We start from the raw sequence: 57,671 nt of genomic DNA on the forward strand, positions 1-57,671 counted from the left end.
GAGCACCTGGGACAACGGCAGCTCGAGGTCGGCGAGGAGCGTCGTGGCCCCCCGGTCCTCGAGCTCGCCCGCGAGGACCTCGCCGAGCTGGGCGACGGCGAGCGCGCGCACCGCGTCGCGCTCCTGCTCGCCGCTGCCGTCGAGCGAGAGGTCGAGCGCGCCCTGCGCGTCGTTGCCCGCCTCCGTGTCCGGGCGGAGCTCGCGGTGCAGGTGCCGCACGACGAGGTCGCCCAGGTCGTAGCCGCGCTGGTCGGGGTGGCACAGGTACGCGGCGAGCTCGGTGTCGAACGTGACGCCCGCGAGGTCGTAGCCGCGCGCCGCGAGCTCGTGCCAGGCCGACTTCGCGCCGTGCACGACCTTGGGCCGCTCCGGGTCGGCGAGCCACGCGGCGAGCGCCTCGTCGTCGGCGCCCGCGACGTCGGCGAGCTCGAGCGCGACGGCCGCCCCGGCGTCGTCGGACACCGCGAGGCCCCACGCGTCCCCGCCGCCCGGCACGGCCTTGCCGGCCACCTCGACGCCCAGCGGGCGCGTGCCGTGCTCGGCCAGCCAGGCGCCCAGGCCCCCCGGCAGGACGTCGGCGAGCGCGACGTCGAACCCCGCCTCGGCCTCGACCTCGCCCTCGGGGGCGATCGCGAAGAGCCGGTCGCGCAGGGCGCGGAACTCCAGGGCGTCGAGGACGCGGTGGGCGGCCTCGCGGTCCCAGGGACGGGTCGCGAGGTCGTCGGGGCCGACGGGCAGCTCGAGGTCGCGCAGGAGCGCGTTGAGCTGCCGGTTGAGGCGGACCTGGTCGAGGTGCGCCCGGAGGTTCTCCCCCGCCTTGCCCTTGATCTCGTCCGCGTGGTCCAGCAGGCCGTCCAGGTCGCCGTAGGCCGTGATCCACTTGGCGGCCGTCTTGGGGCCGACGCCCGGGATGCCCGGCAGGTTGTCGGACGTCTCGCCGACGAGGGCGGCGAGGTCCGGGTAGCGCTCGGGCGGCACGCCGTACTTCTCGACGACGGCGGCGCTGTCCATGCGCGCGAGCTCCGAGACGCCCTTCTTCGGGTAGAGCACCGTGACGTCCGGGCCGACGAGCTGGAACGAGTCCCGGTCCCCCGAGCAGACGAGCACCTCCATCCCGGCGGCGGCGCCCTGCGTCGCGAGGGTCGCGAAGATGTCGTCGGCCTCGTAGCCCTCGCGCTCGAGCGTCGGGATGTGCAGCGTCTCCAGGATCTCCTTGATGAGCGGCACCTGGCCCCGGAACGGCTCGGGGGTGGACTCCCGCGTGCCCTTGTAGCTGGGCAGGATCTCGGTACGGAAGGACTGGCGCCCGGCGTCGAACGCGACGGCGACGTGCGTGGGCTCCTCGTCCCGCAGGAGGTTGATGAGCATCGAGGTGAACCCGTAGACCGCGTTCGTGTGCTGCCCCGTGGTCGTCGAGAAGTTCTCCGCCGGGAGCGCGAAGAACGCGCGGTAGGCCATGGAGTGTCCGTCGATGAGCAGGAGGCGAGGTCGCGCGGAGGTCGTCACGGGTGCCAACCTATCGCCCATGACCCACACGCACGGTTCCGACCAGAACGCCGCCCCGACCGGGACGCCGTCCCCCGCCACGCCGTCGACACCCGACGCCCCGCGCCACGCCTACGAGGCGATGGGCCTGCGCACCGAGGGGACGCTCATCGAGCGCATGGGCATCGAGCTGGGCGAGGTGGGGGCCGACCGCGTCACCGCACGCATGCCCGTGGCGGGCAACACGCAGCCCGCGGGGCTGCTGCACGGGGGCGCGTCCGTCGTCCTCGCCGAGACGCTGGGGTCCATCGCCGCGCAGCTGCACGGCGGGCCCGGGCGCGCGGCCGTGGGCATCGAGGTGAACGCGACGCACCACCGGGGCGTGCGCGACGGCTGGGTGCACGGCGAGGCGGTCGCGGTGCACCGCGGGCGCACGACGGCGAGCTACGAGATCGTCGTGTCCGACGACGAGGGTCGCCGCGTGTGCACGGCGCGCCTCACGTGCATGATCCTCGCGCAGGGCTGACCGGGGCGACGCCGGTCGCAGGGCGCGGGAGACCGGCTCAGCCGGGCAGGGTCTCGCGCGTGTCGGCCGGCGTCACCACGCCCGCACGGCTGTTGTACTCGGCCTGGAACTCGCGCAGGTCGACCGGCCCCGACATCGTCTCGGTGCGGGCGCGCCGACGGCGCGCGATGAGGTCCTCGAGCGAGCGCGTGCCCCGGCGTGCCGGGGTGAGGTCGGCCGCGAGCCGGCGCTGCAGGACCGCCGTCGAGACGACGCGGTGCCCGGCCACGGGGCCGAAGCCCAGTCGCGCGAGGAAGCGCTGCACGCCGCGGGAACCGGGGATGGGCACGGAGTAGACGTGCGTCGCGCCGGACGACGCGGCGAGCTCGGCCGTCGCGCTGAGGAGCGCGTGGCCCACGCCGCGGCGCCGGGCGTCCTCCCCCACGTACACCGCCTCGACGTACAGGCTCGGCTCGTCCGCGAACAGGTGCGGGTCGAGCACGCGGGCCAGGACGAACCCGACGGGGCGGCCGTCGTGCAGGGCGACGAGCACGTTGCCGCCGGGCAGGGTGAGCAGCACCGACAGGTGCCGAACCAGACGGTCCTCGTCGGGCGCGCAGATCTGCGCCCCGGACGCCGACTCGCGGCGTGCCTCCGAGCACAGCACAGCGATCCCCGGCAGGTCGTCACCGACCGCGGGCCTGACCTCCACTGCTGGGCGCACTGCGCTCCTCCTCGTTCGCACCGTGGGACCGGCGGCGGCACCGAGGGACGTGGGGCGTGAGAAGGTCCACGTCGCTCGGACAGCACCGTCGGCCGTCGACATGAGCACTACGTGGCGACCGTGTTCACCGCCCCGGAACTGCTGGACGCCAGTCCAAGACGATAGCCCGCCCGGAGCCCCGTGACAAAGGTCCTGATCAGGACCCCCGCGCGGCGCACCGGGCGCGGCGGGCGGCTCAGGCGCCGCCCACCTGCTCGATGACGGCGTCCGCGACCTCGCGCATGGTGAGGCGGCGGTCCATCGACGTCTTCTGGATCCAGCGGAACGACTCCGGCTCGGACAGGCCCATCTTCGTCATGAGCAGGCCCTTCGCGCGGTCGACGCGCTTGCGCGTCTCGAAGCGCTCCGCGAGGTCGGCCACCTCGGACTCGAGGGCCGAGATCTGCGAGTAGCGCGAGATCGCGATCTCGACCGCAGGCAGCAGGTCCGCCGGCGTGAACGGCTTGACGACGTACGCCATGGCGCCGGCGTCGCGCGCCCGCTCGACGAGCTCCGCCTGCGAGAACGCCGTGAGCAGGACGACCGGGGCGGCGTGCGCCTTGCCGATCTGCTCCGCCGCGGAGATGCCGTCGAGCTCGGGCATCTTCACGTCCATGACCACGACGTCGGGCTTGAGCTCGAGCGCCAGCTTCACCGCCGTCGCGCCGTCGCCGGCCTCACCGACGACGTCGAACCCGGCGTCCCGCAGCGTCTCGACGACGTCGAGACGGATCAGGGCCTCGTCCTCCGCGACGACGGCGCGGCGCGCGGCGCGACCCGACGGAGCGGGGGTGGCGGCGGGCTCGGGCTCGATCATCGGGGGCAGGTCGAGCGGCTGCTTGTCCTCGGGCTGCGCTGTCTGGTCACTCACGGGACTCATCGTAGTGCGCCGCACCGGGTGCCGCCCCCGCGTTTCACCCTCCGAGGAGTGTGATTCTCGTGAAGGCGCGCGCGTGTGGTTCGATGGTGCCCGCGCGGCGGAGCCTGGCTGGGCCCCTCCGCGCGCGGCCCCGGTAGCCCAACCGGCAGAGGCGTTCGGCTCAAACCCGATCCAGTGTGGGTTCGAATCCCACCCGGGGCACCCCTCATCTCGGCAGGCGTACGGTGCTCGACGTCACGGCTCCTCGCGGTCGAGGAAGTCCCGCGTCGTCGTGACGAAGGACTCGACGCTGGAGTACGGCAGCCCGTGCGGAGCCCCCGGGACCGTGACGAGCCGCCCGTCGGGCAGCGCGTCGACGAGTCGGCGGGCCCACGTCCCCGAGACGAGCGGGTCGCGGTCCCCGACGACCACGAGGACGGGCTGCGTGATGCTCTGCACCAGGTGGCTGACCTCGGCGCGGCGCGCCTGCTTCAGGGCCCGTACCGCCGCGACCGGACCGGCGCGCAGGTAGTCCACGACGGCGATCGGCAGCAGCGACCACCTCTCGCGCGGGCTGTCGAGGAGCAGGCGCCACGCGCTCTGCCACCACCGGGGGTGCTCCGGGTCCCGGGAGGGGCCGACGAGGACGACCCGCCGGACCAGGTCGGGCCGCTCCGCGGCGAGATGACTGACGATCTGGCAGCCCAACGAGTGCCCGACGACGTCCGCGCCCGTCATGTCGAGCCCGTCCATCCAGCGGGCCACGACGTCCGCCATCTCGGCCATCGACGGCAGGTGGGGCGGGCGGCCGCTGCGCCCGACGCCCGGCAGGTCCAGGGCGGCGGTGCGGCGGTCCGTCCCGAGCCGGCGGACGCCCGGCTCCAGGTACCGGGTCGACAGCGCGAGCCCGTGCACGAGGACCACGTCCGCGGGTACGGCACGGCCCTCCGGGCGGTCCGCCCGGTCCGGCTCCGCGACGACGGAGTACACCCGCACCCCGTCGATCAGGTCGTACCGCTCCTGGAGGGCCGGAAGGACCGTGCTCCCCGAGGAGCGCCCGCGCCGGTGCGCTCGGGGCACGACGGACCTCGCTCTCCCACCGTCGACCGGTGGTTGGATGGTCAGCACCGAGCGGACGCCGAGCGCTGGGCCACCAGGGTAGAGGGCGAGGACGAGCGGCGCCGCAGGGCTCGGGACGGCGCGGAGGGGCGACGGGCCCCACGCGCGCGGACCGACGCCGTCTAGAGCTCGGGCCGCGCCGTGTCCAGCACGACCGCCTCGCGCGCGGCCTCCCGGGCGGCGGCGCTCGCGTCGCGCGCCGCCTGCCGGGCGATCGCCTCGTCGCCGAGGAGAGCGGCGGAGTGCGCGACGGTCGCGGACGTCAGCGCGTCCTGGGCGCTGCGTTCGGCGGCCTCCGCCACCTGCTGGACCTGCTCGCACACGGTGGCGGCCGCCTCCGCGGTCTCGCGCGCGTCGCGGCGCGCGACGAGCGCGCGGAAGGTCGCCTCGCGCGCGGCGGCCGCCGCGCCGTCGGCGTCGGGGTCGCTCGCCGCCGCGTACAGGTCCTGGTCGACGTCCTCGATCTGCTCGCTGGTCACCCACGTGAGGGTAGGGCCGACCCGCCGTGCTCGCTCGAGCGAGGCGCGCGCCCGTCGGTCACCGCCGCTCCCCCGACGCGACGCCCGGCGCGCCCGCAGCCGCCGTCGACCGCGACCCGGCCGGGCCGTACCGCGCGACCGCCGACCGGAAGAACTCCCCCGCCACCGAGCGAGCGGTCAGGCCCTCGGCCCCCGCCACCGTCACGGCCGCCGTGGCGGCGGCGAGCTCGTCGTCGACGAACCGGCGCAGCACGGCCGGGACGGGGCCCGCGCCCATCTCGCGAGAGACCGCCTTGAGCGCGACGAGCCCGGACGCCTCCTGCACCACCGCGCTCGGTGCCTCGCCCTCGTCGAGCAGCGCCGCGAGGCGCATGGGCGGGACGGCGTCCGGCCGCACGCGCAGCCAGCGCAGCGTCGCGGCCGGGCGCAGGACGTAGAAGAGCTTCTTGAGCGGCACGTCGTCCGCCGTCCACCAGCGCTCCCGCTGGCCGAGCGCGACGTGCAGGTAGTGGCGCCGCACGGCGTCGCGGTCGACGACCTGCTCGGCGAGCGCGAGCAGGTCCGCACGGAACGCGGGGTCGCCGCGGTAGACGATCGGCGAGCGCAGCCACTCCAGCAGCGTCGCGTTCCCGCGCACGAGCAGCCGCACGGCCTTGACGAGGTCCCACCCGTTGACGTCCAGCACCGCGTCGAGCGGCGTCTCGACGACGTCGCGCCGCGGCCAGGGGTCGAGGTAGTCGGCCTCCGGGCGCACGTACACGAAGCGGCAGTCGTAGTCCGAGTCCGGCGACGGGAATCCCCACGCCCGGCTGCCGCTCTCCACCGCGAGCGGGATCGCGACGCCCTCGTCGCGCACGACGGCGTCCAGCCGCGCGTCGACCCGACGCACGACCGCGGGGTCCAGGGACGCAGACACGGCTCGCATCCCGCGAGGGTAGGGGCGCGCCGGGGGCCGTGTCGCGGGCTTTCCCGAGCCCGCAGGACGACCGACGGCGGCGCCCCCGCGCAGGGGGCGCCGCCGTCGGGCAGCACGAGCGCCCGTGGCGGGCGCGCGGCGTCAGCTCCGGTGAGAGCCCCGGACGTCAGTTCCGGGTGTCGGAGTGGTCGCCGATCTTGTGCACGAGGATCGAGTTCGTCGTGCCCGGCTGGCCCACGGGGGCGCCGGAGACGACGACCACGAGGTCGCCGACCTCGGCGAGGCCGTTGGCCTGCAGGGTCGTGTCGACCTGGCCGACCATCGCGTCGGTGTTCTCCACCTCGGGCACCTGGTACGTCTGGGTGCCCCACGTGAGCGACAGGACGTTGCGCACGTGCTCGCGCGGCGTGAACGCGAGCAGCGGGATGGACGAGCGCAGGCGCGACATGCGGCGCGCCGAGTCGCCCGACTGCGTGAACGTCGCGAGATACTTCGCACCGAGGATCTCGCCGATCTCGGCCGCCGCGCGCGTGATGGCGCCACCGCGGGTGTGCGGCGTCGAGCCGAGCGGCGCGATCCGCTCGCGGCCCGCCTCCTCCGTCGCCTCGATGATCCGGGCCATCGTCTGGACCGTGAGGATCGGGTACTCGCCCACGCTCGTCTCGCCCGAGAGCATGACCGCGTCGGCGCCGTCGAGGACGGCGTTGGCGCAGTCGGACGCCTCGGCGCGCGTCGGGCGCGGCGAGTTCGTCATGGACTCGAGCACCTGCGTGGCGACGATGACGGGCTTCGCGTTGCGACGCGCGAGCTCGACGATGCGCTTCTGGACGAGCGGCACCTGCTCCAGCGGGAGCTCGACCGCGAGGTCGCCGCGGGCGACCATGACGCCGTCGAACGCGTCGACGATCTCGGCGAGGTTCTCGACGGCCTGCGGCTTCTCGATCTTCGCGACGACGGGGACCGTGCGGCCCTCCTCGTCCATGATCCGCTTGACGTCCTCGAAGTCCTTCGCGGACCGCACGAACGACAGCGCGATGATGTCCGCGCCGAGCGCGAGGGCCCAGCGCAGGTCGTCCTGGTCCTTCTCGGAGAGCGCCGGCACGGAGACCGCGACACCCGGGAGGTTCAGGCCCTTGTTGTTCGACACCGGGCCGGCGACCTCGACGCGCGTGACGACGCGCGGGCCCTCGACGGCGGTGACGCGGACGAGCACCTTGCCGTCGTCGATGAGGATCGGGTCGCCGACGCGGGCGTCGCCCGGCAGGCCCTTGTGCGTCGTGGAGACGAGCTCCTTGGTCCCGACGACGTCCTCGGTCGTGATCGTGAAGGTGTCACCCTCCTCGAGCCAGTGCTTCTCGTCGCCCGCGAAGCGGCCCAGACGGATCTTCGGCCCCTGGAGGTCGACGAGGACGGCCACGGAGCGGCCCGACTCGGCGGCGGCCTCGCGCACGCCGTGGTAGACGGCCGCGTGCTCCTCGGCGCTGCCGTGGCTGCGGTTGATCCGCGCCACGTCCATGCCCGCGTCGACGAGCGCGCGGAGCTGCTCCTTCGACTCGGTCGCGGGTCCGATGGTGCAGACGATCTTTGCTCTGCGCATATCTCCAGCCTCTAGTCTTCCGACCGGCCAGGAGCCGGTCGTCGCGGGGTGCCCCTCCCTAGGATGCCCCGCTCATCGTCCCGGCGCCGGACATCCGACGTCGGGGTGCACGTCAAGCGCGCAAGGACACGGTGTTCGCGCGCACGGGCGCGGGCAGCTCGGTCCCTCCCTGAAGGTAGGCGTCGACGGATGCCGCCGCCGCCCGCCCCTCGGCGATCGCCCACACGATCAACGACTGCCCACGACCGGCGTCGCCGGCCACGAAGACCCCGGGCAGCGACGACGCGAAGTCGTCGCCGCGCGCCACGAGGCCGCGCCCCGTGAGGTCCGCGCCCGTCTGGGTCGTGAGGGCAGCCGTCTCCGGTCCGGTGAAGCCCATCGCGACGAGCACGAGGTCCGCGGGGATCTCGCGCTCGGTGCCCTCCTTGGGCACGCGACGGCCGTCGGGCAGGTACTCGGTCTCCGCGACGCGCAGCGCGCGCACGGCCCCGTTCTCGTCGCCGAGGAACGCGACGGTCGACGCGAGGAACTCGCGCTCGCCGCCCTCCTCGTGGGACGAGGACACCTCGAACACGATCGGGTCGGTCGGCCACGGCTGGGTCGCGGACCGCTCGAGCGGCGGCTGCTTGCCGATCGCGAGCGTCGTGACGCTCGCCGCGCCCTGGCGCAGCGAGGTGCCGAGGCAGTCCGAGCCCGTGTCGCCGCCACCGATGACGATGACGTGCTTGCCCGTGGCCGTGATCTGGCCGGGCACCTCGTGCCCCGCCACGACCGCGTTCGCCTGGTGCAGGAAGTCCATCGCGAAGTGGATGCCGCCGAGCTCGCGCCCGGGCACCGACAGGTCGCGCGGCACCGTCGCACCGGTCGCGACCACGACGGCGTCGTACCGCGCCCGCAGGTCGTCCCACGTGATGTCGACGCCGATCTCGACGCCGGGGCGGAACCGCGTGCCCTCGGCCTCCATCTGTGCGACGCGGCGGTCGATGTGGTGCTTCTCGAGCTTGAAGTCGGGGATGCCGTAGCGCAGCAGGCCCCCGACGGCGTCGTCGCGCTCGTACACCGCGACGGTGTGCCCGGCGCGCGTGAGCTGCTGCGCGGCGGCGAGCCCGGCGGGGCCGGACCCGACGACCGCGACCGTGAAGCCGGTGAGCCGCTGCGGCACCTGGGGCGTGACGTACCCGCGCTCGAACGCCTCGTCGATGATCGAGACCTCGACGTTCTTGATCGTCACGGGCGGCTGGTTGATGCCGAGCACGCAGCTCGACTCGCACGGCGCCGGGCACACGCGACCGGTGAACTCCGGGAAGTTGTTCGTCTCGTGGAGGCGGTCGATCGCGTCGGCCCACTGCTCGCGGTAGACGAGGTCGTTCCACTCGGGGATGAGGTTCCCGAGCGGGCAGCCCTGGTGGCAGAACGGGATGCCGCAGTCCATGCAGCGACCCGCCTGCTCCTTGAGGAACGGCTGGCCCTCCTCGAGGTGCGCGTGCACGTCCTTCCAGTCCCGCAGGCGCACGGCCACCGGGCGGTTCGGCGGGAGCTCGCGCTCCCGCACCTTCAGGAATCCGCGGGGGTCAGCCACGGGCCACCTCCAAGATCTGGTCCCACACGCCGGGCGCGGCCGGGTCGAGACCGGCCGACTCGGCCTTCTCGAGCGCCGAGCGCATGCGGGCGAAGTCGGTCGGCAGGACGCGCGTGAAGCGCTGCACCGCCGTGGCGAAGTCCTCGAGCAGCTCGGCCGCGAGCGGCGAGCCGGTCTCCTCGTGGTGACGGCGGACGAGCCGCTCGACGAGCGCGACCTCGGCGTCCTCGAGCGGGCTCAGCCCGAGCTCGCCGGTCGCGAGCGCGCTCGTGTTCACGGCGCTCTCGCGCAGGTCGAGCACGTACGCGGTGCCGCCGGACATGCCGGCGCCGAAGTTGCGTCCGGTCGGGCCCAGCACGACGACCGTGCCGCCCGTCATGTACTCGCACCCGTGGTCGCCCACGCCCTCGACGACGAGCGTCGCGCCCGAGTTGCGGACGCCGAAGCGCTCGCCGACGCGGCCGCGCAGGAAGATCTCGCCCGACGTCGCGCCGTAGCCGATGACGTTCCCGGCGACGACGTTGCTCGACCCGGTGAGGACCGCGTTGCGGTCCGGCCGCACGACGATCCGCCCGCCCGACAGGCCCTTGCCGACGTAGTCGTTCGCGTCCCCGAAGAGGCGCAGCGTGACGCCGCGCGGGAGGAAGGCCCCGAGCGACTGGCCGGCGGACCCCGTGAGGGTCACGTCGATCGTGTCGTCCGGCAGGCCCTCGCCGCGGAAGCGCTTGGTCACCTCGTGGCCGAGCATCGTGCCGACCGTGCGGTTGACGTTGCGGACCGGCAGCGAGATCCGCACCGGCTCGCGCCGCTCCAGCGCGTCCTCGGCCAGCGCGACGAGCTGGTTGTCGAGCGCCTTCTCCAGGCCGTGGTCCTGCGTCGTCGTGTTCCGCAGCGACGCGCCCTCGACGGGGACGGGCTTCTCGAGGATGGGCGCGAGGTCGAGACCCTGCGCCTTCCAGTGGTCGATCGCCTGGCGCGTGTCGAGGTACTCGACGTGGCCGATCGCCTCCTCGATGCTCCGGAACCCGAGGCGCGCCAGGTACTCGCGCACCTCCTCCGCGATGAACTCGAAGAAGTTCACGACGAACTCCGGCTTGCCCGTGAACCGGGCCCGCAGCTCCGGGTTCTGCGTCGCGACGCCCACCGGGCACGTGTCCAGGTGGCACACGCGCATCATGACGCAGCCCGAGACGACCATCGGCGCGGTTGCGAAGCCGAACTCCTCGGCCCCGAGCAGCGCGGCCACGACGACGTCGCGCCCGGTCTTCATCTGCCCGTCGACCTGCACGACGATGCGGTCGCGCAGGTTGTTGAGCACGAGGGTCTGCTGCGTCTCGGCGAGGCCGATCTCCCACGGCGTGCCCGCGTGCTTGAGGGACGTCAGCGGGCTCGCGCCCGTACCGCCGTCGTGGCCCGAGATGAGGACGACGTCCGCGTGCGCCTTGGACACGCCCGTCGCGACCGTGCCGACGCCGAACTCGGAGACGAGCTTGACGTGGACGCGCGCCGCCGGGTTCGCGTTCTTCGCGTCGTGGATGAGCTGCGCAAGGTCCTCGATCGAGTAGATGTCGTGGTGCGGTGGCGGCGAGATGAGGCCGACGCCCGGCGTGGAGTGCCGGGTCTTCGCGACCCACGGGTACACCTTGTGGCCCGGGAGCTGACCGCCCTCGCCGGGCTTGGCGCCCTGGGCGAGCTTGATCTGGATGTCGTCCGCGTTCGTCAGGTACTCGCTCGTGACGCCGAAGCGGCCCGACGCGATCTGCTTGACCTTCGAGCGACGCTCCGGGTCGTACAGGCGCTCCGGGTCCTCGCCGCCCTCGCCCGTGTTCGACCGACCGCCGAGGCGGTTCATCGCGATCGCGAGGGTCTCGTGCGCCTCGGCCGAGATGGAGCCGTAGGACATCGCGCCGGTGTTGAAGCGCTTGACGATCTCGCTCACGGGCTCGACCTCGTCGAGCGGCACGGCGGGGCGCTCGCCCTCGCGCAGCTCGAGGAGACCGCGCAGCGTCATGAGCCGCGAGGACTGCTCGTCCACGCGGTGCGTGTACTCGCGGAAGATGTCGAACCGGCGCTCGCGCGTCGAGTGCTGGAGGCGGAACACCGTCTCCGGGTCGAACAGGTGCTCCTCGCTGTCACGGCGCCACTGGTACTCGCCGCCCGTGGTGAGGCGGACGTGCGGCCGGTGGTTGCCGGAGCGCGGGTAGGCGTCCACGTGGCGCGCCGCGACCTCGGCCGCGACGACGTCGAGACCGATGCCGCTGAGGCGCGACGTCGTGCCCGTGAAGAACGCCTGCACGAGGTCGTGCGAGAGACCCACGGCCTCGAAGACCTGGGCGCCGCGGTAGGAGGAGATGGTCGAGATGCCCATCTTGCTCATGACCTTGAGGACGCCCTTGCCGAGGCCCTTGATGAGGTTCGCGACGGCCTTGGCCGGGTCGACCGCGAGGTAGCCGCGGCGTGCGAGGTCCTCGACGGTCTCCATCGCGAGGTAGGGGTTCACCGCGGCGGCGCCGTAGCCGATGAGGAGCGCGACGTGGTGCACCTCGCGCACGTCCCCCGCCTCGACGACGAGCGACACCTGCGTGCGCGTGTGGCGCCGCAGGAGGTGGTGGTGCACCGCGCTCGACAGCAGGAGCGACGGGATCGGCGCGTGCTCGGCGTCCGAGTCGCGGTCCGACAGCACGATGAAGCTCGCGCCGGCGGCGACGTGCGCGTCGACCTCGGCGAAGATCTCCTCGAGCCGCGCGAGCAGCGACTCGCCGCCGCCTGCCACGCGGTACAGGCCCTTGATCGTCACGGCGCGGAAGACGCCCGCGAGGTTCGGGTCCTTGTCGACGCGGATGATCTTCGCGAGCTGGTCGTTGTCGAGCACCGGGAACGGCAGCATGAGCTTGCGCGCGTGCTCCGGGGTGTCGACGAGCAGGTTCGGCTCGGGGCCGATCGCCCCGCCGATCGACGTGACGAGCTCCTCGCGGATCGCGTCCAGCGGCGGGTTCGTGACCTGCGCGAACATCTGCGTGAAGTAGTCGAAGAGCAGGCGCGGGCGCTTCGCGAGGACGGCGATGGGCGTGTCCGTGCCCATGGCGCCGAGGGGCTCGGCGCCCGTGTTGGCCATCGGGGTGAGGATGACCTTGAGCTCCTCCTGCGTGTACCCGAAGGCACGCTGGCGGCGCTCGACCGACGCGGGGCTGTGCGCGACGTGCTCGCGCTCGGGGAGCTGGTCGAGGTAGACCGCGTTCTCCGCGACCCACCGCGCGTACGGGCGCTGCGCCGCGAGCTGGGACTTGATCTCCTCGTCCTCGATGATCCGGCCCTGGCCGGTGTCGACGAGGAACATGCGGCCCGGCTCGAGACGGCCCTTGCGGACGATCGTCGCGGGGTCGAGGTCGAGGACGCCCGCCTCGCTCGCGAGCACGACGAGGCCGTCCTCGGTGACCCAGTAGCGCCCGGGGCGCAGGCCGTTGCGGTCGAGGACCGCGCCGATGAGGGTGCCGTCGGTGAAGTTGAGGCACGCGGGGCCGTCCCACGGCTCCATGAGCGTCGAGTGGTACTCGTAGAACGCGCGCAGGTCCGGGTCCATCTCGGCGTGGTTCTCCCACGCCTCCGGGACCATCATGAGCACGGCGTGCGGCAGCGAGCGGCCCGACAGGTGCAGCAGCTCCAGCACCTCGTCGAAGCTCGCCGAGTCGCTCGAGCCGTCGGAGCAGACCGGGAGCAGCGGCGCGAGGTCGCCGAGGGCGTCGCTCGCGAGCGTGCCCTCGCGCGCGGCCATCCAGTTCCGGTTGCCGCGCACCGTGTTGATCTCGCCGTTGTGCGCGATCATCCGGAACGGCTGCGCGAGCGGCCAGGACGGGAACGTGTTCGTCGAGAACCGCGAGTGGACGAGCGCGATCTCGCTCGCGTACCGCGGGTCGGAGAGGTCCGGGAAGAACGGCTCGAGCTGCGCCGTCGTGAGCATGCCCTTGTAGGTGAGCGTGCGCGCCGACAGCGACGCGAAGAAGAGACCGAGCTCGTTCTCCGCGCGCTTGCGCAGGCGGTAGGTCCGACGGTCGAGGTCGACGCCGGCCAGCTCGCGCGACGGGTCGGCCACGACGACCTGACGGAACAGCGGCATCGAGGCGCGCGCGCTCGGGCCCACGAGGTCGGCCGTCACGGGGACGTCGCGCCAGGCGAGGACCTCGAGCTTCTCCTCGGCGGCGATCGCCTCGACCGCGCGGGCCGTGGTCGCGGCCGCCTCGGGGTCCTGCGGGAGGAACGCCATGCCGATCGCGTAGTGCCCGGCGGGCGGGAGTTCGGCGTCGACCACGTCGCGCACGAAGGCGTCGGGGATCTGCGTGAGGATCCCCGCGCCGTCGCCGCTGTTCTCCTCGGCGCCCACCGCGCCGCGGTGGTCCAGGTTGAGCAGGGCCGTGAGCCCCGCGTCCACGATGTCGCGTCCGGGCGTGCCGCGGAGCGTCGCCACGAAGGCGACGCCGCACGCGTCGTGCTCGGCGGCGGGGTCGTACAGACCGGATGCCGTGGGAGGGGCGGACAGGGCGGGTGCCCGGTGCGCGTCCCGATACTGCGGCGTGGTCATCAACACCGTCCTCACAGGCGCCCGACCGAGACGGCCGGGCTGGTTCCAGCTGGGGGGTTCGGGACGTCGTCGGCCCTGGTGGACATGACGGAACCACCGGGCGGTCGCCCGGCGGATTCGCCGTTGAGTGACGGAGGCTCAGCGACCGGGGTCTGGTCGCGCGGCATCTGCCTGCTCGGACTCCTCCGAGTCGTCGGAGTCCGCGGTCTTCTCGGGGTCCGCGGCGTCGGTCGACTCCTCGACCGGCTCCGTGGGCTCCGTGGCGGGCGCCTCGCCCGGCGCGTCGAGGGACACCGTCTCCTCGCGCCCGGGGTGGCGACGCCCGACAACGATAAACGCTACCAACGCACCGACACCGACCAGGATCGAGGTCCAGACGTTCAGCCGGAGACCGAGGACGAGCTCGGCCTCGTCGATGCGCAGCATCTCGATCCACACCCGACCGAGCGTGTAGACGAAGACGTAGAGCCAGAATACCCGACCATGACCGAGCCGGAACCGACGGTCCAGGTAGATCAGGAGCAGGGCAGCGGCGATGTTCCAGACCATCTCGTAGAGGAACGTCGGGTGGAACAGCGTGCCCGGCGGGTAGCCGGCCGCGGCGGCGACCGAGTCGTCGACCCGCAGGCCCCACGGCAGCGTCGTGGGCGAGCCGAACAGCTCCTGGTTGAACCAGTTGCCGAGGCGGCCGACGGCCTGCGCGAGGAGCAGCCCCGGGGCGAGCGCGTCCGCGAACGCCGGGAAGCTCACGCGCTGGCGCCGGCACCCGATGTACGCGCCCACCGCGCCGAGCGCGACCGCGCCCCAGATGCCGAGGCCGCCCTCCCACACGTACAGCGCGCGGACGGGGTCCCCGTTCGGGCCCCAGTACGGGTCGGGCGTCGAGAAGACGTGGTAGAGCCGCCCGCCGACGATCCCGAACGGGACCGCCCAGAACGCGATCTCCAGGACGTCGTCGGCCTCTCCCCCGCGCGCGACCCAGCGGCGGCGCGTGAGCCACAGCGCGACGCCGATCCCGGCGAGGATCGCGAGCGCGTAGGCGCGGAGGGGGAACGGCCCGAGGTACCAGGTGTGCTGGGGCGGGCTCGGGATCGCCGCGGGCAGGGCGCCCGCGGCCTCCACGAGCTGCCCGACGGCGAGCGCGGCGCTCATGCGACCACCCCGCCGGGCGCCGTCGTGCCGGGCTGCTCCCGGCGGGCGGACCGCACCCCGGCGGCCAGCGAGGCGGCGACCGTGCGGAGCGCGGCGAGCCGCTCGTCCCACGGGGCGTCGCCCAGCAGGGGCCGGACGAACGCCGAGCCGACGATGACGCCGTCGGCGTAGCGCGCGACCTCCGCGGCCTGCTCGGCCGTGGACACGCCGAGGCCGACGCACACGAGCTCGGCGCCCGCCGCGCGCGTGTCGGCGACGAGCCGCGCGGCCTGGGGCCCGACGGCGGCGCGCACGCCCGTGACGCCCATCGTCGAGGCCGCGTAGACGAAGCCGCGCGACGCCCGCGCCGTGAGCCGGAGGCGCTCCGGCGTCGAGCTCGGCGCGACGAGGAACACGCGGTCGAGACCGTGCGCCTCGGCGGCGTCCAGCCACGCGCGGCCCTCGTCGGGGACGAGGTCGGCCGTGATGAGCCCGGCTCCCCCGGCCGCCGCGAGGTCGCGCGCGAACGTGTCGACGCCGTAGCGCAGCACGGGGTTCCAGTACGTCATGACGAGCACCGGCACGCGCCCGCCCGTGCGCTCGGTGACGGCCGCGACGACGCGGAAGACGTCCGCGACGCGCGCGCCGCCGTCGAGCGCCGCCTGGGCCGCGGCCTGGATGACCGGGCCGTCCATGACGGGGTCCGTGTACGGGATACCGAGCTCGAGCACGTCCACGCCCGAGTCCACGAGCGCGAGCGCCGCCTCGACGGAGCGCTCGACGGTCGGGAAGCCGACGGGCAGGTAGCCGACGAGCCCCGCGCGGCCCTCCGCGCGCAGCTCGAGCAGGCGGCGGGCGGTGGCCGACGCCGTCCCCGGCGTCGACGCCCCGGGTGCGTCCTGGGTCTGGGCGGCGCTCACAGCTGTCCCTCCGTGCCCGTCGCCGTCTCGGCGATCGCGTCGTCGTCCACGAGGTCGAACCACCGGGCGGCGGTCGCCACGTCCTTGTCCCCGCGCCCCGAGAGGTTCACGAGGATCACGTGGTCGGTGCGGCCCGCGGCCGCGGCCTCGCGCCCGATCCGCAGCGCACCCGCGAGGGCGTGGGCCGACTCGATCGCGGGGATGATCCCCTCGGTGCGGCACAGCAGCCGGAACGCGTCCATCGCCTCGGCGTCGGTCACGGGCAGGTACGTCGCGCGGCCGAGGTCGTGGAGCCACGAGTGGGCCGGCCCGACGCTCGGGTAGTCGAGACCCGCCGACACCGAGTGGCTCGGCAGGGTCTGGCCGTCCTCGTCCTGGAGGAGGTACGAGCGCGCGCCGTGCAGGACGCCCGGCGCGCCGCCGCTGAAGCGGGCCGCGTGGCGGCCCGTCTCGATGCCCTCGCCCCCGGCCTCGAAGCCGAAGAGCTCGACGCCCTCGTCGTCGAGGAAGGCGTTGAAGAGCCCGAGCGCGTTCGAGCCGCCGCCCACGCACGCGGCGAGCGCGTCGGGCAGGCGCCCGATGCGGTCGAGGATCTGCGTGCGCGCCTCCTCGCCGATGACGCGGTGGAACTCGCGCACCATCTCGGGGAACGGGTGGGGCCCGGTCACGGTGCCGAGCAGGTAGTGCGTCGTGTCGACGTTGGCGACCCAGTCGCGCAGCGCCTCGTTGATCGCGTCCTTGAGGGTGCGCTGGCCGATCGTCACGGGGACGACCTCGGCGCCGAGGAGGCGCATGCGCGCGACGTTCAGCGCCTGGCGCCGCGTGTCCTCCTCGCCCATGTACACGACGCACTCGAGGTCGAGCAGGGCCGCGGCGGTCGCCGTCGCGACGCCGTGCTGGCCGGCGCCCGTCTCGGCGATCACGCGCTTCTTGCCCATGCGCTTGACGAGCAGCGCCTGGCCGAGGACGTTGTTGATCTTGTGCGAGCCGGTGTGGTTGAGGTCCTCGCGCTTGAGGAACACGCGCGAGGCGCCGGCGTGCTCCGCGAAGCGGGGCACCTCGGTGAGCGGGCTCGGGCGGCCGGTGTACTCGCGCTGCAGGCGCGCGAGCTCGGTGACGAACGCCGGGTCGTCGAGCGCCTTGCGGTACTCGGTCTCGAGCTCGTCGAGCGCGGCGACGAGCGCCTCGGGCACGTAGCGCCCGCCGAACTCGCCGAAGTAGGGACCCTCCTGGGTCGCGAGGGAGCGCGTCAGGTCGGCGCGGACGGAGTGCGCGCCGCTCGGAGGGGTGGTCGATGGTGTCGAGTCGGGCACGGGGCCGGTCCTCCTGCGTGGTGGGGTGTGCTGGGCCGGGGCGCGGCGCCTGCGACGTGACGGACGGTGCCGTCGTGCCTCAGGGCCGCACGGACCACAGCGACGGGTGCGACCCGGCCGCGACGAGGTCGGCGACGGACGAGCGCGGCGCGTCGTCGGTCACGAGCGCCTCGCCGACCAGCACGGCGTGCGCGCCGGAGCGGGCGTAGTCCATGACGTCGTGCGGCCCGCGCACGCCGGACTCGGCCACGCGGACGACCTCGTCGGGGATCGCGGGCGCGAGGCGCGCGAAGGTCGTGCGGTCGACGTCGAGCGTCTTGAGGTCGCGCGAGTTCACGCCGACGACCCGCGCCCCGGCGTCGAGCGCGCGCGTCACCTCGTCGAGCGTGTGGACCTCGACGAGCGCGGTCATGCCGAGCGAGTGCACGCGCTCGACGAGCGACGTGAGCACCGTCTGCTCGAGCGCGGCGACGATGAGGAGCACGATGTCCGCGCCGTGGGCGCGCGCCTCCCACACCTGGTACGGCGTCACGACGAAGTCCTTGCGCAGCACCGGGACGTCGACCCGCGCCCGGACGGCGTCGAGGTCGGCGAGGCTCCCGTTGAACCGCCGCTGCTCGGTGAGCACCGAGATCGCGGCCGCGCCGCCCTTCTCGTACTCCCCCGCGAGCTCGGCCGGGTCGGAGATGGACGCGAGCGCGCCCTTGCTGGGGCTCGACCGCTTCACCTCGGCGATGACGGCCACGGCGTCGTCCGCCTTGAGGCGGCTCACGCACTCGAGCGCACCGGGGACGCGGGCGGCTCGTTCCTTGAGCTCGTCGAGCGAGGTCGTCGCCTGGCGTGCCGCGAGGTCCTCGCGCACACCCGCGACGATGTCGTCCAGCACCGTCATCGTCCCACCACTCCCCGTGTCGTCCCGCCCCCTGCCGGGCCGGTCGGCCGGCGTGCACCCACAGGTTCGGGCCGACCCGTTGACAGGGAGGTACCTGCCATCGTAGAGCCGCCCCCGAGTGACGATGACCACGGCCCAGCCCCCGAGACGCGCGCGGCGCGGCCGGTCGCGGTCACGGCCGCCGGCTCAGGCAGCCACCGGGCCGAGCCACGGGACCAGGGCGGGCACGTTGCGCAGCACCCCGAAGAGCACGAGCACGGCGAGCGACGTCCACGCCACCCCCGCGGGCACGCGCGGCGCGGGGCGCCCGCGCCAGGCACGGACGAGCCACAGGCCCCACAGCACGACGAGCAGCGGCGCGACGACGACCCACAGCGGGTTCATGGACCAGGCCGCGGCCAGGTCGAGGTGCACGAGGTCGTGCGTGGCCCGCAGGCCGCCGCACCCGGGGCACGCGAGGCCCGTCAGGGCGAGCAGCGGGCACGTGACGTAGTGGCCCGGGCGGTTCGGGTCGACGGCGCCCACGTACACCGTCGCGGCGGCGACGAGCGCACCCACGGCGAGCGGCGCCACGGCCTCGCGCGGCACCAGCCGTCGGCGCACCGCCTCGGACGTCACGTGACCGCCCCGTCAGTACTGGTCGGGGATCGTGCCGACCCAGGCGAGGACGGCGGGGAAGAACACCAGCAGGAGCAGCAGACCGATCGCGGAGAGGCCGATCGCGACCCAGCCGAGGATGATCCCTGCCGTCGCCATGCCGTCGTTGTCCGCCTGGCCCTCCGCGACGGCACGCTTCGCCGCGTTGCCCACGATGATCGCGGGGATGCCCGTGAAGAAGCCGCAGCTGAGCACGAACGCGGCGATGCCCAGGACGAGCGACCAGATCGCGAGGTTGTTCTTGGGGTAGTACGGCGGCGGCGCGTACGCGCCGGCCGGGTACTGCTGGCCCGGGTACGGCTGACCGGGGTACTGCTGGCCGGGGTACTGCTGGCCCGGGTACGGCTGGCCGGGCTGCTGCTGACCGGGGTAGCCCTGGTCAGGACCCTGCGGGCCGGGGTGCTGCGCGCCGCCGGGCACCGACGAGCCGTACGGCGCCTGCGACCCGTCCTGCGGGGGCGTGGCGTCGTGCGGGCCCGGTCCCGGCGGCTGCGTCACCGCGCGTCCTGCTTCTTCTGCCCGTAGCCCATGTTGCGGAGCACGAGGCCACCGACGAGCGCCACGGCCACGACGCCCATGCCGACCCAGAACAGCCAGACGGCGGCGACCACGACACCGATCGCGGCCACGAGGGCGCCGACCATGATGCCGATCATGGTGAACCACGCGGCGACGGTGTGGCCGTGGTTCGTGGGCGGTGCCGCGGGCGGCAGGTAGGCGATCTCGGTGGTCTGCTGGTTCTCGGCCATGAGGGTCGTGCCTTTCGTCAAGATGTGGTCAGAGCCTATCGGACCGGGCCGGGGCCCGTCCCGTCGCGGGACGTCGGCGGACGTCGCGTGGGACACGTCCGCGCTGCTCAGCGGTCCGTGGGGTCCTCGCCGCGGGAGAGCGCGTCCCACGCGTCGTGGTCGGAGACGTCCTCGGCGTCGGCGGGACCCGCCGCGCCCGCGACCTCGGGGGTCCCGTCCGCGGGCGTGCCGGCTGCCGTCGCGGGCGTCGCCCCGGCCCGCTCGTGCCGCGTCGAGGCGCTCGCCCACGACCGCGCTCCGAGCGCCACCCACACCACGACGAGCACGGTGAGCACGCCGAGCACGGCCGCCACCCAGGGCGCCGCGGTGAGCTCGACCGGTGCGGTCAGCTCCGTCACGCCCGTCGCCTCGGCCACCGCCGACCGGGCGGTCGGCTCCGGGTCGATCGCGACGCTCAGCGCCGACACCGTCGCGACGACGCCGCTCGCCGCCGCGACCGCCAGGACGACCCACCGGCCGACCCGTCCCACGAGGCCGAGCGCGAGCGCGGCCGCGACGAGCACGAGCGCGGCCGCGCTCACGCCGGGTGCGGCCGACGTGCCGGCCACCGCGACGTCGACCTGCGGGTCGAGCGCGGTGGCCCCCGTCGTGCGCAGCCACGTGGGCACGGCCGCCGCGAGGGTCGCGCCCCCGAGGAGCAGCAGGACCCAGATGGCCGTGCGGCGGGCCGGGCCGCCCGGGCGGCTCACGCGAGCCCCCGCAGCCGTGCCGCGACCTGCACGGCGCGGACCGCCGCGGCCGCCTTGTTGCGCGACTCCGCGTACTCGAGCGCCGGCACGGAGTCGGCGACGATCCCGCCCCCGGCCTGGACGCTCGCGCGCCCGTCGCGGATCAGCGCCGTGCGGATGGCGATCGCCATGTCCATGTTCCCGTCGAAGTCGAAGTACCCGGCCGTCCCACCGTAGATCCCGCGCGAGGCGGGCTCGAGCTCGTCGATGAGGGCGATCGCGCGCGGCTTGGGCGCGCCCGAGAGCGTCCCCGCGGGGAACGTGGCCCGGAAGGCGTCGAGCGCGGTCGCGCCGTCGCGCAGCGTGCCGACGACCGTCGAGCACAGGTGCATGATGTGGCTGAACCGCTTGGTCGCCATGAACTCCACGACCTCGACCGACGTCGGCTCGCAGACCTTGACGAGATCGTTGCGCGAGAGGTCGACGAGCATGATGTGCTCCGCGAGCTCCTTGGGGTCCTCGCGCAGCTCCTCCCCGAGCGCGACGTCCTCCTCGGGCGTCGCGCCGCGCGGCCGCGAGCCCGCGATGGGGAACGTCGTGACCCGCCCGTCCTCGACCTTCACCAGCGTCTCCGGGCTCGACCCGACGACCGCGAAGTCACGCCCGTCCGCGTCCGTGAGCTGGAAGTAGTACATGTACGGGCTCGGGTTGATCGTGCGCAGCGCCCGGTAGACGTCCAGCGGGTCCGCCGGGCAGTCGAGGTCCAGGCGCTGCGAGAGGACGACCTGGAAGACCTCGCCCTCGCGGATCGCGTCCTTGCCCGCCACGACGGACGCCTCGAACGCGTCGCGCGTCGAGCGGAACTCGAGCTCGGGCTCGACGGCGTCCGCGGCCACGACCGACGCGACGTGCGCACCGCCCGCGACGAGGCGCGCCTGCATCGCGTCCAGGCGCCGCACCGCGTCGGCGTACGCCTCGTCGACCCGCTCGTCCGTGTCGTCGAAGTTGATCGCGTTCGCCACGAGCCACACGCTGCCCTCCGCGTGGTCGACGACCGCGAGGTCCGTCGCGAGGCACAGCGTGAGCTCCGGGACGCCCAGCTCGTCGGGCGCGTGCGCGGGCAGCGTCGGCTCCCAGTGCCGGATGACGTCCCACCCGATCGCCCCGGCGAGCCCGCCCGTGAGCGGCGGGAGGCCGTCGACCGCGGGCGTGCGCAGCACGCCGAGCGTCGCCTCCAGCACCTCGACCACGTCGCCCTCGCGCGGGACGCCCGCGGGCACGTCGCCCGACCAGACCGCCCGGCCGTCGCGCGCCGTGAGGGTCGCGCGGGACGCGACGCCGACGAACGAGTACCGGGCCCAGCGCCCGTCCGACTCCGCGGACTCCAGCACGAAGGTGCCCGGCCGACCCTGCGCGAGGGTGCGGTAGAGCCCGACGGGCGTGACGTCGTCGGCCAGGAGGCGCCGCACGACCGGGACGACCCGGCGGGAGCGGGCGAGCGCGCGGAAGCCGTCGAGCACGGGCCACGTCGTGCCCCACGCGGGACCGCCCGCAGGGACGGTGGTGGTGCCGGCCGGGTCGACGGTCGTGCTCACTGGTTCTCCTCCTCGGGGTCCGGTCCGACGGCGGGCGCGGCCCCGGCGTCCGGGGCACCGGGCGCGGACGGCAGCTCGCCGACGACGGCGCCCAGGTCTCCCCCGGCCTCGAAGCACGTGCGGGTGCCCGTGTGGCACGCGGCGCCGACCTGGTGCACGCGCACGAGGAGCGCGTCCCCGTCGCAGTCGAGCGCGACCGAGCGCACCACCTGGACGTGGCCCGACGTGTCGCCCTTGCGCCAGTACTCCTGGCGCGACCGGCTCCAGAACGTCACCCGGCCGGTGGTCAGGGTGCGGTGGAGCGCCTCGTCGTCCATCCAGCCGAGCATGAGCACCTCACCGGTGTCGTGCTGCTGGACGATCGCGGCGACCAGTCCGGCGTCGTCGCGCTTGAGCCGCGCGGCGACCTCGGGGTCGAGCGCGGACGGGGTCGTGGTCTGCGGGCCGGTCGTGGAGTCGGGCACCCGAGAATCCTGCCAGACGCCGGGCCGCCGCCGGTCCCCCGTCTCGCCCGACCCGGCGTGACGTCGGTCGCCCGGCCGGGCAGGTCAGCGGGTCTGGGAGACCCAGGCGTCGTGCATGCGGGCGTAGACCCCGCCCGCGCGGGCGAGGTCGTCGTGGTGGCCCACCTCCACGACGTGCCCGGCGTCGACGACGACGACGAGGTCGGCCGCCTCGGCCGTGGAGAGGCGGTGCGCGATCGTCAGCGTCGACCGGCCCGCGGTGAGCGACGCGAGCGCCCGTGCGATCCGGACCTCGGTCGCCGGGTCGACGGCGGACGTCGCCTCGTCCAGGACGAGCAGGTCCGCCTCGGCCAGGTAGGCCCGGACGAGCGCGACGAGCTGTCGCTCGCCCGCGGAGAGGGACTCGCCCCGCTGGCCGACCGAGGAGTCGAGCCCGTCCGGCAGGTCCCCGACCCAGTCGGTGAGGCCGAGCCGTTCGACCGCCGCCTCGATCCGAGCACGACGCGCGGCAGCCGGCTCCTCCTCGGCGGCGCCCCGGAGCCCGTAGGCGACGTTGTCCGCGAGCGTCCCGTCGAACAGGAAGCCCTCCTGGGGCACGAGCACGACCCGCTCGCGCAGGGACGCCACCGACAGGTCGCGCAAATCCGTGCCGTCCAGGAGCACGCGCCCGCCCGTCGGGTCCATGAGCCGCGTGACGAGCTTCGCGATCGTCGTCTTGCCCGAGCCGGTCGCGCCGACGACGGCGACGGAGGCACGCGCCGGGAGGTCGAGGTCGACGCCGTGCAGCACCTCGGGCCCGTCGGGGTAGGCGAACCGGACGCCCTCGAGGCGCACGTGGGCCGGGCCGCGCGGGCTGCGCACGCCGTCGGGGCCCTTGTCGACGACCTCGACCGGCGTCTCCAGGACCGCGAGGACGCGGCGCCAGCCCGCCACGGCGTTCTGCAGCTCGTTGAGGATCTCCGTCGCCATCTGGACGGGGCCGGTGAAGAGCTGGACGAGGAAGAGGAAGGCGAGGAGCTGGCCCACCGAGATGTCGCCCGCCACGCCGAGCAGCGACCCGACGACCACGACGACCGCGAGCACGAGGTTCGCCACGAGCACGCCGCTCGAGAACACGACGGCGACGAGCTTCTGCGCCCGGACCATCGCGCGCCGCGTCGCGTCGACGGCGGCGTCGATGCGGCGGGCCGTCCGGGCCCCGGCGCCGTACGCGCGGATGGTCTCCGCGCCGACGACGGACTCCGAGATCGCGCCGAGCATCGCGCCGACCCGCGCGCGGACCTGGGTGTACGCGTCGTTGACCCGCGCCTGCGCGGGGCGCAGGACGAGGAACAGCGGCACGAAGCACGCCCACACCACGAGCGTGAGCTGCCACGAGTACACCGCCATGAGCGCCGTCGCGACGCCGATCTGCAGCACCGAGACCAGCAGCATGATCCCGCCCCACTGCACGAACAGCGAGATCGTGTCGACGTCGCTCGTGACGCGCGAGACGAGCGACCCGCGCCGCTCGGAGTTCTGGGTGAGCACCGACAGGTCGTGCACGTGCCGGAACGCGCGCACGCGCAGCGCGGCGAGGCCGGCCTCGGTCGACCGGAACAGGCGCACGTTGACGAGGGCCGAGCACAGCCCGGCGACGACGAGGATCCCGGCGGCGACGCCCACGAGCACCGCGACGCGCGTCGTGTCCGGACCGCCGTCGGCGAGCACGCCCGTGTCGATGGTCTGCTGCACGGTCACGGGCACGACGACCCGGCCGAGCGCGGCGGCGACGGCGAGGCCGAGCGTGACCCAGATGCCGGCCAGGATCTGCGGCGAGACCTGCACGCCGCGACGCAGCGTCGCGAGGACGCCCAGGGAGCTCGCCGAGGCGATGCGCGCGTCGCCGGTACGGACGTCGGCGGCACCGCCGTCGACGGCGGGGCCCGTGCCCCGGCGGGTCGACCGCCCGGGTCGTTCGGTCGTGGTCCGGGTCATTCCTCCAGCGCCCCCGTCTCGACGTGCCGCACGACGTCGTCCTCCTCCGTCTCCTCCTGGCGCGCGAGGTCGTCGTCCCGGCGACCGTCGCGGACCTGGTCGTCCTCGCCCGCGTCGCGCACCGAGTCGTCCGTCGCGTCGGCGCGCTCGTTCTCGCGGCGCTCCGCCTCGCGCGCGTACGCGGTCGCGAGCTCGCGGTACCCCGGGTCGCGAGCGATCAGCTCGTCGTGCGTCCCGACGTCCACCACCCGCCCGGACTCCACGTGCACGACGACGTCCGCGAGCGCGACGCTCGACATGCGGTAGGCGACCATGACGACCGTCGGGCGGTCGTCGCCGCCCCGCGCGACGCCCGCGAGGATCTCCTGCTCGACCCGCGGGTCGACGGCCGACGTCGCGTCGTCGAGGACGAGCAGGCGCGGACGCCGGACGAGAGCGCGCGCGATCGCGAGACGCTGGCGCTGGCCGCCGGACAGGTTGGCCCCCCGCTCCCCGAGCGGGGCGTCGAGGCCCTCCGGGAGCCGCTCGACGACGTCGTCCACGCGCGCGAGCCGCAGGGCCGCCCAGACCTCCGCGTCGTCCGGGCCGGGATCGCCGTCGTCGACCAGCGTGACGTTCGCGCGCACGGTGTCCTCGAACACGAACGCCTGCTGCGCGACGAGGGCGACCTGCGTCGTGAGGTCCGCCTCGCGCACGTCGCGCACGTCCGTGTCGTCGAGGAGCACGCGCCCGCGCGTCGGGTCCGAGAGCCGCGCGAGGAGCGAGACGAGCGTCGTCTTGCCGGCGCCCGTCGGGCCCACGACGGCGACCGTCGTCCCCGGCGCCACGGTGAGGTCCACGCCGTCGAGCAGCGTGAGCTCGCGGCCGCCCGCCCGGACGTCGACACCGACGCCCTCGAGCCGCACGCCCAGCCCGGCACCGGACCCGGTCAGGGCCGTGGTCCCGGGACGCAGCACGCCGCCCGCGTCGACGACGCGGCTGATGCGCTCGTACCCGACGAGCGCGCGCGGGAGCTCGCCGAGGACCCAGCCGAACGCGCGGACCGGCACCGCCATCACGGTCAGGAGGTACGCGGCCGTGATGATGTCGCCGGGTGCGACGTCGCCCGCGGTGAGGCGCACGGTCCCGACGCCCAGCACGACAAGCGTGCCGAGCGACGGCAGGAGCTCGATGACGGGGTCGAAGAACGCGCGCACGACGCCGACCCGCACGTTCGCGGCGCGCAGCTCGTCGGTGCGCTCGGCGAAGCGGCGCTCCTCGCGGTCCGCAGTGCCGAGCGACGTGACGAGGAGCGCGGCCTCGAAGCTCTCGTGCGCGACGTCGGACACCTCGGCGCGCAGCTGCTGCGCCCGCGTGATGGCGGGCGACATGTAGCGCTGGAACACGATGTTCACGGCGACGGCGACCGGGATGACCACGAGCGCCGCGCACGCGAGCCAGACGTCCACCCGGAAGAGCATCACGGCGGCGACGCCGATCATGACGACGACGCCCAGCGCGAACGGCAGCGGGTTGAAGACGCCCGTCGCGGCCTCGACGTCGGAGTTCGCGTTCGACAGGAGCTGCCCGGCCGGGTGCGAACGGTGCCACGACATCGGCAGACGCAGGTACTGGCGGGTCACCGCGGTGCGGTGGCGCGCCTGCAGCGCGGCGTACCCGTTGCCCGCGAAGATGCGCCGCGCGGCGACGCTCACCGCGAGCGAGAGCGCGATCCCGGCGAGCACGAGGCCCGCGACCCAGATGCGGCCGCGCGCGGCCTCGTCGCCCGCGAGCGCGGGCACCACGACCTCGTCGGTGACCCGGCCGACGGCGCCGCTCACGGCGACGGTCAGCGCGCCGAACAGCGCGGAGGACCCGATCGCCAGCACGTAGGTGCGCGGCTCGTCGCGGATGCCGCGCCCCATGAGCGCGAGCGAGCGGCGGACGCGGGAACCGGTGAGCGCGTGCGGTCGGCGCACCGACGGCTCGGCGGGGAGCCGGTCGCGGGGGCGGTCGTGCCGGGCGGCGGTGGCCGGCGGGTCGGTCGGGGCGGGCGGGGCGTCGGCGCCGGTGGGGCGCGTCCTGCTGCCGGGCACGGGACGGTCCTCGTCTTTCGTTCAGGGGGTGGCCCGATCCTCTCACGGGCTCCCGACACCGCCGGCAGGCGTCCGCGCCGGTCAGCGCACCTGCACGCCCTCGGCCCGCATCGCGTCCTTCACCTGACCGACGGTGAGGGCACCGAAGTGGAAGACGCTCGCGGCGAGCACCGCGTCCGCCCCGGCGCGCGCCGCCGCCACGAAGTGCTCGGGCGTGCCCGCCCCGCCGCTCGCGATCAGCGGCACGCGCACCTCGGAGCGCACCGCGGCGAGCATCTCGAGGTCGAACCCGGCGGTCGTGCCGTCCGCGTCCATCGAGTTGAGCAGGATCTCGCCCGCGCCCAGCCCCGCGGCGCGCGACGCCCACTCCACGGCGTCGATCCCCGTGCCGCGACGCCCGCCGTGGGTCGTCACCTCGTAGCCGGACTCCGTCCGCACGTCGCCGGTCGTGCGGCGGGCGTCCACCGAGAGCACGAGCACCTGGCTGCCGAAGCGGTCCGCGATCTCCGCGATGAGCTCCGGGCGGGCGATCGCCGCCGTGTTCACGCCGACCTTGTCCGCGCCCGCGCGCAGGAGACGGTCCACGTCGTCCGCCGAGCGGACCCCGCCGCCGACCGTGAGCGGGACGAAGACCTGCTCGGCGGTCCGCCGCACGACGTCGTACGTCGTCTCCCGGTTGCCGGAGGACGCGGAGACGTCGAGGAACGTCAGCTCGTCGGCGCCCTCGGTGTCGTAGCGCGCGGCGAGCTCGACGGGGTCGCCCGCGTCGCGCAGGTTCTCGAAGTTCACGCCCTTGACGACGCGTCCCGCGTCGACGTCGAGGCACGGGATCACGCGGATCGCGACGGTCATGGGGAGTCTCCTCGGTCGGCCGGCGCTCCGCCGGTCGTGTCGGTGCCGGTCGTGCCGGTCGTGTCGGTGCCGGTGTCGGTGCCGGCTGTGTCGTCGGCCGTGCCGGTGTCGCCTACGCTCTCCTCGGTCACGGGGAACTGGGCGTCGAGGATGTCGACGACGTAGACGAGCGTCTCGCCGGCCAGCGGGTTGGCGGTCGCGCCGTAGGCGAGGTCGGGCGGCACGACGAGGAGCACCTGGCTCCCCACCGACTGCTCGAGGAGCCCCTGCTCCCACCCCTCGATGACCTCGCCGATGCCGATCATCACCGACAGGGGCGCCGCGCCGTCGGTCCACGTCGAGTCGAAGACCTCGCCGTCGGACCAGCGCACGCCCGAGTACCGGACGGTGACCACCTGACCGACCTCGACCTGGCGCCCGTCGCCGCGGACGAGCGGCTGCACCACGAGACCCGCGGGCGCCGCGGCCTCCGACGGGACGGTCACGCTCGGTGCGCCCTGCTCGTCGAGCGTCACCGTGGGCAGGCCCTCGACCGGCTCCACCGGCTCCCCGGAGGCGCGCGTCGGCAGGACGTCGACGACGAGGGCGACGGGGACGCCGTCGTCCACCTCGAGGCGCAGCAGGCGCGCCCCCACGCGCTGCCCCCGCAGGAGGTCGCGCAGCTCGCGGCCGACGGACTCGTCGGTCAGCGTGCGCCAGCGCGGCGCGTCCGTGTAGGTGTTCTGCAGGACGGTGCCGTCGCGCAGGTCCTCCGCGTAGAGGTTGAGCAGCAGCGGGCCGCCGTCGACGAGCTCCGCCCCGGCGCCCAGCCACACGACCTCCGACCGCGCGTCCGGCACGTCGAGCGGCGCGCGGTACTCCAGCGCGGGCGGGGCGCCGGACGACCCGGCGACCGTGAGGTCGGTGTTGAGCGGCGTCTCCGTCGCGTCCTCGGGCTCCGTGCACGCACCGAGCACGAGCGCCGCGAGGAGCGCCACGAGCAGCACGAGCGCGGCCCGGGACGCGGGCGCACGACGAGCGCGCCGGACGCCCGGAGGGCGCCCGGCCGCGAGGGCCAGGTTCGTCACATCACGTCCTGCATCACATCGACTCGATGAGGCGCTCCACGCGCTCGTCGACGTTCCGGAACGGGTCCTTGCACAGCACGGTGCGCTGCGCCTGGTCGTTGAGCTTGAGGTGCACCCAGTCCACCGTGTAGTCGCGGCGGGCCTCCTGCGCGGCGCGCACGAAGTCGCCGCGCAGCTTGGCGCGCGTGGTCTGCGGCGGCACGGCCGTCGACTCGAACACCTCGAGGTCCGTGGTGACGCGCTCGACCATGCCGCGCGCCGCGAGCAGGTTGTACAGCCCCTCGGTGCGCGAGATGTCGTGGTAGGCGAGGTCGAGGCGCGCGATCCGCGGGTCGTCGAGCTCGAGACCGTGCTTGGCCTGATAACGCTGGATCAGGCGGTACTTGATGACCCAGTCCAGCTCGCGGTCGACGAGCGAGAGGTCGCCCGTCTCGAGGGCGCGCAGCCCGCGCTCCCACAGGTCGAGCACCTGCTTGACGACGGGCGTCGGCGCGACGTCCTGCTCGACGAACTCGCGCACGCGCTGCAGGTACTCGCCCTGGAGGTCGATCGCGGTGACCGTCCGGCCGCTCGCGAGCTGGACGGGCTGCTTGCCCGTCATGTCGTGGCTGATCTCGCGGATGGACCGGATGGGGTTCTCGAGCGCCAGGTCCCGCATGGGGACCCCTGCCTCGACCATGCGCAGGATGAGGTCGGTCGAGCCGACCTTGAGCATGGTCGTCGTCTCCGCCATCGAGGAGTCGCCGACGATGACGTGCAGGCGCCGATAGCTCTCGGCGTCGGCGTGCGGCTCGTCGCGCGTGTTGATGATCGGGCGCGACCTGGTCGTCGCGCTCGACACCGCCTCCCAGATGTGGTCGGCGCGCTGGGACAGGCAGTACACGGCGCCGCGCGGCGTCGCGAGGACCTTGCCGGCGCCCGTGAGCACCTGGCGCGTGATGAGGAACGGCACGAGGACGTCCGAGAGGCGTGCGAAGTCGCCCTGGCGTCGCACGAGGTAGTTCTCGTGGCAGCCGTACGAGTTGCCCGCCGAGTCCGTGTTGTTCTTGAACAGGTGGATCCGGCCTGGCAGTCCCTCGTGCTCGAGCCGCTGCTGGGCGTCCGCGACGAGGCCCTCGAGGATCCGCTCGCCGCCACGGTCGTACGCGACGAGCTGACGGACGTTGTCGCACTCCGCCGTCGCGTACTCGGGGTGCGAGCCGACGTCCAGGTACAGCCGCGAGCCGTTGCGCAGGAACACGTTCGACGACCGGCCCCAGGCGACCACCTTGCGGAACAGGTACCGCGCGACCTCGTCCGCCGAGAGCCCGCGCCCGTCGTCGGACGCGCACGTCACGCCGTACTCGGTCTCCAGCCCGAAGATCCTGCGGTCCATGCGGCGCTACCCCTCGTCCGTCGGGCCGGTGCCCGTCGTGTCGTCGGGCGCGCCCTCGGCGGTCCCGTCGGTGGTGGTCGCCGCGTCGTCGTCCGCGAGGAGGCCCTCGAGGACGGAGCCCGTGAGACGGCGGAACGCGCGTCGGGGCCGGGTGCGGTCCAGGACGGCCACCTCGAGCTGCGCAGCCGGGATGGTGCGGGTGTCGTCCCCCTCGCCGCCGGACGCGAGCGCGTGCACCGCCAGGCGCAGCACCTCGGCGAGCCCGAGACCGGGCCGCCACGCGTCCTGGAGCACGCGTCCGAGCTGGTCGGCCTGGCCGCCCATGACGACCACGCCCTGCTCGTCGGCGACGGAGCCGTCGTAGGAGATGCGGTAGAGCTGGTCCTGCTCCGCCGTGCGACCGACCTCCGCGACGACGAGCTCGACCTCGAGCGGCTTCGACTCCGTGGTGAACACCGTGCCGAGCGTCTGGGCGTACGCGTTCGCGAGACCGCGCGCGTTGACGTCCGTGCGGTCGTAGGAGTAGCCGCGCAGGTCCGCGTACCGCACCCCGGCGACGCGCAGGTTCTCGAACTCGTTGTACTTGCCCACCGCGGCGAACGCGATGCGGTCGTAGATCTCCGAGATCTTGTGCAGCGCGCGCGACGGGTTCTCCGTCGCGAACGCGATGCCGTCCTCGTAGGCGAGGACCACGACCGACCGGCCGCGCGCGATGCCCTTGCGCGCGAAGTCCGCCCGGTCCTTCATCAGCTGCTCGGGCGAGACGTAGAAAGGCATGTTCACGCGTCGTCACCTCCGGTCGGGCCGTCCTGCGGGCGGTCGTGCGGGACGGCCTCGGCGTTCGTCACCGGGGGACGGCCGCGCTCCACGCCCGCCCCGGAGCGCTCCGCCACGATCTGCTCGACGACCGCCGCGAGCTCGTCGTCCGGCACGCGCTCGTAGCCGTCGGCCGTGACGACCGCGACCACCGGCCAGATGCGGCGGACCGGGTCCGGGCCGCCGGTGGCCGAGTCGTCGTCCGCCGCGTCGTAGAGCGCCTCGACCGCGACGCGCACGGAGGCCGCCCGGTCGAGACCGGTGCGCCACAGCTTCTTCAGGGAGCCGCGCGCGAAGACCGAGCCCGACCCCACCGAGTGGTACGCCCGCTCCTCGTACCGCCCGCCCGTGACGTCGTACGAGAAGATCCGGCCGGCACCGCGGTCGAGGTCGAACCCGGCGAAGAGCGGCACGACCGCGAGGCCCTGCATGGCGAGGCCGAGGTTCTGCCGGATCATCGTCGACAGGCGGTTCGCCTTGCCGTCGAGCGAGAGCAGCGCGCCCTCGATCTTCTCGTAGTGCTCGAGCTCGAGCTGGAACAGGCGCACGAGCTCGACGGCGATCCCCGCCGTCCCGGCGATGCCCACGGCCGAGTACTCGTCGGCCGGGAAGACCTTCTCGATCTCCCGGTTCGCGATCATCGAGCCCATCGTCGCGCGGCGGTCCCCCGCCATCACGACGCCCGCGCCCACGCCCTCGGCGCCGAACGTCAGCGCCACGATCGTCGTGGCGTGCGGAGCGTCGGGCACCGTGCCGGACGCCGCGTGCCCGGCCGCGCGGTGCGACGGCAGCAGGTCGGGGGCGTGCCCGGACAGGAAGTCCAGGAAGGACGACGACCCAGGGGTCGTGAACGCGTCGGGCAGGCGCCCGGGCTGGTCCGTGCTCATCGGGTTGCCGTCACCCTTCCTACTCGCCGCCCTTCTGCACGAAGCCCCGGACGAAGGACTCCGCGTTCGTCTCCAGGACCTCGTCGATCTCCTCGAGGAGCGCGTCCACCTCGGCGTCGCGCGACTGCGCCTGCGGGGCGACCGGGGTCGCCGGGGCCTCGGGCTCGTCGTCGGGACGCCGGTCCTCGTGCGACGCGTGCGTGCGTTCGGTACCCGCCATGGCTGCCTCCTCGTCCGTCGGCCGGCCTCGCGCCGACGCTCTGTCCGTTCCAACCCCGTCCGGGCTCGCGCCCTTCCCGGCCCTGCTCGCACGCGGCGCCCCTCCCACGGAGGGCGGGCGCCGTCGTGCGTCCAGCCTAGTCGCCGCCGGTCACGACGGGCCTGCCAGACCCGCCAGCAGCGCGGCGGCGTCCGGGCTCGCGTCGAGCAGCGCCCCGATGTGGGCGCGCGTCCCGCGCAGCGGGTCCATCATCGGGACGCGCTGGAGCGACGGCGCGCCCGGCACGTCGAAGATCACCGAGTCCCAGCTCGCCGCGGAGACCTCGTCGCCGTAGCGCGCCATGACCTCGCCGCGGAAGAACGCGCGCGTGTCCTCGGGCGCGTGGTGCACCGCCGCGCCGACCTCGCGCTCGGTGACCACGCGGTCCACGGCGTCGGCGGCGAGGAGGCGGTGGTAGATGCCGCGCTCGGGCCGCACGTCGGACCACTGGAGGTCCATCGCCGCGAGGCGCGAGTGGCCCCAGTCGAGGCCGTCGCGCTCGCGCAGGCGGTCGAGGAGCCGCAGCTTCGCGACCCACTCGACGTCGCGCCCGCACGCGTCGCGGTCGGTCGCCAGGCGGTCGAGCACCGAGCGCCACCGCGCGAGCACGTCGCGCGTCGGGGCGTCGACCCCGTCCGGTCCCGCGAGGCGCTCCGCCGCGTCGGCGGCGACCTCCAGGTACTCGCGCTGCACCTCGAGCGCCGTCAGCTCGCGCCCGTCGGCGAGGGCGAGACGACGCGTCAGCTCGAGGTCGCGGCTCACGCGCTGGACGTCCGCGACCGGGTCCGCGAGGCGCAGCCCGGCCAGGCGGGCGCGCACGTCCGGGCCGAGCTCGTCCAGGTGCTCGACGACGAAGAGCACGAGCGACGTCGTGCCCGTCTTGAGGTAGGTCGCGGTCTCGAACATGTTCGCGTCGCCGATGATGAGGTGCAGCCGGCGCCAGCGCTGCCGGTCCGCGTGCGGCTCGTCGCGCGTGTTGACGATGGGGCGGCGCAGCGTCGTCTCCAGCCCGACCTCCGCCTCGACGTAGTCGGCGCGCTGGGAGATCTGGAACCCGTGCTCCTCCCCCGCAGGGCCGAGCCCCACGCGCCCCGAGCCGGCGAACACCTGCCGGGTCACGAGGAACGGCGTGAGCATCTCCACGAGGACGCCGAACGGCACCTCGCGGTCGACGAGGAAGTTCTCGTGGGTGCCGTAGCTCGCGCCCTTGCCGTCGACGTTGTTCTTGTAGAGCACGACGCCGCCGCCCGGCACCTGGGCCAGCTCGCGCGACGCGGCGAGCATGACCCGCTCCCCCGCGACGTCCCAGCACACGACGTCGTGCGGCACCGTGACCTCGGGCGAGGAGTACTCGGGGTGCGCGTGGTCCACGTAGAGCCGGGCGCCGTTGGTGAGGATGACGTTCGCCGCGCTCGGGTCGTCGTACTCCTCCGTCGTCGGTCGCGCGACCTCCTGGAGGGAGGCCCCGGCGGCACCGCCCTCGCCGGCCCGGTCGACCGGCCCCGACGGCGCGGGGCGCGACGGGTCGTCCGTGAGGAGGGACGGGTGCGCCGACGCGCGCGGCACGTGGAACCCCCGCGCGTCCTGCAGCGGGTCCTCGTCGTCGTAGTCCCAGCGCGCCCGGCCCCGGGCGCCGTCGCTGCGCGCGGCGAGCGCCCGGTACGTGGTGACGACCTGGCTCGACATGAGCATCGGGTTCGCCATCGGCTTCCCCGGCTGCAGGACGCCGTACTCCGTCTCGATCCCCATGACCCGTCGTACGCTCACGCGCTCACCCTATGTCCGCCCTCCGACGCCGACGCCGCGCCGTCCACGGGGCGGAGCGACCGCGCCCCGCTACAGGTACTGGCCGGTGTTGGTGACCGTGTCGATGGTGCGCGGCGAGCCGCCCTCGCCCTTCTTCTGGACGATCGTGCGGATGAAGACGATGCGCTCGCCCTTCTTCCCGCTGATGCGCGCCCAGTCGTCGGGGTTGGTGGTGTTCGGCAGGTCCTCGTTCTCCTTGAACTCGTCGACGCACGCGGCGAGCAGGTGGTCGACGCGGATGCCGCGCTGTCCCGTGGCGAGGAGGTCCTTGATCGCCGACTTCTTCGCGCGGTCCACGACGTTCTGGATCATCGCGCCCGAGTTGAAGTCCTTGAAGTACAGGATCTCCTTGTCGCCGCTGGCGTAGGTGACCTCGAGGAACTGGTTCTCCTCCTCCTCGGAGTACATGCGCTCCACGACCGAGCGGATCATCGCGTCGAGGGCCTCGCGCTGGTTGCCGCCGTGCTCGGCGAGGTCGGCCGCGTGGATCGGCAGGTCCTCCGTGAGGTACTTGGCGAAGATCTCCTTGGCGCCCTCGGCGTCGGGCCGCTCGATCTTGATCTTCACGTCGAGGCGCCCCGGCCGCAGGATCGCGGGGTCGATCATGTCCTCGCGGTTCGACGCCCCGATGACGATGACGTTGTCCAGCCGCTCGACGCCGTCGATCTCGGCGAGGAGCTGGGGCACGATCGTCGTCTCGACGTCGGACGACAGGCCCGTCCCGCGGGTGCGGAACAGCGACTCCATCTCGTCGAAGAACACGACGACGGGCGTCCCCTGCGACGCCTTCTCCCGAGCGCGGGCGAAGATCAGCCGGATGTGCCGCTCGGTCTCCCCCACGTACTTGTTGAGCAGCTCGGGGCCCTTGACGTTGAGGAAGTAGCTGCGCGCCGCGCCCGAGCCGTCCTCCACCTGCTCGCCGCGCGCCCGCGCCACGGTGTGCGCGAGGGAGTTGGCGACGGCCTTGGCGATGAGCGTCTTGCCGCACCCGGGCGGCCCGTACAGCAGCACGCCCTTGGGCGGGTGCAGGCCGTGCTCGCGGAACAGGTCGGGGTGCGTGAAGGGCAGCTCGACGGCGTCGCGGATCTGCTCGATCTGCGGGCCGAGACCGCCGATGTCCTCGTACTCGATGTCCGGGACCTCTTCGAGGACGAGCTCCTCGACCTCGGACTTCGGGATGACCTCGAACACGAAGCCGCTGCGCGTGTCGATGGTGAGCGAGTCGCCGACGCGGAGCGTCGTGCGCGCGACCGACCCGGCGAGCCGCACGACCCGCTCCTCGTCGGCCCGGCCGACGACGAGCACGCGGTCGGCGTCGAGGATCTCCTTGACCGTGACGATCTCGCCCGTGCGCTCGTAGCCGCCCGCGGCGACGACGGTCATCGCCTCGTTGAGCTTGACCTCCTGCCCTGGGCGCAGGCGCTGGACGTCGAGGCTGGGGCTCGCGCCGACGTGCATCTTGCGCCCGGCGGCGGACACGTCGACCGACCCGTCCGGGTGCGCGGCGAGGAACACCGCGTACGTCCCCGGGGGCTTGGCGAGGTCGTCGATCTGCCGCTTGAGGTCGAGGATCTGGTCCCGGGCCGCGCGCAGCGCCTCGGCGAGCCTCTCGTTCTTCGCGGACAGCAGCGCGAGCTCGCGCGCGCCGTCCTGCGGGGCCTGGTCGCTACGGCCGAATGTCTCGCTCATCGGGTGTCCCTCTCGCCGCCGGCTCGCCCGACCACGGGTGGACGGCGGACGACGGGCTTCGCGAGGCGCCCGTGCCGACCATCGTCCGGCGGTCGGGTGTAGACCTTAGGCACAAGTCTCGCCCGTGCACACGGACGACACCCAGGGTGAGACGGCGGCGCCTCGATCGTTACCGGACCGTCACGCGCCCGACACGTCGGGCGCCCCGCCGGGCTCGCTCGCGCCCTGCTGCACGCCGTGCTCCGCGCCCGGACCGGTCGTCTGCTCGGGGCCCTGGCCGACGTCGCGCCGCACGCGCCGGATCTTCTTCTCGGAGACCGGGCGCTCGCCCAGCTCCTCGGGCGACCACTGCTCAGCGTCGGTCGGGTACGCGCCCTTGGCCGGGCGGCGCTTGCGCTCGGGCGGCGCGACGCCGTCCGCGAGGCGCCGTGCGGTGAGCAGGAACCCGGTGTGCCCGATCATGCGGTGCTGCGGCCGCACCGCGAGGCCCTCGAGGTGCCAGCCGCGCACCATCGACTCCCACGCGACGGGCTCCGCGTAGCGGCCGTCGGCCCGCAGGTCCTCCGCGAGGCGCGAGAGCTGGGTCGTCGTGGCGACGTAGCACACGAGGACGCCGCCCGGCACGAGCGCCCGCGCGACGACGTCGAGGTTCTCCCAGGGCGCGAGCATGTCGAGCACGACGCGGTCGACCGTGCCGTCCTCGGCGACGGTCGGGAGCACGTCGGCGAGGTCGCCCACGGAGAGCGTCCAGGCCGGGTGCTCACCACCGAAGAACGTCTCGACGTTGCCGCGCGCGATCGCGGCGAAGTCCTCGCGCCGCTCGATCGAGTGGAGCTCGCCCGCGTCGCCGACGGCGCGCAGCAGCGACATCGTCAGCGCGCCCGACCCGACGCCGGCCTCGACGACGCGCGCGCCCGGGAAGATGTCCGCCATCGCGACGATCTGGCCGGCGTCCTTCGGGTAGACGACCGCCGCGCCGCGGGGCATCGAGAGCACGTAGTCCGCGAGGAGCGGGCGCATCGCGAGGTACTCGATCTCGGCGGTGTTGCGCACGACGCTGCCCTCGGGGCGGCCGATGAGGTCGTCGTGCCGCAGGTAGCCCTTGTGCGTGTGGAACGTCGCGCCCGGCGCGAGCGTGATGGTGTGCAGGCGACCGCGCGGGTCCGTGAGCTGGACCTTGTCCCCCACGCGGAGCGGGCCGCGGCGCTCGTCCGCGCCCGTCGCGCCGGGGCGGTCGGACGCGCCGTGCGCGGGGGCGGCTGCGGCGTCCCCACCGGGCTGCGGGGTCGGGTGGCCGGGGGTGGTGGCGGGCTCGGAGGTCACGGGCGACCATCCTACGGGCCGCCCGCCCAGCGCCCGACGCCGGCCGGTCGCGCGCGCGGACGACGCGCCGGTCACCGCCCGCGCCGGGCGTCCCGCAGCGCCGCGACGACCCGGGCGACCTCGAGCGCGCCGACGACGCGGCCGTCGTCGGTCACGACGACGACCGCCGCGTCCCGCCCGACGCGCGAGAGCTCGGCGAGCATGTCCTGCCCCGCACTGCGGGCGTCGATCGTCGCGGCCCCGGGCAGGGGCACGGCGACGGCGCCGACCGGGGTCGTCTCGGCGGCGTCGGGCGGCACGGCCGCGGCCGCGGCGGGGTCCACGTACCCGAGGGGCCGGCCTGCGCCGTCCACCAGGACGGCCACCACGTGCGGGCCGCCCGCGAGCGCCACCGAGCGCCCGACCGCGCCGACCGTCGCCGTGGACGGCACGGCGACCGCGGGGCGCGCGAGGCTGCGGACGGTGAGCCCGGACACCGCCTCGCGGGTGCGCCCGACGGTGATGGCCTGCCCCGCGCCGCTCCACAGGAACGCCCCGATGAGCGCCGCCCAGGCGACGGTCCACAGGTCCGGCCGTCCGCCGTAGGTCAGCGGCCACACGAGCGCCCACGCGACGACCCCGACGGCGACCGCGCGCCCGACCCATCCCGCTGCGACCGTGCCCTTCGTCCGCGACCCCGTCGCGGCCCACACGGCGGACTCGAGGATCTGGCCGCCGTCGAGCGGGAGGCCGGGCAGGAGGTTGAAGAACCCGACGAACGCGTTGGAGAACGCAGCCGCGTACAGCAGGAGGGCGGGCACGGAGAAGGTCGGCTGCGCCTGGAAGGTCACCCAGAACACGACCGCGAGCGCCAGGTTGGTCAGCGGGCCGACGACCGAGATGAGGAAGCCGTCGAGCGGGCGCGCCGACGTCCCGGAGTACGCCGTGTGGCCGCCCCAGAGCGTCACCGCGAGCTCGGTCACGTGCTGGCCCCGGGCGCGCGCGACGAGCGCGTGCGCGACCTCGTGCAGGAAGACGGACGCGAACAGCAGCAGCACGAACGCGAACGACACGAGGTAGATCTCGGGGCCGAGGTGCGGGGCGAGCCGCTGCACCGTCGGCGCGAACAGGATCGTGAGGATCGCCGCGGCGAGGAACCACGACGGTGTGAGGATCACCGGTGCGCCGACGACGCGGCCGATCACCCAGCCCTTCGTGCGCGGGCCTGCCGGTGCGGGCGTGCGGGGTGCTCGAGGTTCGGGTCCGTCCACCCTGAGAGCCTATGCGCTCGGCGGCTCCGTCCCGACGGCCCGCGCACCGCCGGGCAGGCCGTCCGGGCGCCTCAGGCGGCGTCGTCCTCCATGAGGTCGACGACGTCGCCCGCGACGAGCCGCGACAGGAGCGCGACGTCGACGAGCTCGAGCGACGGCGTCCGGCTCAGGCCCGGCGCCGGGAGCACCGGGACCACGGCCTCGACGCCCAGCGTCGCGGCCCCCGCGGCGCGGGCCGAGGCGATGCCCGCGGGCGAGTCCTCGATCGCGACGCAGCGCGTGACGTCGACGCCCAGGCGCTGCGCGGCGAGGAGGTAGGGCTCCGGGTCGGGCTTGCCGCACTCGACCTCGTCGCCGCAGACCAGCACCTGGAACGCGTCCGGCGGCGCCATCTCGGCGACGGGCTGGGCGAGCTCGCGGTAGGACATCGTGACGAGCGCGCACGGCACGCCCGCCTCGCGCAGCGCCGTGAGGAGCTCGCGCGCGCCGGGCTGCCACGGCACCTCGACCCGCACCTGCTCGATCACGCGCCCGATGAGGAACGCGACGATCTCGTCCACCGGCAGGTCGACGCCGCCGCGCTCGCGCAGGATGCGCGCCGACCCGCGCAGCGGGTTCCCGACGAGCGACATCGCGTCCTCGTGCGTCCACGTGCCGCCGTGCGCGGAGACGAGCTCGTGCTCCGCCGCGATCCAGTAGGGCTCGGTGTCGACGAGCGTCCCGTCCATGTCCCACAAAGTTGCCTCGGGCAACGGGAGGTCTTCGGAGAGTCCATTAGGGCACTGACCTGCGGAAATACCGGCGGTACGAGAGGACAAGAGTGATCTCCATCAGTGGTGATGCAACGATCCATGCAACATCCGACCCTAACCGCGTTGAGCTACATAGAGGGACGCGGAGCGCGCGACCTCGCCGCCCCGCACATCTACGGGACGTAAACCCCACACCATCCCGGCCCTCCCTCCCCAGTCCCCCAGCCATCTCCCTGGGGGGTCTGGGATGACCCGCCGCAGCAAGGGGGACGGCTCCATCAGCTCGTACCGCCTGGCCAACGGAGGGATCCGTTGGCGCTGCCAGTGGTACGAGCCGAAGGACCCCGTGAACCCCCACCTCGGGAAGCGCCTAGTCGGCAAGGGCGGCTTCGCGTCTCAGGCTGAGGCCCGCGTTGCGCTCCTCAAGCACTTGGTGCTCGTCTCCGACGGCAGGACGACGACCGCGCAGAGCCGTACGACCTTCGATTCCTACGCCCGTCGGTGGCTTGCCGGCTACCACTTCCCGTCGCCCAACACCCGTGTCTACGTCCAGCGGGTCATCAACGCCGTGCAGCCACACATCGGCAACCTCCAGATTAGCCAGGTCCTCCCCTCGGACCTCGCGGCGTGCTACCGCGCGCTGGAAAACGGCACGGGTCGCGGGGCGATCGCCAAGAGCACGGGCGGCAAACTCGCGCCGTCCACGGTCGCCCGGTACAGCGGCTGGCTCGTGACCATCTTCGGAGCCGCAACCGACGACGGCCTGATCACACGCAACCCGGCGTCGAACCGGCGTTCGGGCCGACCTCGCGGCCCGCAGGCACGTCGCGTCAAGCCCTTCGCTGTCTGGAACGCGGACCAGATGATCTCGTTCTGCGACTGGGCGGTGCGAACGGATCAGCCGTGGGCGCGCGCCTGGTGGATCCTCGCGCTCACCGGACTGCGCTCGGGCGAGCTCCTCGGCCTCGAGTGGCAAGACGTCAACCTCACCACAGGCAGTCTCATGGTGAAGCAGGCGCTGCGGTACAACGAATCCCTACCCCATGGACAACGCATCGAGATCGGACCCACCAAGCACGGCCGCATCCGAACCGTCCAACTCGAGCTCACAGCGCGGAAGCACTTCGCCCTCCTCAAGCAGCAGCGGGACACCACCTCGACACTGATCGGTAGTGGGCACCACAACCTCGTCTTCCCGCCTCGCAACGGCCGCTCACCCAGCCAGTCCGCACTGCTCTCCGCGTTCAAGCGCGCCCAGGCAGGCTACCGAACCGCACACCCCAACATCCCACTACCGAACCTCACCGTCCACGACCTCCGACACACCCATGCTTCACTTCTCCTCGCGGCAGGGGTCGACATCAAAGTCATCCAGGAGCGCCTCGGACACTCCAGCGCCTCGACCACCCTGGGCACCTACGCGCACCTCATGCCCGACGCGCACCAAGGAGCCGCAAGCCGACTCCAGAACCTCCTCGCCGGAGGCAACTAACACTTCGACCCGGCCAGCTTCTCGCTTCCGATTCGGCGTTGAGTCGGAACCGCGCCCCATGGGGGTCCAAGTCCCCCTCCGGACACCGTAGAAACGGCCTCTGACCTGCGAAAACGCAGTGCAGAGGCCGTTCTCGTGTGTCCACCCGGTGCGCCTCTCGTGTGCCCACCGACGTCAGTTCTTCCCACCCAGCCCTCTGACCTGGGTGTTCGCACCAGCAATGCGCGTTCCGGAGGGAACCTCGCGGGCACACGGTGTGCGATCCCGTCGATCGCATCATGGGCGGCGACGACCGTGAACCACACGAGAACCCATCATCGAGCTACGCCCTCGGTCTAACCCGCCCCTGGACACGGTTCGCATGGCGCGAATCAGCCACCCGCAGCCCCGGCCAACACCTCCTCGAGACCACGGCTTCACTCCCCCCACTCGCTCGTTGAGGAGATGCCCTTGCGACTTCTGGGTGCATCGAGCCAGATTGCGACCCACCTCACGGCTCACCCCCGGAGCGTGAGGAACGGCCCGAGTCATGAGTCTTGCGGCGCGGCACGCTCCGCCTCCGTGACGCGCCCAGAGGAAGTGGCGGAGCAGGCCATACGACCACGCGCGTCGTGTGCCATGAGCAGCGCCGATGTCGGCGACTGTCAGCGCATGCTGTCGAGGGCCGGAGGGGCCCGCAGGATCGAGGCACTTGCGGATGCACGGCACGGCCTGTCCCAGCAACGCGCCGATAGTCTCCCGTATGTCCGCTGTGTCCCTTTGGGTGGCAGCAGGGCTCGGCTCGTGATCCCGTACCGTTTGCGACGTGACCGACCCGAAGGTGAAGGAGGACCGCGACTCGTGGCGCCACGCCTGGCGTCCCTCGGTCGCGATTCCACTACTCGCCGTGCTCTTGACCGCCGTCGGAGTGGTGGTAAGCGTGAGGGCTCTCCGTGGGGACGAGTCAACGGGCCCGTCGTCCACCGCCCCATCGGCTTCGTCGCCGGGTCAGTCGGATGAGTTCCTGAGTTGCTGGGCGTACACGGGCGACGCTCCGACCCCCGAGCCACCTTGGAACTCAGAGGATTTCTCAGAGGTCGACTGTGTGAAGCCGCACCAGTTTGAGTCGGTCCCGAGGTCAGATGACACGCGCTGCGAAGACGCGGTGTACGAGGTCCTCGGCCTCAGTGAAATCGGGAGCTGGGGTCGGACCGTGACCGCTGATCTGGGTCCGACGGGTTGCGCCGTGGGGCGCACCGCGGACTCGGAGATCCAGACTGACACGTACCGGATTACGGCTGCGGACTCGGCAGTCGCCGCTTTCGGGTCGTGCATCGAGCCGGAGGACGTCGAGCGGTATCTCGACGGCTCTGCCCCTCAGGGTCGTGGCGTGCCCTGCTACACGGGCAGAGTGCTCACGCATAACGTCGTGGTGGGCGAAGGCCAGACTCCTGAAGAAGCTTGTGGCCTCGACGTGCCTGACGCCGGCGTGCGCGTGTCGACCTACGAGTACCCCGCTTCCCCGAGCGGACTCGTTGCGCGCTGTGCATACACCCTGCTCGGTGTGGGGAGCGAGTAGCCTCCGGCGTCGTCTCGACCGACTCGGTCGGGTTGGGCGCGCGGATGACGTCCACGCGGCCACCCTCCCGCGCACTCAGCCGACCAGGCACAGCGGCGCGCGCCGCTGCGGCGCGGCCGGCCGGGCCTCGTCCAGGGCGGCGTCGAGGAGCAGCCCGCCCGGCGTCGGGAGGGTGAGCGTCCACCGGTCCGTGAGCCCGTCGGGTCGTGCGGGCGACGGCGAGCTCGCACCGTCGGAGGTAGCCGCCCCCGGCGTCGGTGCCGGACCACCGATGCCCGACGACCTCGAGGCGCACTGCGGCGTGCTCCCACGCGCTCACGGCGACGATCCCGGAACCGCGTTCGCGCGCCCGGGCGAGCAACCGCCGGCGCCCCGACGTCGTGAGCCGGGATTCCGGCCCGACGACGACGTACGTCATGCCGTCCAGAAGCGCCGCGACGACGCCGGCAGGATCGTCCCCGGCGCGAGGAACGAGCGCGACGCGCTCGAGCGCCACTCCAGCGTCGGCGGCCGCGAGCATCCCGAGGTGGGGAGCCCCCACCACGGCGAGCCAGTCCGTAGTGCCCTGCGACGTCGCGAGCAGCGCGAGCAGGAGCGACGCCGAGCCCGCCACGACACTGGCCGCGCCGCGAGGTAGGCGGCCGTCGTCGAGGATCGCGCCGAGCGACCGCGAAGCGTCGTCGAGGTCGACGACGCCCGGCGTCGACGCGCGCACGCCCGTGCCAGCTCGGCGCGACGCAGGGTCGCGCGAGCCACCTCGAGCGGGTCGAGCGCGGTCGTCCACCCTTCCAGGCTACGAGCTTGTTCGAACTGATGTTCGAATCCGATTGTGTCGTGGGTACTCGTCGACGTCCGGCTCCGAGCGGCTGGCCGTCAGGTATCGAGACGGTCCCGATGCGCGACCACGCGGAAGAAGCGCCAGAGCTCGCGCGCCGCGGCGTGGCGATCGCGCGCCCGCCCGAGGGTATCCCGTGCGCGCGTGGATCACGCAGCGCCAGAGCGGCGAGGCCCGCGTCGACGGCGAGGCCGTCGCGTGGGCGCGCCGCCAGGTCCACGTGCGCTACCTCTTAACCGGCTATCGCCTGCGTTTGTGCAGGTCAGCGGGCTAGATGCGTCGCCAGGAGGTCTATCGCGGCAGGGGTGGGCTGTGCTACACCTGTGGCGCATGGACGCCATGGACGCCATGGACGCCATGGCCGCGTTGCGGCTGGAGCAGCGCGGTGAGAGCTGGGGTCTCGCGGGCGAGGGCGCGGACCCGTTCCGGCTCGTCGACGAGTATCTGAGTCACTTGCTGGATCGGCACTACTCGCGCGCGACGGTGCGGCCGTACGGGTACGACTTGCTGGCGTTCTGTCGGTGGCTCTCCGACGGGGATCTCGACCTGGCCGCGGTGACGACGCCCGATGTGCTGGACTTCTTGCGGGCGTGCCGTGAAGCGAGGGTGCCGGGTCGGCCGGGGCCGAACGTGGTCACGATGACGGGGCAACGGCTGGACCGGTACGCCGCGGCCACGATCAACCGGCGCCTGGCCGCGGTCTCGGGCATGTTCGCGTTCGCCGGGCTGCGCTCGCCGGGGCGGGCGAACCCGGTCCCGCGCGGCCGTGACGCCCGCTGGACCGCACCGGGCGAACGGACGGGCCTGCTCGCGCACAGGAGGCGCCGGCGGGCGCCTCGTTCGGCGCTGCGCTTGCGCCAACCGAAGCGGCTTCCCGCTTCACTGTCGCCGCAGGACGCGAAGGTGCTGGTCGGAAGCCTTCGCACCTGGCGCGACCGTACGATCGCGGGCCTGATGCTCTGGTGCGGGCTGCGGTCGGGCGAGGTCCTGTCCTTGAATGTCAAGGACGTCGACATCGGCGGCCGGTGGGTCACCGTGACGGGCAAGGGCTCCCGTCAGCGTCGTGTCCCGCTGGACGGGCACGTCGCCTCGGTGATCGACGCCTACCTGCTGGCGGAGCGCCCTGAGTCCGACAGCGACCGCCTGTTCCTCGTCGCCAAGGGGCCGAACCAAGGCCAAGGCCTGACCTTGGCCGGTCTGCGCACGATCTTCCGCTACCACCGCGAACTCACCGGCGTCGCCGGTGGGCATCCGCACGCCCTGCGCCACACCTTCGGCACCACCCTGGCCGAAGCCGGCGTCGACCTCGCCGTCATCCAGGCGCTGCTCGGTCACGCGCACGTCGAGACCACCGCCCGCTACGTCCATCTCGCCCCGGCCCACGTGAAAGCAGAGTTCGATGCCGCCTACGAACGCCTCCGCCCGCGCGACGCCTGACCACGCGCTCAGGGATCTGCTCGGTGACGACCTTCGGGACGCCTACCTCGCGCACCTCGCGGCGACCGGCCGCACCAGTGCGCACTTCAAGCGCGCGGCACGCAAGTTCTTCCAAACCTGGCCCGAACCACAAGCATGGGCGAGCCTGTCGCTGACAGACCGCCTCGCCGCTGACAAGGACACCCGCCCGGCTCTGACCTTCCTCATGCTCCACAACCGGCTGCACCCAGGATACGACTACCTGCTGGAACGGACCCTCACCCCGTTCTGGCGCGAGATCAACACGAGCCCGCTGCGCGGCGAGATCGACCGCTTCCTCGACGCCGCCGAGACGATCGGGTTCGCGGTCCGCACCCGCATCGCCACCGGGTCCCAGGTCCCGGCCCGGTTGCTGATCCAGACCGGCCGACGCCTCGAGGAACTCACCCTCGACGATCTCAACGAGTTCACCGCGGCCTGCTACGAACGCCGACAACGCACCGGCATCGTGCACGAGCACTACCTGTCCGCGATCAGCAACACCCACCGCGTGCTCTACCACCTCGGCGTCCTCGACACCCTGCCCACGCAGCCCGGACGCCCCGCCCAGGACCTCGACGACCGGCTCGCCGGCGTCACCGCGCCGATCCGGGCGGAGATGATCGCCTACCCGGAACGCAAGCGAGCTACGTGCAGCCCGCACCACGTCACGTCCATCGCGACGAAGCTCGACCAGTTCGGCACCTTCCTCACCGAGCTCGACCCCACCCTGACGACCCTCGGCGACCTGGACGGCCGCAACCACATCGAACCGTGGCTGGCCGCACTGACCCAGGCCGCAAGGATGCGCGACGGCGAGCCCCTCACTGCCGCGAACCGCAACCGTCGCGTGACCACGGTGGCCACGTTCCTGACTGACATCTCCGAATGGGTCTGGGATGCCGCGCCCTCGCGCAAGGTCTTGTTCCGCGAGGACATCCCCCGGCTCCCCAAGGTCTTGCCGCGCTACCTGCCCGTCGACGTCAACCGCCGCCTGACCGCCGCACTGACCGAGCACCCGGTGAACGAGCTCGCCGCTCTCGCGATCCGCCTCCAGCGCGCCTGCGGCCTACGGATCGGCGAGCTCCTCGACCTCGAGTTCGACTGCGTCCACGAGATCGATGGCAACGGCGCCTGGCTCAAGGTCCCCCTCGGGAAGCTGGACACCGAACGCATAGCCCCCCTCGACAACGAGACCCTCGTAGACCGCATCATCGAGGTCCGTTCGCACGGCCGCCCGATCCGCCACCCGCGCTACCGCCGCCCCGCGCAGTTCCTCCTCACCCACCACGGCCGCCGCATCAGCAACGCCGCGATCCGCGAGGAGCTCAACCGCGCCACCCGGGCCGCGGCCTGGAGCACGTCACCACCCACCAGCTGCGGCACACCTACGCCACCGCACTCGTCAACGCCGGCGTCTCCCTGCAATCCCTCATGGCCCTGCTCGGACACGCCAGCGCAGGCATGAGCCTGCGCTACGGACGCCTCTTCGACACCACCGTCCGTCGCGAGTACGACCGCGCGCTCGAGCTCGCGAAGACGCAGGCACCCAGCATTGTTGGCGGTCCTGAGTCGACGAGTGGACAACGAGTCCAGCTCCCGCTGGCCGACATCACCGGCGGCAAGGACTGGCGCACCACACCCCTGCTCAAGTCCCGCATGGCAGGCGGCTTCTGCCTCAGAACACCCGCGCAGGGCTCCTGCAGCTACGCCAACATCTGCGAGCACTGCCCCAGCTACCGCACCGAACCCTCGTCACTACCCATCCTCGCCGCCTAACGCGTCGACGCCCAAGCCCTCGCCCACGACGCCGAACAACGAGGCTGGATCAGCGAAGCCCAACGCCACCACCAACTCATCGAACGCCTCGACGCCCTCATCGCAGGCGCCAACGAAGCCAGTTGATGCCGGGAGTTTCGCGTTTCCAGACGCACACGGGGCCCGCGCCCAACTGGACGCGGACCCCGTGACACCTGGGTCGACGCGGCGAACGAGCAGCCGCGATGGGTCAGGACGTGTGAGGCTCCTGATGATGTGAGCGTCGGGTCCGCCCGAGAGCGATTCCTGCATAGAGAAGCGCAAGCACGGGACCGAGGACCGGAAGGACGACCGCCGCGAGGATCGCAGCCAGACCCAGTCGGAGGTCTCCACCGCGATGAATCGCGGCGAGGGAGAGGGCTATCGCGCAGATCGTCAGAGCGAAGACAGCGATCTCGATGCCGTTCAGACCAAACATGCTAGAGGCTCCACGTCTTGATGATCGTGCCGTTCCCGTTCACCCGCAGGCCCTGGATCCCATGCTGAGTGGGCTGCGCCGGACGCGTCAGCCACACCTCGGTGCGGCACGTGGCTGTTCCATCGGAGTTCAGGGACTGCGTGTTGATCTTGTCCCACTGGCGCAGCGGGACGTAATTCGTGATGACTCCGTAGCAGGAGCTGATCCTGGTGACGCGGCTACCGCTGTAGGAGTAGTTGATGTTGGTCTGCACCTGCGCGTAGGTGACGCCAAGAATCTTCCAGTTCTGGCGGTACCAGCTCGTACGCGTGCCCGTTGCAGCCGTCGTCACAGCCCGTGACGACACCGCAGACAGCTCCGGGGCGTACTCCTCAGTCACTTCGACCACCGAGTACTCGTCTTCGACGAGAGCCTCTGCGCCGGGGACACCGAAGTTCGGATCCTCCAGCACGGTGTTTACAACGGCCTTCTGGTCGTCTGTAAGGGCGTTCCACTTCGCGAGCTCACCGGCTGGCAGCGATTCAGCCGCCTGCTCCGCAAGGGTCGGCTCGCCCTCCGCAGCGCTCGCGAGCCCCGGGCTCACTGCCCCGAGCCCCAGCGCCAAGATGCCCACGAGCGACGCCCGAGCGATCTTTGTACCTCTCATGACAGACCTGCCCCCACTTCTTGCCCACCTGCTTGTGTGTCCCCGCCACCATGCCACAGCCGATCGTGGTGCACCAGGACGAGAACCTTGCGTGCCTCCCCAACCCGGATTAGCCGGGGAATACGTCTCGCGCGAGGGACGCGAGGGGTGGGCGTGGCTCTGGGCAGACGCCGTCGAGCGCCGCTGAGCCCAGACGCGACGAGCCCCGACCAACTCAGGGGGTAGCCGGTCGGGGCGTCGTCGTGCGGGAGCGTATCGGCCCCCACCGACAGCGAGCGCCGAGGGCGTAGCGTGTGCGCGTGCGATCCCAGTTCAGCCACCACTACGAGCGGCCCGACGACGACGAGGTCAACGCCGCCCTGCGTGAGGCGGCGGTCGTGCTGGACACCAACGTGCTGCTCGGGCTCTACCGCGTCTCCAAGGAGTTGCGCACGACACGACTCAAGGTGCTGGAGGCGATCGGCCCCCGGCTCTTCGTCCCCCATCAGGTGGGCGTCGAGTTCCACCGCAACCGTCGCGAGGTCGCGGCCGGGATCGGTACCGCGTACGAGACGGTCCGCGTCGCGGCGGTCGAGTTCCAGAAGGTCGCGAAGGCCTTCGGCGGGGGCGAGGGCCGCTACGACGAGACGACCACTCGCGTGAAGGAGCTCGTCAACCCTCTGGTCAAGCAGATCATCGACGGACTCGATGAGCTCGAGAAGGACGACCCGCACCGCATCGACCAGAGCGACGACCCCGTTCTCGCCCAGCTCGAAGCGCTGCTCGACGACGACCAGGTCGGCCGAGCCCCTCGGGCGAAGAAACTCGCGAAGCGTGCTCGCGACTTCGAGACGGTCCGCGTGCCTCTGCGCCTACCCCCGGGGTTCGACGACGCCCACAAGATCACTGGCCGTGGCGTGGCCGCCGCAGCGGGTGACTACCTGCTGTGGTGCGAGGTGCTCGCCTACGCCAGGAAGAACGGGACCGACGTCGTCCTCATCACCGACGACGCCAAGAGCGACTGGTGGCAGAAGGTCCCGGGCGGGCGCGACGTGCCGCACCCTGTGCTGGTGTCGGAGTTCCGGCGCGAGACAAGCCAGAGGTACTACCAGCTCTCCACGCGCGAGCTCTTGAGGAAGGCTGACGACGCCCTCGCCATCTCCGTCACGTCCCAGAACCTGGAGGAGGAGGACGAGCTTGCAGCGGCGGTCGAGGCCGAGCGGGCCATGGAGCAGCTCGCCAACTTCCGGAGCCGTCTCACCGTGTCCGCGGCAGCGTCCGCCGTCGAGAACGATCTCCGCCAGACCTTCGGCGACCCCTGGGAGCTCCCCGAGAGCGATCGGAAGCGCCTGATCGACGCAGCCAACCGTGCGATGGGGGTCGATCCTTCACTGAACTCGAGGCTCCACGAGATTGGCCATCTCATCGGCAGCCAGTACGCGCTGACCCCCGCGGCGGCGGCGGCGCTGGAGCGGCTGCGCCAAGCGATCAGCGTCGCTTACTCCGCGCGAGGCGCTTCGGAGCAAGAACCGCCGCCCGAAGAACTCGGCGACGAGGGCACAAGCTGAAGCGAGATCAGCCGCTGACAGGGCGACCCTCGTCGAGTTGTGTGGAGGCGACACCGGGCCCTCTCCCCCAGCCAAGGTGACTACCCAGGCTAGGACTGATCGCCCGCAGCGGAGGGATGCTCCTGGTCCAGCAAGCCGCAGTCTGTTCCTGGCGTGGGCACGACAACTCGTCCTGGGAGCAACAACTTGCCGCGCGCCCTGTGCTCAGTGGCCCGGCCGACGGCGTCGTCGTCCACACCACGACAGCCGTACGGCGGATCTGCTCCGCTGCGCCCGACCCGCCGGTGAGTGGATCGGCGTCGAGTGACACCACCAGCTGAGATCAAGGCCCCGGAAGACCCCTTCGGTGGAATGGGTCTCAGCCTGTCTGGGTCATCAAGGCCACGACGAGCAGGAGCGCGCCGCCGAGCACCCCTAGCCAGATCGACCATGCGACTCGCACATGTTTGGTCCAGGCGATCTGGGCCATGGTGACGATCTGGCGGCTGATCTGCGGCAGCGGGTCCTGGGTGCGGAGTCGGTGCGTGAGGTCGTCCGGATCGAGGAAGCGAGCGTGTCCGAAGTAGATGGCGTTGGTGTTCGCTCCCTGCCGCAGTCCTCGGCTACGAAGTCGTGGGCTGACGACATTGGCAGCGAGGCCGGCACCGGTGAGCAGGCTCGTGACGCACGCACCGTAGAGCACGTACTCGAGTGGGGAGCCCAGGTGGTTGAACAAGGTCACCACGACGACGAGAAGGGCGGAGTGGATCGTGAGAGCGAACGCAGCCTTTGCGTCGACCTTCCCCGTCCAGTCGCTCTGGGCGTCGTGGATCCGCCAGGCGGTGTCGAGCGCCTCCGGCTCCTGGCTTTTCGCTGGGCCGCTTGGTGTCTTGCGGCCCATCAGATGCCCCAGTAGGCGCTCGTGCCCCAGACGGTGTACTTCTTTCCTCCGACGTCGTGGAGGTAGCTCAGGCGCGACCAGATCTGCTGCAAGTTGTCGAACTTGAGGTGTTCCTCGCTCAGCTGCTCCTTGACGTTGTCGGTGATGAAGATGCTGTGGCCGGGTGCGCGGATGTCGCTGAGCTTGGCCGCTACGTTGGGTGAGGCGCCGATGGAGATCAGGTCGTTGTTGTCGCGGATACCGCCCCGGATGACGAGTGCTTCTCCGCTGTCGATGCCGATACCGTGCTGAATGTTGCAGAAGTCTGCACCGTCGCTGAACCCATCCCTAATGGCGGGGCGGATCACTTCGATCACCGCCCAGTTGATGGCGAGCGCAGCGCGCACCGCGCGGTCTTCCTTGTCGTTGCCCATAAAGATGGCCATGACCCGGTCGCCGTCGAAGCTGCGGATGTGACCGCCCTTGTGCCGCAGGATGCGGGTGGCGGTGTTCACGTAGGCCTTGACGATCTTCGCGGTCGCTTCTGGAAGGAGGCTCTGCGCAAGCTTGGACGAACCTGCCAGGTCGGCGTAGAGGTACACCGCGTCAAGACGCCGACCACCGTTGCGCAGCACGACATCCTCGGTCTTCGGCACGACCGTCCCGTCAGTGATGTTCCAGCTGGTGGAGAAGATCTGACTGACGCTGGTCTCGATGGTCGGGAACATCCCTCACCTCACGGTGCCGCTCTTCGGCGCCCGGTCGATAGTGGCCGCCGCCACCCGCAGCGCGGGTGCGTCGGCACCCTATGCCAGCAACAGCTCCCGATGGCACGCCGGAGCGGGTGAACTTCTGGAAGGCGTTGGAACCCTCACCGCCATGCCGCCCGGTCCAGCGTCCGCGCAGCTCCGCAGCTTCGCGCGGCTACCCGAGGACCCAGGCGAGACCGACGCAGGCGTTCATGACGGTGTGCGCCACGAAGGCCGGCCACAGCGACCTGGTCATCACGGCGGCGGTCCCGTAGAGCAGGCCGCTCGTGGTGGCCGTGACCGCGTTGAGCACCGACCAGTCGAGGTGTGCCAGACCGAAGTTGACGCTGCTGACGACGAGAGCGCCCACAACGAGTGCACGCCTGATGCCGGGCCGAGGCACCCACCAGGCCACCGCTGCTACGACCAGGAGGAGCGTGCCGCGGTGCCAGACCTCTTCCCAAGCTGGGGAGTAGATGGCGAGGTAGAGGACGGCGGCCCACGACGGCGCACCGGCGACGGCGTCGTTGCGGGCGTCCGGCGCGGCGGTGGCCGCGAGCGCCGGGACGGCGGTGAGCGCAAGGTTGGCGGCGAACGCCAGAAGGCCGGCCGCGAGGCCGACGGCGAGGAGCTGCACGGCGTGGCGGCGGTTCCGTGGTGTGAGCCCGAGGTGATCGGCGAAGAGTCCGATCCACACTCGGGTGCGTCGCCATGCGCGGGCGAAGTCGCCTCTGACGGAGGTGTGCCGGCGCAGTGTCACCAGCTCGATCACGACGAGCACCGCGACGAGGGCGAGTGCCACTGTCAGGGCGATGACCAGCAGCCCGCGGACGTCTTCGAACGGGACGATGCCGGGAAGGGTATTCGCGACGGTGATGCTCGTCGCGGCCGCGAGCAGGAACAGCGCGATGAAGAACACGAGCTCAGCGAAGGCGGCTTGGCCGAACGTGCTGAGGCGTCGCCAAGTCGCGTTCGGCCGGCGGAGGGTTGTGCTGGTGGTGGTCATGGTGCCCCCTGAAGTCATGCGCGGGATCGTCTCGTGCCCCACCCACACTCCGGCGAGGGTGGGGCACGAGGTGTTGCGTCAGTGCCAGTTGATGCGGTCGCGGTCGGCCTCGCGGCGGGGCTGGGCACAGGTCGCACCTGAGGTGGTCGTCGCCAGCGCCCGTCTCGCTCCAGTCGCTCGTCCCGTTGTAGACGGCCGTTACCCGTCCGCCGAGGTGCACGGTCGTGCGCCAGGTGCGTTCGTACCCCGTCTCGGTCAGGGTCCAGCGGTGGTGTCCGTCGCGGTGGCCAGGGCACGGCTCGTCGCCGAGCGCCTGGGCGGCGGTGTCGTCGCGCTCGTCGAGTAGCGCGAGGGCGTCGCCGAGGGCGTTGCGAACGTCTGTCGCGGTGCCGGTGAGGATGACGACGTCGTCGGAGCCGAAGACGGTGCCGAGTTCGTCGCTGACGTCGAGGTGGTCGTCGTCGCCGTCACCGTCGGTCGGCTCACCGTCCCAGCGTTGGCCCTGCTCGACGAGCGTGAGGCCCAGGGAGAAGTGCCCGGCCTCGATCCACTCCACGTGCGTGCTCATGCGGAGCGCTCGATGACGACGTCGTCGCCATGGCCGAGCGAGGCAGTCAGGCGGCGGCACTCGCACCTGAGCGCGCCCAGGCCAGCCGCCGCCCAGTCGGCGACGTCGTCGGCCGCGACGGGGCGCAGGCGTGCGCCTCCGGTCGTGGCGCCGGTGTGCTGCGCGGCCATGCCCGCACAGGCGGATCCCCCGCAGACCCAGCGGTCATGCGCGAGGTAGATCCGGTCGGGGTCGAGTACGGGCGTGGTGCGTCATGGCTCCTCCAGCGGGAGTCCGAGGCCGATGGTCAGCCGGCCGAGGTGGTTTGGTCCTCCTGACGCTACCCACACGAGCCCACGCTGGACGTACATCCTGACCCTGCACCCGGACCCCATGCCGTCGGCCGCCGTGCCGTCTCAATCTCGAGCGGCCGACACCCCCGCGGCTTCTGAGCCCTGCGAAACGCCTCTGATGACTTCACCCGGGTCGGCGTGCAGAGCAGGGCTGGACAAGGCCTATAGCCCCCAGAGTGCGCATCGATGCCCCCTACGGGACGAGAAGGGGAGAGGCCGCGAGCAAGGCGGGAACGACCGAGTTGGTTTCGATCCAGGTGCGCAGCTCGGGGTCGATGTGGCCGGCGACGTCGAGCAGCTGGTCGTGCAGCTGGTCGCAGGCCAGCGGCCAGATGCGGTGGTGGTGCCCGATCCGGTTACGCAGGTCGCGCAGGTCGCTGATCGGGTCCGCGACGGTCTCCCTGGTGCGGTCGGGTGCGTGCGGAAACGCGTGCGCGAGGTCGGGCCACAGGTTGGTCCACCTCTTCGACACGAGCTGGTGCCACAGGCCGAACGACGTCTCGGAGAGGACCTGCCCGTGGGAGTGCGCCTTCATATTCTGGCGCACCCGGTCCCGGGCGGTCGCGATGTCCCGGTAGGGCTGGCGGTGCTTCTTCGGGTCCTGCAAGTTGCGGCCGAGCTCCCCGCGGGGGTCGTCCAGCCACGTGTTCGGCAGTCCTAGAGCGACGTGGCGGGCTTGCATGCGCGCGTCCAGTGCGTTGCGTAGCGCGACCTCCAGGTGGCCGAGGTCGACGAAGAACGCGGCGGCGAGCTGGGCGTTCCACCGGTACAGCTCCAGCGCCCGGGCCTTGTCGCCGGCGAACTGGCCGAGGTACTGACGCAGCCGAGGCTCACTGATGTGAGGCTCGAGAGCGTCGTAGGGGTCCTGCTTGCTCATGCCACCCGTTCCCACGTATCGTGTTTGCCAACACCCCGGAACCGTCCCTGTAACTCCCTCGGGAGTCGATCAAACGGCCGGGGTTTTGCTTTGCCTGGGGCACGATCGCAGAACCGCAGTCGTAGCGTCCAGCGCTGAGCTTCGATCAGCGTGGAGGGCGTGCCGAACGCCGTGATCCCAGCGGAAGCGGCCTCGCGCCGGGATCGACGAGCGCTTCTCTTCCGCGGTCCTTCTCGACGTACCTTTTCGGCCGCTCCCGCGGCTATGACAGCAGGCGTCGTCTCGCTCCATCACGCGCTGCGCGTCGTCCCCGCGAGGACCTAGACGAGCCAGGCGACGAGGGTGCGGCGGGTGATGCCTGCGCGGGCGGCGAGGTCAACCTTCGTGTGCAGCTGGGCGCGGTAGAGACCCCGGACGGCGGTGCGCAGCAGCGCACGTCGGTGTGCCTCGGCGTCGTCGGCGGCGCCGCTGGTGGGTGTGCCGTTGGCGGTGAGCTAGGGCGTGTTGCTATTCCGGTTATGCGGCGGGGGCAGGCTGGCTCGCCTCATCCGTGGACACGTCGCGCAACACGACGTGGGGCGGATCCCCGCCACGAGCGTCCGGCTGTTCCAGGCAGTTCAGTAGTGTGCGAGCACTTGCCGGACTGCGTGGCCGAGGCGCGAACGGACGTGGTCCAGCTCGTCTTCCTGGAGCGCGTAGTCGTTCCGGGCGCCATTCAGAACGCCAATCTCAAACCTGGCGAAACCCATCGCCCAGTCGTAGTCCAGATCGTTCAACGACGTCAGTGCGCCACTGCACGGAGTCACGACGTCGAGCTGGGCAAGGTCGTTCGCTCGCTCGTCCAGCATTTCGAAGACCCAGTCCAGGTCGACGCTGCAGCTGCATGCTGGGACTTTGCCTCGGACGTGTTCACGCCGGAGTCGATGAACCTCACCTGGTCGTAGAACTCGTGGCCCTCGGCGTCGGCAGAGCCGTTCGGCGCGGAGAACAAGCTCGCCACATAGGACGTCGCCGCCACGGCCGCTGCGCGTGTGGGTTGCCAGCTCACCTGCGTCGGGATCAGCCGGATGTAGTCATCGCTCACGCCATCAGGATGCCCGAGATGGACAACTGAGGTTCGCAGCTCATCATGGGGCCACTCCTGATCCTCGATCCGCCGAGGCCCGGGCTACCCCAGTCCCAGGCCGTGGTGGCCTAGCTTCAGGTGAGCCAGTGGAGGGTGGCGGCGAGGCACTGACCAGAGTGGTGATTGCGGGCGGTCTTGTCTGAGCGCATCGCGAGCCCGCGCCACTGCTTGAGCTTGTTGAAGCAGCGCTCGACGAGGTTGCGGCCCCGGTACCACTGCTGCTGTTCGTCGCTGAAGTCGATGGGCCGCCCGGGACGTTTGCGACGGTGGGCGATCTGGTCGTCGCGTTCCGGGATCGTCGCTGCGATGCCGCGCTCGCGCAGCCACGCCCTGTTCGCTCTGGACGGGTAGCCCTTGTCCGCCAGGAGACGGTCTGGGCGTTGACGTGGCCGGCCGGTCGCACCAGCCACGCAGATCTCGTCGAGCGTGGCGGTTAGCATCGTCGTGTCCGCCGCCTAACCACCGGTCAGAATGAACGCGAGTGCCCGGCCCTTGCCGTCCGAGACAAGGTGCGTCTTGGTCGTCAGACCGCCGCGGGAGCGGCTGATCGCGTGATCAGCGGGTTCATCGCCGAACTTCTTGTAGTTCGATCGTGCCCCCCTGTGTCCCTGGGCAGGGTCGCGCCATGCTGGTAGACGCGCACGATCGTGGAGTCGATCGACGCGACCCAGTCAACATCGCCAGCCTGGTGGGCCATCGACTGGACAGCTTCGAGCACGCGGGCCCAGACTCCGGCCTTGGACCTCCGGTCGAAGTTCTTGTAGATCGTGTTCCAGTTCCCGAACCGGTCGGGCAGGTCTCGCCAGGGCGCCCCGGTGCGGAACCGCCACGCCGTCCCCTCCACCACAGTGCGCCGGTCGACCGGCGGACGGCCAGTGGCCTTCACGCCCGGGAACAATGGCCCCAGCACGGCCCACACCTCGTCCGAGATCACATCACGCGACACACCCAGAAGCCTGACCCTCGGGGCACCGGATCTGGTTTAGCAACACGCCCTAGGCGGAGCCCCGGCCGCGCCGGCCGTCAGCGACCTCGCCGGATCCGGACCGCTGCGGGAGCCTCTCGCCGGCGCGCGCGGCCGCGGTCGGTGTTCATGGGGTCGAGCGCTGCGGCGAGGTCGTCCATGACGCCGAGCACCCGGGTCACGCGTAGCAGGTTCTCGGTGCTGACGGACTCGCCCTGCTCGATGGCGCGGAGCGTGGCGACCGAGATGCCGGCGCGCTCGGCGGCCAGGGCCTGGGCGATGCCGTCGAGCTTGCGCCAGGTCTGCAGGTGCTCGCCGACCGCGCGCAACGACCTGGTTTCCGCGGTCGGTGTGCGAGAGACGGTCATGTTGATCTCGGCGCCCGTTTCCGGGACCAAGCAGCGACCGCCACATCGACACGATCGCGGACCGTTGGGAATGCCCCAAGATCGACGGGCACCTCGTCGGGTGCATACGTGTGACGGTTGGCGCCTGAGCCAGTCCCGCGGGCACTCGTGCGAAGGTTGCCCTGTGAGCAAACCGGCCGCCCCCGACGAGGTGCTCGCCGCGGCTGCCCGGGTCGTGGTGATGGGTGACGTGCACGGGGAGGCGATGGCGGTTATCACCGCGCTTCAGGCTGCGGCTCGAACCGGCGTCACCGTGATCCTCAGCGTCGGGGACTTCGGCATCGGTCCCTGGCCAGGGGAGCGCAAGTCGTTCACCAAGGCCATCGATCGCTGGCTGACTCGCCTTGGCCTGTGGTTGTTCGTGACGCCCGGCAACCACGAGAACTACGACCGGATCGATGCCGCACCGCGCGACGAGTCGGGCGCGATCTACCTCGGTTCGCAGCTGCGCGCACTCCCCCGAGGCCACCGCCTCACCGTCGGCGGGCGCACGGTCGGCTCCCTCGGCGGCGCGGTGAGCGTTGACGTCGGACCGCGCCGCCAGCCCGGTCGCACCTGGTGGCCGCAAGAGCGCATCCTCGACAGCGACATCGAGGCACTCGGCAGCGAGCCCCTGGACATCCTCATCACGCACGAGGTCCCCGCGGCAGTCCCGGTCGAATCTCAGCTCCAGGTCCCGCCCAAGATCGCCGCTTCCGCGCATCGGGGCCGCGAACTGCTCGACCGCGCCGTGGCGACCACCCGCCCGCAACTCGTCCTGTCCGGGCACTGGCACCAGCGCGTCACCCACACCCGCACCTGGGACGACGGCACCACGACCCGGTACGAGGTCCTGCCGGAGGAGAATCGCCGCTTCAACTCCGTCGTCCTCGACCTGACCGACCTCGAAGGAGAACTCGTAGACCTGCGCGAATGGAGCCGAAGCCTGCACCGGGCCGACCGCGACTCCGCCGACGTGAGCGAAGCCCGCTGATGGCCAGCCTGGCGAGGTGGGACTTCGAGCGGGACCGGTCCGACATCCCACAAGTGCTGGTGTCGACCGCCAGCGGCGCGCAGCACCTGATCGACACGACGGCCACTCCACCGACCGTCACCCGCGTGATGCCCGTGGATCGAGAGGTCGACTACCTGGAGGTCCCTGACCCAGACGGCTACCACTCCGGACGCACGGTGTTCCTCGGCGAACAGCTTCGAGCCGACGACGAGCCATGGGCTTTGGCTGCGCTCCGCGCCGACGGAGCACCGGCCATTCTCGCTGGGACAATCGGCTCGGTGACGGTCGGCGAGCCGATGACCATGATCCTGCGCGCCCTGGTAGATCGGGGCACCACCTGTCGCACCACCACCGCGGTGACCAGGATCGAGCCATGGCTCGGATCCGCTCCAGACGCGAACCCTTCAAGGAGCGAGACCGGCCCCGGTAGAGGCTCCCGACTCCGGTGCGCCGCACGGCATCGACACTCGGCCAGAACCCCGGCCGGGCCGCCCGGTCACCTCGTACGCGGAGGGTGCCGCCCGCCGCGTCCGCGACTCGGGCGCTTCGACCCCCCAGGCGCCTCCGCGCCCTGTGCGCGCCGCACATCCAGGTGGCGAGGCTCCCCGGCTGGTGTGCAAGCGAAGGGTCTAGGGAAGGCTACGGTGGAGGCGCGCCGACGACCTAGCGATGGTGGTCGTACCATGCGAGATGGCGTATGGGCGGGACCCGCGACAACTCGATGATCGAGTCGTTTCGGTCGACCATGCAGCGAGAGCTCCTGGACCGCCGCCAGTGGGAAACCCGACCGGAACTGGCCTCGGCGATCTTCGAGTGGATCGAGGGCTTCTACAACGCAGTACGCCGCCACTCCGGGCTCGGCTACCGCAGCCCACTGAATTCGAAGCCCTTCACACCGCCGCCTCCCCGAGCGGCATGATCAACCAACCCTGTCCGGAGAAGCGGGTCAGGCTCCCTGGACGCCCCGCACATCTACCGGGCATGAACATCACCACACCCCCGCCACGACCCTCCTCAGACCGACGCAAGAACCGGCCGAGCGCCCCTCCGAGCGGCGACATCCAGCCCAACGCAGTATGGAACGCGGAGCAAGTCCGCTCGTTCTGCACCTGGGCGCTCGACACCAGCCGACCCTGGGCTCTCGCCTGGTCGATCTTGGCGCGCACCGGACTGCGCTCGGGCGAACTCCTCGGCATGGAGTGGCACGACGTCGACCTCGACGCAGGCACCCTCACGATCAGGCAGGCACTGCACTACAGCAAGGCCGCCCCACACGGGCAGCGCCCCGGGTTCAAGCCGCCCAAGCACGACCACGTCCGCACCATCCTCCTCGACGCCACCACGCGCGAGCACTTCGCCGCCATCAAAGGGCAGCGCCTCGACTTCCCAGCGGCCCTCGGGACGGAACACCGCGACCTCGTCTTCCCGCCGGGCAACGGGCGCTCAGCCAGCCAGTCCGCGCTACTGTCCGCCTTTCGCCGCGACCAGGAGCTCTACAGCGCCGCGAACCCCGGCGCTGAACTCCCGGGGCTCACGGTCAAGGACCTGCGGCACACCCACGCCGC

General features: G+C 72.4%; 50 protein-coding genes, 1 tRNA gene and 2 pseudogenes (2 of these 53 running past the window's edge). 11 read left to right on the top strand and 42 right to left on the bottom strand.

Going from position 1 to position 57,671, the window contains the following annotated elements; all coding sequences use genetic code 11:
- Positions 1 to 1,527, bottom strand: the 5' portion of a protein-coding gene (gene polA / locus B9L22_RS11730; protein ID WP_086150492.1) for a DNA polymerase I. It extends 1,179 nt beyond the left edge of the window; the window shows 1,527 of its 2,706 coding nt (coding positions 1-1,527); it begins with the start codon at positions 1,525 to 1,527; its stop codon lies beyond the left edge, outside the window.
- Positions 1,528 to 1,627: 100 nt separating this feature from the next.
- Here polA and B9L22_RS11735 point away from each other — a divergent pair, with 100 nt between their 5' ends.
- Positions 1,628 to 2,011 carry a hotdog fold thioesterase gene (locus B9L22_RS11735; RefSeq protein ID WP_043651213.1) on the top strand — a complete coding sequence of 128 codons (384 nt, stop codon included), beginning with the start codon at positions 1,628 to 1,630 and terminating at the stop codon, positions 2,009 to 2,011.
- 37 nt (positions 2,012 to 2,048) lie between these two features.
- On the opposite strand, the gene B9L22_RS11740 is transcribed toward B9L22_RS11735, so the two are convergent.
- On the bottom strand, positions 2,049 to 2,714 hold the full coding sequence (locus B9L22_RS11740; RefSeq protein ID WP_021482502.1) for a GNAT family N-acetyltransferase: 666 nt from the start codon (positions 2,712 to 2,714) through the stop codon (positions 2,049 to 2,051).
- 235 nt (positions 2,715 to 2,949) lie between these two features.
- Complete coding sequence (locus tag B9L22_RS11745) at positions 2,950 to 3,570, bottom strand: ANTAR domain-containing response regulator (RefSeq protein ID WP_044144409.1); 621 nt, start codon at positions 3,568 to 3,570, stop codon at positions 2,950 to 2,952.
- A 190-nt stretch (positions 3,571 to 3,760) separates the two neighbouring features.
- Between B9L22_RS11745 and B9L22_RS11750 the strand changes: the two genes are divergently transcribed.
- Positions 3,761 to 3,834, top strand: a tRNA-Leu gene (locus B9L22_RS11750).
- A 33-nt stretch (positions 3,835 to 3,867) separates the two neighbouring features.
- Here the strand turns inward: B9L22_RS11750 and B9L22_RS20055 are convergent.
- From B9L22_RS20055 to B9L22_RS11890, 29 genes are all read right to left on the bottom strand, one after another.
- On the bottom strand, positions 3,868 to 4,692 hold the full coding sequence (locus B9L22_RS20055; protein WP_158097198.1) for an alpha/beta fold hydrolase: 825 nt from the start codon (positions 4,690 to 4,692) through the stop codon (positions 3,868 to 3,870).
- A 161-nt stretch (positions 4,693 to 4,853) separates the two neighbouring features.
- Positions 4,854 to 5,210, bottom strand: coding sequence for a hypothetical protein (locus B9L22_RS20060; RefSeq protein WP_158097199.1), 357 nt, complete (start codon positions 5,208 to 5,210; stop codon positions 4,854 to 4,856).
- Positions 5,211 to 5,268: 58 nt separating this feature from the next.
- Positions 5,269 to 6,135, bottom strand: a complete 867-nt coding sequence (locus B9L22_RS11760; RefSeq protein ID WP_086150494.1) for a nucleotidyltransferase domain-containing protein — start codon at positions 6,133 to 6,135, stop codon at positions 5,269 to 5,271.
- 157 nt (positions 6,136 to 6,292) lie between these two features.
- Entirely contained in the window at positions 6,293 to 7,723 is a 1,431-nt protein-coding gene (pyk, locus tag B9L22_RS11765; protein WP_021480418.1) for a pyruvate kinase, read from the bottom strand.
- Positions 7,724 to 7,835: 112 nt separating this feature from the next.
- Complete coding sequence (locus tag B9L22_RS11770) at positions 7,836 to 9,302, bottom strand: glutamate synthase subunit beta (protein ID WP_021480417.1); 1,467 nt, start codon at positions 9,300 to 9,302, stop codon at positions 7,836 to 7,838.
- Complete coding sequence (gene gltB / locus B9L22_RS11775) at positions 9,295 to 13,878, bottom strand: glutamate synthase large subunit (RefSeq protein WP_061267745.1); 4,584 nt, start codon at positions 13,876 to 13,878, stop codon at positions 9,295 to 9,297. Before gltB ends, B9L22_RS11770 begins: the two co-directional genes overlap by 8 nt.
- A 138-nt stretch (positions 13,879 to 14,016) precedes the next feature.
- A complete protein-coding gene (gene lgt / locus B9L22_RS11780) occupies positions 14,017 to 15,030 on the bottom strand; it encodes a prolipoprotein diacylglyceryl transferase (protein ID WP_021480415.1) in 1,014 nt (337 codons plus the stop codon).
- The gene (trpA, locus tag B9L22_RS11785) at positions 15,027 to 15,929 is read right to left on the bottom strand and encodes a tryptophan synthase subunit alpha (protein WP_086150495.1); all 903 of its coding nucleotides are present in this window, start codon (positions 15,927 to 15,929) and stop codon (positions 15,027 to 15,029) included. The genes lgt and trpA overlap by 4 nt, the downstream gene beginning before the upstream one ends.
- Complete coding sequence (trpB, locus tag B9L22_RS11790; protein WP_043651228.1) at positions 15,926 to 17,182, bottom strand: tryptophan synthase subunit beta; 1,257 nt, start codon at positions 17,180 to 17,182, stop codon at positions 15,926 to 15,928. Before trpB ends, trpA begins: the two co-directional genes overlap by 4 nt.
- Positions 17,183 to 17,321: 139 nt before the next feature.
- The gene (gene trpC, locus B9L22_RS11795) at positions 17,322 to 18,134 is read right to left on the bottom strand and encodes an indole-3-glycerol phosphate synthase TrpC (RefSeq protein ID WP_043651188.1); all 813 of its coding nucleotides are present in this window, start codon (positions 18,132 to 18,134) and stop codon (positions 17,322 to 17,324) included.
- 186 nt (positions 18,135 to 18,320) lie between these two features.
- On the bottom strand, positions 18,321 to 18,752 hold the full coding sequence (locus B9L22_RS11800) for a DUF2752 domain-containing protein (protein ID WP_086150496.1): 432 nt from the start codon (positions 18,750 to 18,752) through the stop codon (positions 18,321 to 18,323).
- A gap of 12 nt (positions 18,753 to 18,764) precedes the next feature.
- On the bottom strand, positions 18,765 to 19,289 hold the full coding sequence (locus B9L22_RS11805) for a DUF4190 domain-containing protein (protein ID WP_143317260.1): 525 nt from the start codon (positions 19,287 to 19,289) through the stop codon (positions 18,765 to 18,767).
- Positions 19,286 to 19,561: an HGxxPAAW family protein gene (locus B9L22_RS11810; protein WP_228075274.1), complete on the bottom strand. Its 276-nt coding sequence runs from the start codon at positions 19,559 to 19,561 to the stop codon at positions 19,286 to 19,288. The genes B9L22_RS11805 and B9L22_RS11810 overlap by 4 nt, the downstream gene beginning before the upstream one ends.
- Positions 19,562 to 19,647: 86 nt before the next feature.
- Positions 19,648 to 20,289 carry a Trp biosynthesis-associated membrane protein gene (locus tag B9L22_RS11815; RefSeq protein WP_086150498.1) on the bottom strand — a complete coding sequence of 214 codons (642 nt, stop codon included), beginning with the start codon at positions 20,287 to 20,289 and terminating at the stop codon, positions 19,648 to 19,650.
- Positions 20,286 to 21,863, bottom strand: coding sequence for an anthranilate synthase component I (locus B9L22_RS11820; protein ID WP_086150499.1), 1,578 nt, complete (start codon positions 21,861 to 21,863; stop codon positions 20,286 to 20,288). Before B9L22_RS11820 ends, B9L22_RS11815 begins: the two co-directional genes overlap by 4 nt.
- On the bottom strand, positions 21,860 to 22,327 hold the full coding sequence (gene hisI / locus B9L22_RS11825; protein WP_076404777.1) for a phosphoribosyl-AMP cyclohydrolase: 468 nt from the start codon (positions 22,325 to 22,327) through the stop codon (positions 21,860 to 21,862). Before hisI ends, B9L22_RS11820 begins: the two co-directional genes overlap by 4 nt.
- Positions 22,328 to 22,411: 84 nt before the next feature.
- The gene (locus B9L22_RS11830) at positions 22,412 to 24,304 is read right to left on the bottom strand and encodes an ABC transporter ATP-binding protein (RefSeq protein ID WP_086150500.1); all 1,893 of its coding nucleotides are present in this window, start codon (positions 24,302 to 24,304) and stop codon (positions 22,412 to 22,414) included.
- Positions 24,301 to 26,208 carry an ABC transporter ATP-binding protein gene (locus tag B9L22_RS11835; protein WP_086150684.1) on the bottom strand — a complete coding sequence of 636 codons (1,908 nt, stop codon included), beginning with the start codon at positions 26,206 to 26,208 and terminating at the stop codon, positions 24,301 to 24,303. The genes B9L22_RS11830 and B9L22_RS11835 overlap by 4 nt, the downstream gene beginning before the upstream one ends.
- Before the next feature lie 252 nt (positions 26,209 to 26,460).
- Positions 26,461 to 27,231: an imidazole glycerol phosphate synthase subunit HisF gene (gene hisF / locus B9L22_RS11840; protein ID WP_043651192.1), complete on the bottom strand. Its 771-nt coding sequence runs from the start codon at positions 27,229 to 27,231 to the stop codon at positions 26,461 to 26,463.
- On the bottom strand, positions 27,228 to 28,298 hold the full coding sequence (locus tag B9L22_RS11845; protein WP_233140059.1) for an FKBP-type peptidyl-prolyl cis-trans isomerase: 1,071 nt from the start codon (positions 28,296 to 28,298) through the stop codon (positions 27,228 to 27,230). Before B9L22_RS11845 ends, hisF begins: the two co-directional genes overlap by 4 nt.
- A gap of 13 nt (positions 28,299 to 28,311) precedes the next feature.
- Positions 28,312 to 29,673: a Pup--protein ligase gene (gene pafA, locus B9L22_RS11850; RefSeq protein WP_086150501.1), complete on the bottom strand. Its 1,362-nt coding sequence runs from the start codon at positions 29,671 to 29,673 to the stop codon at positions 28,312 to 28,314.
- A 6-nt stretch (positions 29,674 to 29,679) separates the two neighbouring features.
- Positions 29,680 to 30,456 carry a proteasome subunit alpha gene (gene prcA / locus B9L22_RS11855; protein WP_086150502.1) on the bottom strand — a complete coding sequence of 259 codons (777 nt, stop codon included), beginning with the start codon at positions 30,454 to 30,456 and terminating at the stop codon, positions 29,680 to 29,682.
- Positions 30,453 to 31,376 carry a proteasome subunit beta gene (prcB, locus tag B9L22_RS11860; RefSeq protein ID WP_086150503.1) on the bottom strand — a complete coding sequence of 308 codons (924 nt, stop codon included), beginning with the start codon at positions 31,374 to 31,376 and terminating at the stop codon, positions 30,453 to 30,455. Before prcB ends, prcA begins: the two co-directional genes overlap by 4 nt.
- A gap of 19 nt (positions 31,377 to 31,395) precedes the next feature.
- Complete coding sequence (locus tag B9L22_RS11865) at positions 31,396 to 31,596, bottom strand: ubiquitin-like protein Pup (RefSeq protein WP_021479766.1); 201 nt, start codon at positions 31,594 to 31,596, stop codon at positions 31,396 to 31,398.
- A gap of 150 nt (positions 31,597 to 31,746) precedes the next feature.
- Positions 31,747 to 33,384, bottom strand: coding sequence for a depupylase/deamidase Dop (gene dop / locus B9L22_RS11870; protein ID WP_086150504.1), 1,638 nt, complete (start codon positions 33,382 to 33,384; stop codon positions 31,747 to 31,749).
- Between the two features lie 87 nt (positions 33,385 to 33,471).
- Positions 33,472 to 35,130, bottom strand: a complete 1,659-nt coding sequence (gene arc, locus B9L22_RS11875; RefSeq protein ID WP_021479740.1) for a proteasome ATPase — start codon at positions 35,128 to 35,130, stop codon at positions 33,472 to 33,474.
- 180 nt (positions 35,131 to 35,310) lie between these two features.
- Positions 35,311 to 36,453 carry a tRNA (adenine-N1)-methyltransferase gene (locus tag B9L22_RS11880; RefSeq protein WP_198947283.1) on the bottom strand — a complete coding sequence of 381 codons (1,143 nt, stop codon included), beginning with the start codon at positions 36,451 to 36,453 and terminating at the stop codon, positions 35,311 to 35,313.
- A 71-nt stretch (positions 36,454 to 36,524) separates the two neighbouring features.
- Entirely contained in the window at positions 36,525 to 37,703 is a 1,179-nt protein-coding gene (locus B9L22_RS11885) for a site-2 protease family protein (protein ID WP_086150505.1), read from the bottom strand.
- 71 nt (positions 37,704 to 37,774) lie between these two features.
- Positions 37,775 to 38,431 (bottom strand): HAD family phosphatase, encoded by a 657-nt coding sequence (locus B9L22_RS11890; RefSeq protein WP_086150506.1) that lies wholly within the window; start codon positions 38,429 to 38,431, stop codon positions 37,775 to 37,777.
- A gap of 271 nt (positions 38,432 to 38,702) precedes the next feature.
- Here B9L22_RS11890 and B9L22_RS11895 point away from each other — a divergent pair, with 271 nt between their 5' ends.
- The 5 genes and pseudogenes from B9L22_RS11895 to B9L22_RS20520 all read left to right on the top strand — a co-directional run bounded on the left by B9L22_RS11895 (position 38,703) and on the right by B9L22_RS20520 (position 45,574).
- A complete protein-coding gene (locus B9L22_RS11895) occupies positions 38,703 to 39,947 on the top strand; it encodes a site-specific integrase (RefSeq protein ID WP_086150507.1) in 1,245 nt (414 codons plus the stop codon).
- A gap of 805 nt (positions 39,948 to 40,752) precedes the next feature.
- Complete coding sequence (locus B9L22_RS19750; RefSeq protein WP_143317262.1) at positions 40,753 to 41,505, top strand: hypothetical protein; 753 nt, start codon at positions 40,753 to 40,755, stop codon at positions 41,503 to 41,505.
- Between the two features lie 1,165 nt (positions 41,506 to 42,670).
- A complete protein-coding gene (locus B9L22_RS11910) occupies positions 42,671 to 43,777 on the top strand; it encodes a tyrosine-type recombinase/integrase (protein WP_233140061.1) in 1,107 nt (368 codons plus the stop codon).
- 823 nt (positions 43,778 to 44,600) lie between these two features.
- Positions 44,601 to 45,226: pseudogene (locus B9L22_RS20515) on the top strand (tyrosine-type recombinase/integrase); the annotation flags it as partial.
- Positions 45,227 to 45,229: 3 nt separating this feature from the next.
- Positions 45,230 to 45,574: a hypothetical protein gene (locus B9L22_RS20520; protein WP_233140095.1), complete on the top strand. Its 345-nt coding sequence runs from the start codon at positions 45,230 to 45,232 to the stop codon at positions 45,572 to 45,574.
- A gap of 458 nt (positions 45,575 to 46,032) precedes the next feature.
- On the opposite strand, the gene B9L22_RS11925 is transcribed toward B9L22_RS20520, so the two are convergent.
- Positions 46,033 to 46,677, bottom strand: coding sequence for a hypothetical protein (locus B9L22_RS11925; RefSeq protein ID WP_086150511.1), 645 nt, complete (start codon positions 46,675 to 46,677; stop codon positions 46,033 to 46,035).
- Between the two features lie 299 nt (positions 46,678 to 46,976).
- Between B9L22_RS11925 and B9L22_RS11930 the strand changes: the two genes are divergently transcribed.
- On the top strand, positions 46,977 to 48,224 hold the full coding sequence (locus tag B9L22_RS11930) for a PIN-like domain-containing protein (RefSeq protein ID WP_143317264.1): 1,248 nt from the start codon (positions 46,977 to 46,979) through the stop codon (positions 48,222 to 48,224).
- Between the two features lie 358 nt (positions 48,225 to 48,582).
- Here B9L22_RS11930 and B9L22_RS11935 read toward each other — a convergent pair whose 3' ends face one another.
- From B9L22_RS11935 to B9L22_RS11970, 9 genes and pseudogenes are all read right to left on the bottom strand, one after another.
- Positions 48,583 to 49,104: a Pycsar system effector family protein gene (locus tag B9L22_RS11935; RefSeq protein ID WP_086150513.1), complete on the bottom strand. Its 522-nt coding sequence runs from the start codon at positions 49,102 to 49,104 to the stop codon at positions 48,583 to 48,585.
- Positions 49,104 to 49,811 carry an adenylate/guanylate cyclase domain-containing protein gene (locus tag B9L22_RS11940; RefSeq protein ID WP_086150514.1) on the bottom strand — a complete coding sequence of 236 codons (708 nt, stop codon included), beginning with the start codon at positions 49,809 to 49,811 and terminating at the stop codon, positions 49,104 to 49,106. The genes B9L22_RS11935 and B9L22_RS11940 overlap by 1 nt, the downstream gene beginning before the upstream one ends.
- Before the next feature lie 196 nt (positions 49,812 to 50,007).
- Positions 50,008 to 50,838: a CPBP family intramembrane glutamic endopeptidase gene (locus B9L22_RS11945; RefSeq protein ID WP_158097200.1), complete on the bottom strand. Its 831-nt coding sequence runs from the start codon at positions 50,836 to 50,838 to the stop codon at positions 50,008 to 50,010.
- Positions 50,756 to 51,406, bottom strand: coding sequence for a hypothetical protein (locus B9L22_RS11950; RefSeq protein WP_086150516.1), 651 nt, complete (start codon positions 51,404 to 51,406; stop codon positions 50,756 to 50,758). Before B9L22_RS11950 ends, B9L22_RS11945 begins: the two co-directional genes overlap by 83 nt.
- Positions 51,403 to 51,576 (bottom strand): hypothetical protein, encoded by a 174-nt coding sequence (locus B9L22_RS20065; RefSeq protein WP_158097201.1) that lies wholly within the window; start codon positions 51,574 to 51,576, stop codon positions 51,403 to 51,405. The genes B9L22_RS11950 and B9L22_RS20065 overlap by 4 nt, the downstream gene beginning before the upstream one ends.
- Positions 51,577 to 51,931: 355 nt before the next feature.
- Positions 51,932 to 52,615, bottom strand: a complete 684-nt coding sequence (locus tag B9L22_RS11955; RefSeq protein WP_086150517.1) for an Abi family protein — start codon at positions 52,613 to 52,615, stop codon at positions 51,932 to 51,934.
- An 802-nt stretch (positions 52,616 to 53,417) separates the two neighbouring features.
- Positions 53,418 to 53,699 carry a hypothetical protein gene (locus B9L22_RS19755; RefSeq protein WP_143317266.1) on the bottom strand — a complete coding sequence of 94 codons (282 nt, stop codon included), beginning with the start codon at positions 53,697 to 53,699 and terminating at the stop codon, positions 53,418 to 53,420.
- Between the two features lie 116 nt (positions 53,700 to 53,815).
- Positions 53,816 to 54,693: pseudogene (locus B9L22_RS11965) on the bottom strand (IS5 family transposase).
- Positions 54,694 to 54,764: 71 nt separating this feature from the next.
- Complete coding sequence (locus B9L22_RS11970) at positions 54,765 to 55,073, bottom strand: helix-turn-helix domain-containing protein (RefSeq protein WP_086150519.1); 309 nt, start codon at positions 55,071 to 55,073, stop codon at positions 54,765 to 54,767.
- A gap of 163 nt (positions 55,074 to 55,236) precedes the next feature.
- On the opposite strand from B9L22_RS11970, the gene B9L22_RS11975 reads away from it, so the two are divergent.
- From B9L22_RS11975 to B9L22_RS11985, 3 genes are all read left to right on the top strand, one after another.
- On the top strand, positions 55,237 to 56,085 hold the full coding sequence (locus tag B9L22_RS11975) for a metallophosphoesterase (RefSeq protein WP_158097202.1): 849 nt from the start codon (positions 55,237 to 55,239) through the stop codon (positions 56,083 to 56,085).
- A 718-nt stretch (positions 56,086 to 56,803) separates the two neighbouring features.
- A complete protein-coding gene (locus tag B9L22_RS11980; protein ID WP_086150521.1) occupies positions 56,804 to 57,025 on the top strand; it encodes an integrase core domain-containing protein in 222 nt (73 codons plus the stop codon).
- A 62-nt stretch (positions 57,026 to 57,087) separates the two neighbouring features.
- Positions 57,088 to 57,671: the 5' portion of a site-specific integrase gene (locus B9L22_RS11985; RefSeq protein ID WP_158097203.1), read on the top strand. The gene runs 154 nt beyond the window's last position; only the first 584 of its 738 coding nucleotides appear in the window; its start codon is at positions 57,088 to 57,090; its stop codon lies off the right edge, out of view.

It is taken from the genome of Cellulosimicrobium sp. KWT-B, assembly GCF_002127155.1.
GTDB classification, from domain to species: domain Bacteria; phylum Actinomycetota; class Actinomycetes; order Actinomycetales; family Cellulomonadaceae; genus Cellulosimicrobium; species Cellulosimicrobium funkei.

Coding starts and splice junctions, on each gene's coding strand:
- B9L22_RS11735 (WP_043651213.1), top strand. CDS start 1,628: ATGGGCCTGCGCACCGAGGGGACGCTCATCGAGCGCATGGGCATCGAG.
- B9L22_RS11745 (WP_044144409.1), bottom strand. CDS start 3,570: ATGATCGAGCCCGAGCCCGCCGCCACCCCCGCTCCGTCGGGTCGCGCC.
- B9L22_RS11760 (WP_086150494.1), bottom strand. CDS start 6,135: ATGCGAGCCGTGTCTGCGTCCCTGGACCCCGCGGTCGTGCGTCGGGTC.
- pyk (WP_021480418.1), bottom strand. CDS start 7,723: ATGCGCAGAGCAAAGATCGTCTGCACCATCGGACCCGCGACCGAGTCG.
- gltB (WP_061267745.1), bottom strand. CDS start 13,878: ATGACCACGCCGCAGTATCGGGACGCGCACCGGGCACCCGCCCTGTCC.
- lgt (WP_021480415.1), bottom strand. CDS start 15,030: ATGAGCGCCGCGCTCGCCGTCGGGCAGCTCGTGGAGGCCGCGGGCGCC.
- trpC (WP_043651188.1), bottom strand. CDS start 18,134: ATGACGGTGCTGGACGACATCGTCGCGGGTGTGCGCGAGGACCTCGCG.
- B9L22_RS11830 (WP_086150500.1), bottom strand. CDS start 24,304: ATGACCCGGACCACGACCGAACGACCCGGGCGGTCGACCCGCCGGGGC.
- B9L22_RS11835 (WP_086150684.1), bottom strand. CDS start 26,208: ATGGGGCGCGGCATCCGCGACGAGCCGCGCACCTACGTGCTGGCGATC.
- hisF (WP_043651192.1), bottom strand. CDS start 27,231: ATGACCGTCGCGATCCGCGTGATCCCGTGCCTCGACGTCGACGCGGGA.
- pafA (WP_086150501.1), bottom strand. CDS start 29,673: ATGGACCGCAGGATCTTCGGGCTGGAGACCGAGTACGGCGTGACGTGC.
- prcB (WP_086150503.1), bottom strand. CDS start 31,376: ATGAGCACGGACCAGCCCGGGCGCCTGCCCGACGCGTTCACGACCCCT.
- B9L22_RS11865 (WP_021479766.1), bottom strand. CDS start 31,596: ATGGCGGGTACCGAACGCACGCACGCGTCGCACGAGGACCGGCGTCCC.
- dop (WP_086150504.1), bottom strand. CDS start 33,384: ATGGGGATCGAGACGGAGTACGGCGTCCTGCAGCCGGGGAAGCCGATG.
- arc (WP_021479740.1), bottom strand. CDS start 35,130: ATGAGCGAGACATTCGGCCGTAGCGACCAGGCCCCGCAGGACGGCGCG.
- B9L22_RS11890 (WP_086150506.1), bottom strand. CDS start 38,431: ATGGACGGGACGCTCGTCGACACCGAGCCCTACTGGATCGCGGCGGAG.
- B9L22_RS11895 (WP_086150507.1), top strand. CDS start 38,703: ATGACCCGCCGCAGCAAGGGGGACGGCTCCATCAGCTCGTACCGCCTG.
- B9L22_RS11910 (WP_233140061.1), top strand. CDS start 42,671: ATGGACGCCATGGACGCCATGGACGCCATGGCCGCGTTGCGGCTGGAG.
- B9L22_RS20520 (WP_233140095.1), top strand. CDS start 45,230: ATGGCCCTGCTCGGACACGCCAGCGCAGGCATGAGCCTGCGCTACGGA.
- B9L22_RS11925 (WP_086150511.1), bottom strand. CDS start 46,677: ATGAGAGGTACAAAGATCGCTCGGGCGTCGCTCGTGGGCATCTTGGCG.
- B9L22_RS11935 (WP_086150513.1), bottom strand. CDS start 49,104: ATGGGCCGCAAGACACCAAGCGGCCCAGCGAAAAGCCAGGAGCCGGAG.
- B9L22_RS11940 (WP_086150514.1), bottom strand. CDS start 49,811: ATGTTCCCGACCATCGAGACCAGCGTCAGTCAGATCTTCTCCACCAGC.
- B9L22_RS11945 (WP_158097200.1), bottom strand. CDS start 50,838: ATGACCACCACCAGCACAACCCTCCGCCGGCCGAACGCGACTTGGCGA.
- B9L22_RS11950 (WP_086150516.1), bottom strand. CDS start 51,406: ATGAGCACGCACGTGGAGTGGATCGAGGCCGGGCACTTCTCCCTGGGC.
- B9L22_RS20065 (WP_158097201.1), bottom strand. CDS start 51,576: ATGGCCGCGCAGCACACCGGCGCCACGACCGGAGGCGCACGCCTGCGC.
- B9L22_RS11955 (WP_086150517.1), bottom strand. CDS start 52,615: ATGAGCAAGCAGGACCCCTACGACGCTCTCGAGCCTCACATCAGTGAG.
- B9L22_RS11970 (WP_086150519.1), bottom strand. CDS start 55,073: ATGACCGTCTCTCGCACACCGACCGCGGAAACCAGGTCGTTGCGCGCG.
- B9L22_RS11980 (WP_086150521.1), top strand. CDS start 56,804: ATGGGCGGGACCCGCGACAACTCGATGATCGAGTCGTTTCGGTCGACC.